This is a genomic window from Geosporobacter subterraneus DSM 17957 (assembly GCF_900142145.1).
In the GTDB taxonomy this organism is placed as follows: Bacteria; Bacillota; Clostridia; order Peptostreptococcales; family Thermotaleaceae; genus Geosporobacter; species Geosporobacter subterraneus.
Genome location: NZ_FQZV01000031.1, coordinates 1 through 51959, shown reverse-complemented (window position 1 = coordinate 51959; position 51959 = coordinate 1). Strand labels below are relative to the sequence as shown.

At 40.2% G+C, this 51959-nt stretch carries 45 protein-coding genes, 2 tRNA genes, 1 other RNA gene and 1 riboswitch; of the genes, 11 read left to right on the top strand and 37 right to left on the bottom strand.

Annotated elements, in window-relative coordinates; genetic code table 11:
* Together BUB56_RS12050 and BUB56_RS12045 are read left to right on the top strand one after the other, a co-directional pair.
* The coding region (locus tag BUB56_RS12050; protein ID WP_190014463.1) for a transposase at nt 1–161 on the top strand (161 nt) is incomplete at its 5' end.
* A gap of 208 nt (nt 162–369) precedes the next feature.
* The gene (locus tag BUB56_RS12045) at nt 370–984 is read left to right on the top strand and encodes a superoxide dismutase (RefSeq protein ID WP_110941564.1); all 615 of its coding nucleotides are present in this window, start codon (nt 370–372) and stop codon (nt 982–984) included.
* Between the two features lie 84 nt (nt 985–1068).
* Here the strand turns inward: BUB56_RS12045 and BUB56_RS12040 are convergent, their stop codons facing one another.
* Nucleotides 1069–2490: a CehA/McbA family metallohydrolase gene (locus BUB56_RS12040; protein WP_190014461.1), complete on the bottom strand. Its 1422-nt coding sequence runs from the start codon at nt 2488–2490 to the stop codon at nt 1069–1071.
* A gap of 676 nt (nt 2491–3166) precedes the next feature.
* Here BUB56_RS12040 and BUB56_RS12035 point away from each other — a divergent pair.
* Complete coding sequence (locus BUB56_RS12035) at nt 3167–3481, top strand: DUF805 domain-containing protein (RefSeq protein ID WP_242946327.1); 315 nt, start codon at nt 3167–3169, stop codon at nt 3479–3481.
* A gap of 207 nt (nt 3482–3688) precedes the next feature.
* Here the strand turns inward: BUB56_RS12035 and recR are convergent, their stop codons facing one another.
* From recR to BUB56_RS12005, 6 genes are all read right to left on the bottom strand, one after another.
* Complete coding sequence (gene recR, locus BUB56_RS12030; protein ID WP_110941561.1) at nt 3689–4288, bottom strand: recombination mediator RecR; 600 nt, start codon at nt 4286–4288, stop codon at nt 3689–3691.
* Nucleotides 4289–4377: 89 nt separating this feature from the next.
* Nucleotides 4378–4692 (bottom strand): YbaB/EbfC family nucleoid-associated protein, encoded by a 315-nt coding sequence (locus BUB56_RS12025; RefSeq protein WP_330392634.1) that lies wholly within the window; start codon nt 4690–4692, stop codon nt 4378–4380.
* Between the two features lie 105 nt (nt 4693–4797).
* Nucleotides 4798–6447, bottom strand: a complete 1650-nt coding sequence (gene dnaX / locus BUB56_RS12020; RefSeq protein WP_242946326.1) for a DNA polymerase III subunit gamma/tau — start codon at nt 6445–6447, stop codon at nt 4798–4800.
* Between the two features lie 158 nt (nt 6448–6605).
* Nucleotides 6606–8525: an HD domain-containing phosphohydrolase gene (locus BUB56_RS12015; RefSeq protein WP_110941558.1), complete on the bottom strand. Its 1920-nt coding sequence runs from the start codon at nt 8523–8525 to the stop codon at nt 6606–6608.
* A 135-nt stretch (nt 8526–8660) separates the two neighbouring features.
* An RNA gene (gene ffs, locus BUB56_RS12010) (signal recognition particle sRNA large type) lies at nt 8661–8925 on the bottom strand.
* Between the two features lie 21 nt (nt 8926–8946).
* Nucleotides 8947–9035, bottom strand: a tRNA-Ser gene (locus BUB56_RS12005).
* A gap of 250 nt (nt 9036–9285) precedes the next feature.
* Between BUB56_RS12005 and BUB56_RS12000 the strand changes: the two genes are divergently transcribed.
* Together BUB56_RS12000 and speD are read left to right on the top strand one after the other, a co-directional pair.
* Nucleotides 9286–9489, top strand: coding sequence for a hypothetical protein (locus BUB56_RS12000; RefSeq protein WP_110941557.1), 204 nt, complete (start codon nt 9286–9288; stop codon nt 9487–9489).
* A 280-nt stretch (nt 9490–9769) separates the two neighbouring features.
* Nucleotides 9770–10582, top strand: coding sequence for an adenosylmethionine decarboxylase (speD, locus tag BUB56_RS11995; RefSeq protein WP_110941556.1), 813 nt, complete (start codon nt 9770–9772; stop codon nt 10580–10582).
* A gap of 146 nt (nt 10583–10728) precedes the next feature.
* On the opposite strand, the gene BUB56_RS11990 is transcribed toward speD, so the two are convergent.
* Both BUB56_RS11990 and BUB56_RS11985 read right to left on the bottom strand, forming a co-directional pair.
* Nucleotides 10729–11478: a DUF4367 domain-containing protein gene (locus tag BUB56_RS11990; protein WP_110941555.1), complete on the bottom strand. Its 750-nt coding sequence runs from the start codon at nt 11476–11478 to the stop codon at nt 10729–10731.
* On the bottom strand, nt 11471–12049 hold the full coding sequence (locus BUB56_RS11985) for an RNA polymerase sigma factor (protein WP_242946325.1): 579 nt from the start codon (nt 12047–12049) through the stop codon (nt 11471–11473). Before BUB56_RS11985 ends, BUB56_RS11990 begins: the two co-directional genes overlap by 8 nt.
* Nucleotides 12050–12396: 347 nt before the next feature.
* On the opposite strand from BUB56_RS11985, the gene BUB56_RS11980 reads away from it, so the two are divergent.
* The 4 genes from BUB56_RS11980 (at nt 12397) to BUB56_RS11965 (ending at nt 18049) form a co-directional block, all read left to right on the top strand.
* Nucleotides 12397–13089, top strand: coding sequence for a DUF421 domain-containing protein (locus BUB56_RS11980; protein WP_242946323.1), 693 nt, complete (start codon nt 12397–12399; stop codon nt 13087–13089).
* 180 nt (nt 13090–13269) lie between these two features.
* Complete coding sequence (locus BUB56_RS11975; RefSeq protein WP_110941554.1) at nt 13270–15441, top strand: acyl-CoA dehydratase activase-related protein; 2172 nt, start codon at nt 13270–13272, stop codon at nt 15439–15441.
* Nucleotides 15419–16453 (top strand): acyl-CoA dehydratase activase, encoded by a 1035-nt coding sequence (locus tag BUB56_RS11970; RefSeq protein ID WP_110941553.1) that lies wholly within the window; start codon nt 15419–15421, stop codon nt 16451–16453. Before BUB56_RS11975 ends, BUB56_RS11970 begins: the two co-directional genes overlap by 23 nt.
* A 57-nt stretch (nt 16454–16510) precedes the next feature.
* Complete coding sequence (locus BUB56_RS11965) at nt 16511–18049, top strand: FAD-dependent oxidoreductase (protein WP_110941552.1); 1539 nt, start codon at nt 16511–16513, stop codon at nt 18047–18049.
* Nucleotides 18050–18165: 116 nt separating this feature from the next.
* Here the strand turns inward: BUB56_RS11965 and thiT are convergent, their stop codons facing one another.
* From thiT to BUB56_RS19910, 20 genes are all read right to left on the bottom strand, one after another.
* Nucleotides 18166–18687, bottom strand: a complete 522-nt coding sequence (gene thiT / locus BUB56_RS11960) for an energy-coupled thiamine transporter ThiT (RefSeq protein ID WP_110941551.1) — start codon at nt 18685–18687, stop codon at nt 18166–18168.
* A gap of 56 nt (nt 18688–18743) precedes the next feature.
* A riboswitch (TPP riboswitch) is annotated at nt 18744–18855 on the bottom strand.
* 96 nt (nt 18856–18951) lie between these two features.
* Nucleotides 18952–20553 carry a methyl-accepting chemotaxis protein gene (locus BUB56_RS11955; RefSeq protein WP_110941550.1) on the bottom strand — a complete coding sequence of 534 codons (1602 nt, stop codon included), beginning with the start codon at nt 20551–20553 and terminating at the stop codon, nt 18952–18954.
* A 182-nt stretch (nt 20554–20735) separates the two neighbouring features.
* Entirely contained in the window at nt 20736–22289 is a 1554-nt protein-coding gene (locus BUB56_RS11950; RefSeq protein ID WP_110941549.1) for an alanine/glycine:cation symporter family protein, read from the bottom strand.
* 265 nt (nt 22290–22554) lie between these two features.
* Nucleotides 22555–23727, bottom strand: coding sequence for a MalY/PatB family protein (locus tag BUB56_RS11945; RefSeq protein ID WP_110941548.1), 1173 nt, complete (start codon nt 23725–23727; stop codon nt 22555–22557).
* A 29-nt stretch (nt 23728–23756) separates the two neighbouring features.
* On the bottom strand, nt 23757–24314 hold the full coding sequence (locus tag BUB56_RS11940) for a DUF2284 domain-containing protein (protein WP_110941547.1): 558 nt from the start codon (nt 24312–24314) through the stop codon (nt 23757–23759).
* A gap of 128 nt (nt 24315–24442) precedes the next feature.
* Nucleotides 24443–25342 (bottom strand): arginase, encoded by a 900-nt coding sequence (rocF, locus tag BUB56_RS11935; protein ID WP_110941546.1) that lies wholly within the window; start codon nt 25340–25342, stop codon nt 24443–24445.
* A 503-nt stretch (nt 25343–25845) separates the two neighbouring features.
* Nucleotides 25846–28371 carry a sensor domain-containing protein gene (locus BUB56_RS11930; RefSeq protein ID WP_190014459.1) on the bottom strand — a complete coding sequence of 842 codons (2526 nt, stop codon included), beginning with the start codon at nt 28369–28371 and terminating at the stop codon, nt 25846–25848.
* A gap of 194 nt (nt 28372–28565) precedes the next feature.
* A complete protein-coding gene (htpG, locus tag BUB56_RS11925) occupies nt 28566–30464 on the bottom strand; it encodes a molecular chaperone HtpG (protein ID WP_110941544.1) in 1899 nt (632 codons plus the stop codon).
* 161 nt (nt 30465–30625) lie between these two features.
* On the bottom strand, nt 30626–32629 hold the full coding sequence (locus tag BUB56_RS11920) for a methyl-accepting chemotaxis protein (protein WP_110941543.1): 2004 nt from the start codon (nt 32627–32629) through the stop codon (nt 30626–30628).
* The gene (locus tag BUB56_RS11915) at nt 32626–33222 is read right to left on the bottom strand and encodes an HD-GYP domain-containing protein (protein WP_190014457.1); all 597 of its coding nucleotides are present in this window, start codon (nt 33220–33222) and stop codon (nt 32626–32628) included. The genes BUB56_RS11920 and BUB56_RS11915 overlap by 4 nt, the downstream gene beginning before the upstream one ends.
* 330 nt (nt 33223–33552) lie before the next feature.
* A complete protein-coding gene (locus BUB56_RS11910) occupies nt 33553–34281 on the bottom strand; it encodes a LytR/AlgR family response regulator transcription factor (protein ID WP_110941541.1) in 729 nt (242 codons plus the stop codon).
* A gap of 13 nt (nt 34282–34294) precedes the next feature.
* On the bottom strand, nt 34295–35596 hold the full coding sequence (locus BUB56_RS11905; protein ID WP_110941540.1) for a sensor histidine kinase: 1302 nt from the start codon (nt 35594–35596) through the stop codon (nt 34295–34297).
* A gap of 542 nt (nt 35597–36138) precedes the next feature.
* Nucleotides 36139–36402 carry a hypothetical protein gene (locus tag BUB56_RS11900; protein ID WP_190014455.1) on the bottom strand — a complete coding sequence of 88 codons (264 nt, stop codon included), beginning with the start codon at nt 36400–36402 and terminating at the stop codon, nt 36139–36141.
* Nucleotides 36403–36652: 250 nt separating this feature from the next.
* Nucleotides 36653–37867 carry an ATP-binding protein gene (locus tag BUB56_RS11890; RefSeq protein WP_110941538.1) on the bottom strand — a complete coding sequence of 405 codons (1215 nt, stop codon included), beginning with the start codon at nt 37865–37867 and terminating at the stop codon, nt 36653–36655.
* 250 nt (nt 37868–38117) lie between these two features.
* Nucleotides 38118–38208 (bottom strand) — tRNA-Ser (locus tag BUB56_RS11885).
* A 198-nt stretch (nt 38209–38406) separates the two neighbouring features.
* On the bottom strand, nt 38407–38844 hold the full coding sequence (gene tadA / locus BUB56_RS11880; RefSeq protein WP_110941565.1) for a tRNA adenosine(34) deaminase TadA: 438 nt from the start codon (nt 38842–38844) through the stop codon (nt 38407–38409).
* A gap of 141 nt (nt 38845–38985) precedes the next feature.
* Nucleotides 38986–39141: a hypothetical protein gene (locus BUB56_RS19685; RefSeq protein WP_207650438.1), complete on the bottom strand. Its 156-nt coding sequence runs from the start codon at nt 39139–39141 to the stop codon at nt 38986–38988.
* Between the two features lie 8 nt (nt 39142–39149).
* Complete coding sequence (locus BUB56_RS11875) at nt 39150–40247, bottom strand: CotH kinase family protein (RefSeq protein WP_207650437.1); 1098 nt, start codon at nt 40245–40247, stop codon at nt 39150–39152.
* 25 nt (nt 40248–40272) lie between these two features.
* Nucleotides 40273–40863, bottom strand: coding sequence for a DUF4956 domain-containing protein (locus tag BUB56_RS11870; RefSeq protein ID WP_110941537.1), 591 nt, complete (start codon nt 40861–40863; stop codon nt 40273–40275).
* A gap of 45 nt (nt 40864–40908) precedes the next feature.
* Nucleotides 40909–41091 (bottom strand): VTC domain-containing protein, encoded by a 183-nt coding sequence (locus BUB56_RS19910; RefSeq protein WP_242946321.1) that lies wholly within the window; start codon nt 41089–41091, stop codon nt 40909–40911.
* A 6-nt stretch (nt 41092–41097) separates the two neighbouring features.
* Between BUB56_RS19910 and BUB56_RS11865 the strand changes: the two genes are divergently transcribed.
* Complete coding sequence (locus tag BUB56_RS11865; RefSeq protein WP_242946329.1) at nt 41098–41412, top strand: sensor histidine kinase; 315 nt, start codon at nt 41098–41100, stop codon at nt 41410–41412.
* A 552-nt stretch (nt 41413–41964) separates the two neighbouring features.
* Here the strand turns inward: BUB56_RS11865 and BUB56_RS11855 are convergent.
* From BUB56_RS11855 to BUB56_RS20395, 7 genes are all read right to left on the bottom strand, one after another.
* Nucleotides 41965–43206, bottom strand: coding sequence for a Wadjet anti-phage system protein JetD domain-containing protein (locus tag BUB56_RS11855; protein WP_110941534.1), 1242 nt, complete (start codon nt 43204–43206; stop codon nt 41965–41967).
* Nucleotides 43196–46615 (bottom strand): ATP-binding protein, encoded by a 3420-nt coding sequence (locus BUB56_RS11850; protein WP_110941533.1) that lies wholly within the window; start codon nt 46613–46615, stop codon nt 43196–43198. The genes BUB56_RS11855 and BUB56_RS11850 overlap by 11 nt, the downstream gene beginning before the upstream one ends.
* Nucleotides 46612–47280 carry a DUF4194 domain-containing protein gene (locus BUB56_RS11845; RefSeq protein ID WP_190014453.1) on the bottom strand — a complete coding sequence of 223 codons (669 nt, stop codon included), beginning with the start codon at nt 47278–47280 and terminating at the stop codon, nt 46612–46614. The genes BUB56_RS11850 and BUB56_RS11845 overlap by 4 nt, the downstream gene beginning before the upstream one ends.
* A gap of 2 nt (nt 47281–47282) precedes the next feature.
* Entirely contained in the window at nt 47283–48701 is a 1419-nt protein-coding gene (locus BUB56_RS11840) for a Wadjet anti-phage system protein JetA family protein (protein ID WP_110941531.1), read from the bottom strand.
* Between the two features lie 247 nt (nt 48702–48948).
* Nucleotides 48949–49251, bottom strand: coding sequence for a nucleotidyltransferase family protein (locus tag BUB56_RS11835; RefSeq protein WP_110941530.1), 303 nt, complete (start codon nt 49249–49251; stop codon nt 48949–48951).
* 30 nt (nt 49252–49281) lie between these two features.
* On the bottom strand, nt 49282–49434 hold the full coding sequence (locus tag BUB56_RS19415; RefSeq protein ID WP_190014451.1) for a hypothetical protein: 153 nt from the start codon (nt 49432–49434) through the stop codon (nt 49282–49284).
* Nucleotides 49435–50009: 575 nt separating this feature from the next.
* On the bottom strand, nt 50010–50120 hold the full coding sequence (locus tag BUB56_RS20395) for an HPr family phosphocarrier protein (protein WP_110941529.1): 111 nt from the start codon (nt 50118–50120) through the stop codon (nt 50010–50012).
* Between the two features lie 11 nt (nt 50121–50131).
* On the opposite strand from BUB56_RS20395, the gene BUB56_RS20390 reads away from it, so the two are divergent.
* Nucleotides 50132–50347 carry an SIMPL domain-containing protein gene (locus tag BUB56_RS20390; protein ID WP_110941528.1) on the top strand — a complete coding sequence of 72 codons (216 nt, stop codon included), beginning with the start codon at nt 50132–50134 and terminating at the stop codon, nt 50345–50347.
* Here the strand turns inward: BUB56_RS20390 and BUB56_RS11820 are convergent.
* Nucleotides 50331–51485, bottom strand: a complete 1155-nt coding sequence (locus tag BUB56_RS11820) for an aminotransferase class V-fold PLP-dependent enzyme (protein ID WP_110941527.1) — start codon at nt 51483–51485, stop codon at nt 50331–50333. The genes BUB56_RS20390 and BUB56_RS11820 overlap by 17 nt on opposite strands.
* Between the last annotated feature and the right edge of the window lie 474 nt (nt 51486–51959).

Here is a 51959-nt window from a genome sequence, read left to right as displayed (position 1 = left end):
AAATGCAGATCGATACCATCCGCTTAAAGTTGATCAAGATTGCATCAAAGATAATCCGATCAGCAAGATATATTACATTCAAACTTTGTAGCAGCTGCCCATATAAAGAGGAATTCTACGAAACCTTTGAAAACATAAGGCGACTCCCAAAGTTTGAATAGCAAAAACAGTGAACCTTGGCAATTTCAAAACGGCAAAAACAACCCAAAAACAACTATTACGGGATAAGTCTACCCTTTTTTAGGAACTTTTTCCTTTATATAGATTTTTAAAACTGATAAAACTCAATTTTGAGGGTCTAAATTCATTTTTTAGATCTTCATGAATAATTCAGGTTAAATGTTATCCATTTTAAAAGGAGGATTTATTATGCAACATCAATTACCCAAATTAACTTATGCTTATGACGCCCTGGAGCCGCATATTGATCAGCTGACTATGGAGATTCACTATTCACGGCATCACGCCACCTATGTTAACAACCTAAACAATGCATTAGAAAACCATAAAGAGTTGCAGGAGCTCTCCCCTGAGGAACTGCTTAAATCCATAGATAAGGTACCGGAGTCAATCTACTGGGCTGTGCGGAATAACGGCGGAGGTCATTACAATCATACACTCTTTTGGTCCCTGCTAAGCCCCAATGGCGGCGGCCGCCCTGTGGGAGAACTGGCAGAAAAGATTGATAAAACCTTCGGCAGCTTCGAACAATTCCAGGATGCTTTTAATAAAGCGGCAATCTCACGCTTTGGTAGCGGCTGGGCATGGCTGGTGCTGCAACCTGATGGAGCTTTATCCGTAGTTTCCACTGCAAATCAGGATAATCCTATTTCTGAGGGACTAAAACCCATCCTGGGACTGGATGTATGGGAGCATGCCTATTACTTAAGATACATGAATAAGCGTCCTGACTACGTAAACGCTTGGTGGAATGTGGTAGACTGGACAGCAGCAGAACAGCGCTATCAGCAGTTAAAAGGGTAAAACCCGTATATGTGAGTCTCCGATTTCCGGGCTGTAATCATCTAAACTAAATAGGCTGTAGGAAAATATCTCCTACAGCCTATTTTATTGGGAAGACAAAGCAATATAAATAGGATTTGTAATTGCTGTCAGTGAATCTTCTTCATCATCAGTAATTTTTTGATGCAGCTCAATACGATACCAGCCCGCATCATGAATGGATTTCTCAATATATAGATTTATTTTTTCTCCAGGAGGACAGGGGTACCTTTTAATAATATATCCATCCTTGATAAGTCTTAATTCCAGTGCATCTTCCTGATGCACTACCCCTATATGGAACTCCAGTGTCTGGCTTTTTGAGAAGACAATCGCATCCCCCATCATATAGATTTTTCCTTCGTACAGGGCTTCAAATTTCAGCTTAGGCCCTGTGGTCATATACACTCTTCCTCTTTTGATACCTTGGAGCAGTGCCTCTTGGGATAAGTTCTCACAAAAAATATAGTTTAGCAGCTTTCCTAGTTTTTTTCCATGCTGGTCAAAGCTGTGAAGATCACTGCCCGCCACCGCAGTCAATCGGTAACCTTTATTAAGCAGATCATTCCATAAGCTTCTGGCCATTTCATTGGTTCTGGTGTTTTTCAGCAGCCAGGGTGCATTCCATATTTCTATGGCATCTACTTGCCCATAATCTACGTCCTGAAAATTCCAGCTCACCTGCCCATTATGGTTGAGGCTGCGGGGATGATTAATGCAAAAGATACCGCCTTTATTACGGGTATCCTTTATAATATCCTGCATGGTTCGATTGCGATAACCTACACGCCAGTCGATCCAATCATCAATTCCAAGGGCATTGGCATGTCCTCCGGGAGTAGTTACTTCGACCCCTGGGATTAGCAATATGTCCTTGTATCTTTTATAATATTGCCATCCGCTAATGGTATTGTGATCGGTAATAGCAATAAAATCCAGCTGCTGTTCCCTTGCTTCTTTAACAATCTCTTTTACCGATTCTTTTCCATCACTCTCTTCGGAATGTATATGAAGGTCTCCCTTATACCACTTTTTCTCATTATATAAAACATGCTTCTTTTGGGTTGGTTTTTTAATGGCAAACCGGTTAATAATATCATTGTCATAATATACCTCGATGTTGAGATGGTATTTGCAAATTGCAAAGACCTCCATGCTGTCTATTTCAGCGATCCATCGTCCTTTAGGAATGTTTCCGAATATTGCCCCCGGAGATGCATAGGTAGGTGCAACCACTATTTCAATCTCATTTCTTTTGTCATTAGCCGTATATTTCCCAATCCCTCTAAATCTTCTGTAGTCATAAAGCTGCAGATAGAGCATATTCTTAGGTTCTTTATTATATTGTAAATGAACATAAATCTTTGTGGCACCTTCTTTGACTTCAAAGGGAAATTGAAAGTATTTTTTCCGGTCTCTTGTTGATAATACGCCCTGGAAATGATACACCACTGGACTTGATTCCGCTATATGGGCCAGGTCACTCATCTGCAACATCCCTTCACTATGTCATCATTTGCAGGTTTTTCCTGAAATGCGCCATTCTTTATTATTTCTTTTCCTATTATATGAAAGGAATATTAACAGACCATTAACCTTATATAAAATTTCTGTTAATTTTGTTAAGTGTTATGAAAACTCTGCCATCCATCAAAGATCTATTCTCCTCTATAGATCTGTGATTAAGAAATTTAACATTCAGCGAAACGGCACAGAGGCCGTTCCCTACGTAAACCTCAATAGAGATGTAGAGATCCACGCCTTCGAAGGCCACTGGAAAACTCCTGGTTTGTGTCATTCTGAATGAAACGAAGTGAAATGAAGAATTTCTGAAGTGGCTTAAATCCTAAGATTCTTCGCTGCGCTCAGAATGACAATCCTGTGGATACAACTTATTATTTGACTTTTTCAGTGGCCTCCGCCTTCGTCGTTCCGAGTATAAATTAGGATTCTCAGTCATCTATATAGATAAACGCGTCTACAACAAGATGTTATTTTGTAGGGGCAGACCCGGGTGTCTGCCCGCTTTTTCGGGACGACACATAGGTCGTCCCCTACATTTATCTTTCATTTTACTGGCATAAATCTATATATGAATATTGCTTTTGTAAATATAAGATAATAAAGTTTATAACCTTTCATACTGATGCTGGAGGTGATTGCTGTGTTTCATTTATTTTCTTTTAGAGGCCGTTTAAGCAGGAGAGCATTTTTAAAGCTTTTCATTCCTGTTTATATCATGCAGAGCATAACAACAGGTTTTATTTTAAATCCGCCGGAAACCTACAGTATCGCCTTCATTCTTGTCCCATATCTCTTAACTACCCTATCAGGAATATCTCTGCTGGTTAGGCGGCTTCATGATATTGGCTACTCGGGCTTTCTTTTATTAATCCCTTTGTTTAATCTCTATTTGTTCTTATTAGCCCTCTTTAAAAGAGGAGATAGCGGAATCAACAAGTATGGAAGCGGCTCATAAGAAAAAGTAGATTTCATAAAAATATCGCTGTTCTCCTCTCCTATACCAATCCCTGTTTTTTATTGTCTTCAAATATTACGGAATACCCTAAGCCTTGAAATTACTTTTGTTGAAGCTCCAGCAAATTTATAATTTCCTTGACAATAAAAAATGGCCGGAAGGTTTTTAAACCGTCCGAACCATGATCTCACAGCAAAAACTTCATTTTTATATCTCTCTTCTTCCTTCCAACGCCTTAGACAGCGTTACTTCATCAGCATATTCCAGATCTCCCCCCACCGGTATTCCGTGAGCAATTCTGGTGGTTTTGATGCCCATGGGCTTGATCAGCTTGGAGATATACATAGAGGTAGCTTCACCTTCAATCGTTGGATTTGTAGCTAAGATCACTTCCTTAACAGACATATTCTGCAGTCGAAGGAGCAGTTCTTTAATGCGTATATCCTCCGGCCCAATGCCCTCCATAGGAGAAATCGCACCATGGAGCACATGGTATACCCCTTTAAATTCCCTTGTTTTCTCCATAGCTACAACATCCCGCGGATCTTCAACTACACAGATCATGCTCTTGTCCCGCTGTTCACTTCTGCAAAGGTTGCAGGGATCTATATCTGTGATGTTGCCGCAGTAAGAGCAGTATTTTGTTCTTTGCTTTGCTTCTACAATCGCCTCTGAAAGGCTTACAGCATCTTCTTCTCTCATACTTAGTACATAAAATGCCAGTCTCTGAGCAGATTTTCTTCCTATGCCAGGAAGCTTTGAAAATTCCTCGATTAATCTAGCTACCGGCGCCGCATAATAATTCATCGAATCTCCTCTTTTCAGCAAATGTTTCTCTATAATTTTAGGCGGACACAAGGCCCGCCTTTGTTTGTGCTTTATAAACTTTTTTAATACTAAAATAAGCCCGGCAGATTCATTCCGCCCGTAACCTTGCCCATTTCCTTCGCCATCATTTCTTCAGCCTTTCTCAAAGCCTCATTGGCAGCAGCTATGATCAAATCCTGGAGCATTTCGATATCATCAGGGTCCACAACCGCAGGCTGGATGCCAATATCTAGGATTTCTCTCTTTCCATTTACTTTTACCGTAACGGCTCCACCGCCGGCACTGGCTTCTACTTCTCTTTGTGCAATCTCTTCCTGAAGCCTTTCCATTTCCTTTTGCATCTTTTGTACCTGCTTCAGCATATTATTCATATTACCGGGCATTCCGGGGAATTTTCCTTTTGACAATTTTATCTCCTCCGTTTTACGAATTTCTTTTTCATACACTATTATACCATATATATTTTCCAAATATTGATATAATCATGATTATTCTTCTATGATTTCCACCAAGTCCTCTCCAAAGATCTCTATGATCTTTTGAACCTCCAGATCTTCTTCCGCTATGGATATTTCTCTGCTGGCCTCAGAAAGTTTTGGGGCTTCATCCTCCATGATACATTTGATTTGCACAGCTTCCCCCAACATCTCACCGATGACCCCTTCAATAAACTCCTTGTTGGGGCTGTTTCCCGCAGCCTCCTTATGAAATCCAAAGCCATCTTTAAATAGGATCAGCAATGTACTCTTCTCTACAGCAGCAGGTTTTCCTTCCATCAATACTGCATGGGCGGATATTTTCCTTTTTTTAATTTCCTTCAAAATATCGGGCCAAAGCTTTTCAATTTTCTCGAAGGAAAGTGCTTTGCTGGAAACAGCCGGCGGCGTTGTCAGCTGTCTTTCCTCTATCTTTTCCTTTGGTGATTCTACCGGTTTTTTCTGTTCTTCTGCATCTATTTCTATTTCCCCTCTTGCAAACCCCTGCTGAAGCTTTTTCTCCACAGCGGCAATCCGCTCCAGCAATCCGTCTACCGATGGATCAAGCATGGGCTGACATAGCTTTAATACTGCAACTTCCAGCAGTATCCTCGGCTGACTGGACCATTTAGCATTTACCTCCACCTCTGATAAAATATGAATGGCTCGAATAATGGCCTGGGTATCGGTTCTGTTTCCCTGTTCCTTCAGCCTTTCTATATTTTCCCGGGAAAGATTAATGATTCCCTCCAGATTTTGGGAAGCCTTTGTCATCAGCAGATTTCTATAATGTCCTATCAAATCCTTGATAAACTGCTGAATATCCTTTCCCGCACCAATAAGGGCTTCGATATTTTCCATAGCCGCTTTTGAATCTCCTGCTATTGCTGCATTGACAAGGCTAAAAATAAATTCATCGGTGACTGTCCCCAAAACGCCAATGACATCATCATAGGTGATCTGATCCACACAGTATGAGATACATTGATCCAGCAGGCTCAAGGCATCTCGCATAGCACCATCAGCATTGCGAGCAATTAGCCGGAGAGCAGTTTCTTCTGTATGAATATTCATTTCCCTACAGATATGACTTAGGCTTTTCACCATCTCGTCTTCCCTTATACGCTTAAAGTCAAAGCGCTGACATCTGGATAATATGGTGGCAGGAATCTTATGGGGTTCAGTGGTAGCCAAAATGAAAATTACAAAATGAGGCGGTTCTTCCAGGGTTTTTAACAAGGCATTGAAGGCCCCCGTCGAAAGCATGTGTACCTCGTCAATGATGTACACCTTATACTTTCCATTGGTAGGAGGGTATTTTACATTCTCTCTTAATTCACGGATGTCGTCTACGCCATTGTTAGAGGCAGCATCGATTTCAATGACGTCCATAACCGTTTCATGCTGAATACCGATACAAACATCACATTGATTGCAGGGATTTAGATCTATAGGATTAGAGCAATTGACAGCCCTGGCAAAGATCTTTGCCGTAGAGGTTTTACCCGTTCCCCGAGTGCCGCAAAACAGGTATGCATGGGCGATACTGTCATTTTTGATCTGGTTTTTCAAGGTTTGTGTGATATGCTCCTGCCCAATAACATCCTCAAAGGTTTTCGGTCGCCATTTTCGATATAAGGCAATATATGTCAAGGGGATCACCCTCTTTCCATTGGAATTATTGTTGACTGTATTTTAAGTCCAATTATTTACCATTATAACATATTAACATATATCTAGCTATTTTATACTTTCCAGGACAATAAAAAAGGCAGCTGCAAGGGGCCGCCTCGATTCTATTTCTACAGTATGTATAAATCCTAAGATATACTTTTATGAATTTCCACCATCGCCTCCACCACTTCCGGATGAAACTGACTGCCGCTGCAGTTTTTTAATTCTTCTAAGGCTTCCTCCATGGTCAGACTTCTTCGATAAGAACGCTGGGATGTCATGGCATCGAAGGCATCTACTACCCCGATGATCTCTGCATATAAAGGCAGTTGCTTTACTTCTATATCCTGTGGATATCCCTTTAGGTCATGACGTCTATGGTGCAGCAGGATGGCCTCCATGATTTTTGGAGAGAGACCGATGGGTTCTAAGATTTTTCTGCCTATGATCGGATGCTGTGTAATCTTACTGTACTCCTCTTCATCCAGCTTCCCCGGCTTCGTCAATATCAAATCACTAATGCCAATCTTTCCAATATCGTGGAGAATTCCCGCCACTTCAATCTCCTCAAGCTCTTGATCATTCATTCCTAAATGCTTGGCTACCTCCACTGCATACTGGGCCACCCGAAGGGAATGTCCCTGAGTATAGGTATCTTTAGCCTCAACAGCCACTGCCAATGCTCTGATGGTTTTAAAATAGGATTCTTTAAGATCCTCATAGAGCCTTGCCTTTTCTATGGCAACAGCAGCATGATTCGATAATGTATCCAGGATGTGAATGTTGCCTTGGTCTAGCCTATCTTCACTGCTAACGGTCATGACACCGATGACTTCTTCTTCTACTATAAGGGGGATGAAGGCCACATGCTTAATTCTATTCTTCTCCATGACTCCCTGGTTGTAAAGGGTCACGTGATCTTCTCCCAGGTCATTAAAAACTACCGTACGTTTTTCTTTAACGGCTTTTCCCATTCTGTCTCCATCAATATAGATTGCATCTCTATATACGAAGCTGCTTAGGGGGCCTTTGCACGCCTTTAAGATTAATTGTTTCTGGTTTTCCAATAATCTTATAGAACAAAGAGATACGCCTAGAGTTTCTATAACTTTGTCCACAATCTGATCTAATAATTCATCTATTTTCAAAGTAGTTTTCGAGGCCGTTAGTACACTGCTAATTTCATATAATGATGCAATTTCCTTGCTTGTTCTTCGTATCTCTTTTTCCAGCTTTCTCTTTTCTGTTACGTCACGCCCTAATCCTTGCACGCCAACCCATAAACCATTCTGATAAATCCGTTTCGTGTTGGTTTCCATCACCACCCGGCGCTGTCCGTCGGCTGCAAGCATCCAAAGTTCAAAATTCTCATAGTCATTTTGCTTTATGCCTTCGATGATATTTGCACAGACAGCATATTCATGTAATGGGCACAGAATATCTGATAGAGGTTTTCCTATCAGCAATTCCTTTTTATAGCCTAAAATTAATTCTACCTGGTCATTGATATAGCTGATATTTCCATTTGGGTCCATTACCCATACCAACTCGGAAATGTTTTCTATCAATAATCTATATTTTTCTTCGGAGTGATTTAACTGTTCTGCAGTTGCCTGGAGTTGTTCATAAGATGCCTCTAATTCTATGTTCATATCCTGCAGCTGTGAATTGTTCTCCATTAACTGCAGTGCCTGCTCCATCAGCATTTGATAGTTTTCATGAAGTTTTGCCCCCATCTGGTTAAAAGCAATCATTACTTCACCAACTTCATCTTTATAGGGCTTATGCTCTATGTATATATCATATTTTCCTGCGGAGATCTCCCGGGCAGCATTGCGCAAGATTTCCATAGGTTTGGAAATATGTTTTGAAACTGAATACCCCACAAAACCAATCCAAATCAGCAACAGGGCGGCCAATACAAAGAAAACGCTTAAGATCTTATAGGCAGAGGAACTGGAATAGTCAATCGTCCCATAAACGAAAAAACCCAGAAGCACAATAGGAATCAAAGTAGTAATCATGATGATTAAGGTCAGTTTTGCCGCATAGCTTCTCCCAATCAAGCGATGACCCCCCCTTCGAAAGCTGAAGATTATTTTTTATTATATCACATTTTGTAAAGTCGTGTCATATATGATATTTTGGGGCAAATAAAAAACATGTAGAAAAATCTACATGTTTCCTAAACATATATAGGGCCGTGCACCTATCGTTGACATGCTATTACTGACGTTACCTGAACAGTTAACTCAGACCAGGCTCCCCCACGGCACACGAGAGTGCTTACTTACCGTTGCTTCCTTCCGGACCTGGCGGGGTTCATAAGTTCCCGTTGCGCGGGACCCAGTCGTCCTCGCCACTTACTCAGGGCAGGCTCAACAACAGCAGGCCTCCGATAGGAATTCAATCCTGCTGCAGCGGGTTGCAGGTTACAGGGCACCGCTACCTCCCCATCTAGCACGGCAAAACTTATAAACAGTATAATGGCGGAGAGAGCGGGACTCGAACCCGCGGGGCCATACGGCCTTACACGCTTTCCAGGCGTGCCCCTTAGCCAACTCGGACACCTCTCCATAAATAAATTTTATCAGCTGGGCAATACGCAATGCCTTAACAGAATTTTATTATATCGAAAAACTTGTCTTCTGTCAATGAATCCTGTGAAATATTTTGCTGGCAATATTTTCAACATATCCTTTTAAGCAAAATACTCGGATCCCTATTTTATGCCTCTCCTGTCACACTCCTAGGTTTATCTGCATAAGCTATTATGACAAGGAAGTTTATGTGGGTTTACATAGCCATAGAGGAGGTGTCTAAAGAATGAGTGATACAGCTGTAGAAAAATCCGGGTTAGGATTCTTTGGAGGAGACAATATATTAATATGGATTTTAGTTTTTTTCGTGCTCTGCGGCGGCATAGGTCCATTCTGCAATATTTTCCATGGATTTGGAGATAATACCTTGCTGATCTTTATTGTCGTAATCCTACTTTGTTCTGGGGGATTCCCATTCCTAGGTCTATAGCAGCAGGATGTGCTAAAGAATCGGACTATTTCCGGTTCTTTTTACTTTTCCTCAAAGCACGTCTTTTCATTTTACTTTTTTTTTGCTGTACTGTCAATATATCTTTTCTATACGAACAAAAAGTGCTATACTATTATCTAATGACCCGATTGAGCGAAAAGGTTTTAACATTTCCCTTGATATATTCAATCACTAGGTTTATAATTGATAACGCAAGGAATAATATTAGTAAATATAAGGTTTTTTCAAAAATAGACCACAATGGAAGAAGGAGGAAAAGATGGAAATTAAGTCTATTAAAAAACTAAAGCTTTATGGCTTTAATAATCTTACAAAGACCTTAAGTTTCAACATGTATGACATTTGCTATGCAAAAACCGTTGAGGACCGTAAAGGTTATATAGAATATATTGATGAACAGTATAATGCAGAACGGCTTACAAACATCTTAACAAATGTAGCCAACATTATCGGCGCAAATATTCTTAATATCGCTAAGCAGGACTATGACCCTCAAGGAGCAAGTGTTACAATATTGGTTTCAGAAGGTCATGTAGATCCTACGGATACATCTGCTAACAACGAAGCTCCAGGCCCTCTTCCTGATGCTGTGGTTGCTCACTTGGACAAGAGTCATATCACCGTTCATACCTATCCCGAGTATCATCCTGATGAAGGAATCAGTACTTTTAGGGCAGATATCGATGTTTCTACCTGTGGACATATCTCCCCTTTGAAGGCATTAAATTATTTGATTCACAGCTTTGACTCCGACATCATGACTATAGACTATCGTGTAAGAGGTTTTACCCGAGATGTAAGCGGTAAAAAGTATTTTATCGATCATAAGATCAATTCTATTCAAAATTACATCGCAGGAGATACCCGTGATCGATACCATATGATTGACGTAAATGTATATCAGGAAAATATCTTCCATACAAAAATGCTATTGAAGGAATTTGACCTGGACAACTATTTATTTGGTATTACAAAAAAAGAACTTCTTCCCGGTGAGAAGAAAAAAATCAAGCAGCGTCTAAAGAAAGAAATGGCCGAGATCTTCTATGGCCGAAATATCCCTAAGGTATAAAATAAAAGCTTCCCTTTCTAAGAATCTAGAATTGGAAGCTTTTTTATTTAAATCCTTGATTATGTTGCGTGTAAACATCAGAAAATCTTTTCCCTGCCTCCCCTGCCCTGGCAGACTGCCTGCCAGGGCAAACTATTTAGTAGATTCTATCGCACAGAAGCGGCAATTCTTAACATTTCCTCCCGATCCAGATTTCCAGTTAATGTAAATTTAACTTCACTGCGATCCCAATGGATTTTTATTTCTCCGTTCACAAATTCAAAAATCATGTAATTGAATCCATGGATTCTCTTTTCCGAAACCTTTCCGTATTTCGGGTTAATATGAATACTGGCGGCATACTGACCGAACATCGGCTCCTGCAGCAATTCTATTTTCTTATCCCCAGTACCATAAGAGATTCTTGCTTTTATGGTCTTCCGCCCCAGGTTTGTAAGGATTACATTGTTTACAGTATATCCCTTTGGCATATACTCCGGTTCTTGTATTTTAAAATTGGCCACATCCCTGGCATCCTCCAGACTCATTTCCATATCTTCCAGCTGTACTTCCTCGGCTGCTATTAGAGATTGCCTCCTTACATGTCTTATCTCCCCCGGGGTCCTGTTATCCATTTGTACATTTATACTTTGATCGGTCACACTGGTAAAAATATTCATGGTTCGAAAATAGTTGGCATAGCCCTCGTGATTGATGGCAGCACCGGCAGCCACACCAATCAGCAGCAGGATCACCGCCGCTGCAATATTATTGTGTACAGAGGGTTTCTTTTTTTCTTTATGAATCCTTTTTTCAATATGCTTCCAGCTGTCCTCCATAGAGGGAACGTGGATCTCTTCCATGGCATCTGCCAAAGCGTTTTTGATCAGAACATCCATAATCTCTTCTCTATTCATGACTACCCTCCTTTTCCAACTGCATCCCTTGAAGGCTGTCCTTTAGAATATTTTTTGCCCGAAATAGCCTTGTTTTGACCGTACCGATATTTAAATTTAGTGCTTTACTAATCTCTTCATAAGATAAATCACAATAATAGTATAAATAAAGTACCTCACTATAATGATGCTTCAAGCCCTTAATTTGTTCCCGAATATAGGCCTGTACTTCTTTTTTTTCCAATATGTCTTCCGGAAGCTCAAAGCCAAATTTATGATTATCATAGCCCCAGGCCAATATTTGATCCTCGTCAGCCATGCAAATTTCTCTTTTGTTTTTATTATATCGGTCCTTTGCCAGATTACAGGCAATAGTACAGAGCCATGCTTCAAATTTTTCCGTATCCCGCAGCTGCTCTAATTTGCTAAATGCAATGACAAAAGTATCCTGTACGATGTCTTTGGCATCATCCTCGTTTTTTACGATAAAATAAGCAGTTTTGTATACCTTATTTCTATAGGTTTCGAATAAAACCCTATGCAGCGAGAGTGCCTCACTTTTTCTATCCTTTAACCCTGAAAATATCCCCACTGTTTCAACCCCTTTTTGATGGCAATTTCTATTTCTTCGTCAAGTCCTCTACGATTAAGCTTATCCCCCACTCTATCATACCTTATCTTTCAAAGGAATTCCATAAGTTTCCATAGTTTTATTCTGGAACTCTTCCCTCAATTTAGTTATCGTGTTGCCGGAGTAAGGGGGGTGCTCAGACTGTCTTGCAGTCGTCGAAGGGGAACTAGGTTCCCTTGGCGAAGCACCCCCTGTGTGCTTTTTTATACTTCTTTGTGAATATTTACATAGAATTGGGCAGCTTCTGGAAGAATAACTATAGTAAAGCCATTGTTTTCGAATTTCATTGTTGGGGCAGGTGTTTTTATTTGAACAAACTGGACTTCTACAGTGTAACTATTGAACTATTGGTAGGGTTTTTTTCACTGCTGCTGGTTACCAATATTTTAGGTAAACCTCAAATCAGCCAACTGACTCCCTTCCACTTTATATCGGCGCTGGTACTGGGAGAACTGTTGGGTAATGCTGTCTATGATAAGGAAATCAGTATCAAATATGTAGTTTACGCAATTGCTCTATGGGGAAGCCTCCTTTTTCTGGTGGAACTGCTCACGCAAAAAGTGAAGAGAACAAGGAATTTTTTTCAGGGCAGTCCTTCTGTTCTTATCCGCAGAGGCCAGATCGACTATCAGGAATTGAAAAAAAACCGAATGGATTTGAATGAGTTATTAAGTTTGATGCGTCAGAAGGATGTTTTTTCCCTGCGGGAAGTAGAGTATGCGGTTTTAGAACTCAACGGATCCTTAAGTATCTTAAAAAAATCTAACTACGACTTTATCAGTCGTCAAGATCTTCAGCTTCCTGAAAAACCTGTCTATTTACCCGGTGCTTTAATCATGGATGGGGAGATTATTCAGGATAATCTAGACAATTTCGGTCTCCCTGTCACATGGTTAGCGGAGCAGCTTCGCACCAAGGGTTATAAGGATGCACAAGATATTTTATACGCAGAATGGCAGCAAAATAAAGACCTTTTAATCATCCCCTATGAACAAAATTGACTCTCCTCAATTATTATTTTCACTAATTATAAAACTCCATAATTTCCTAGACAAGAACAAAATTGAATCCCGTCAATAATACCCGGTGCTGTCTCCCTGCACGGCTAAACAGAATGTATATCTCCCACAAGTTTGGAAATACTAGGAAATGTTGTAAATCTACAGAATTTGGAGGTTTTTATGATTCGTATTGCGATTCCAAGGGCTATGTCCTATTATTATCTTTATCCTTTTTTTAAAACACTGCTTTCAGATTTGGGAGCTGAAACGGCCTTATCCTTACCCACCACCAAGTCTACTTTAGAAAATTTGTCCGCCTGTCCCACGGATGAGCCCTGTGTAGCAGTAAAGCTTTATTTCGCCCACGTACAGCAGTTGCTTGAAACAGACTGTGATTATATTCTTTTGCCAAAGCTGATTCGTGTCGATCAAGGAAGCTACTGCTGTCCTAAATTCATCGGCATACCAGATATGGTCAAGACAACCTTTGGCCAAGAAAGCCGGATACTATCCCCCCGTATCGATGTCCAAAATCCTGAAGTGATGGTCCAAGACCTGGTTCAGCTAACGGGATCACTGGGTTTAAATAAAAAAGATGTAGCAAAAGCTATCCAACATGGCTGGGAGGTACAAAAGGAAGTCTCTTCTTTAATGGCCTCCCATGGTCTAACCATAGAGGAAGCTTATAGATGCTTCGATGGCAAAAGGTCTATAAAATCCTCTAATCCGCCAGCCTCCCACTCATCCCACACCATTGGTCTGATTGGCCATCCCTATGTACTGTATGAATGGATCAGTCACAATCTCCCGGACCGCCTCCGACGCTACGGCAAAGTCATTACTCCAGAAATGATATCGGAGACAAAAATCAGAGAGGAAATGCAGCAGATCTTTGAAGGCGAAAAGCTTTGGACCTTTGAAGCTCAATTGCTGGGAGCAGCTTTTTATCTTATGAAGAACCGATTGGTAGACCGTTTGGTTTTAGTAGGTCTTTTTGAGTGTGGCCCTGAATCCATTATAGAGCCTTATATTGAAGCTATGGCTGAAGAAATGAATATTCCACTGCTGAAGCTTTTTATGGATGAGCAAACAGGAGAAGCGGGACTTGTCACAAGAATAGAAGCCTTTATGGATACGGCAGTTGAAAACCGGGAAAATACGGAAGAAGCAGGACTATCCTCTTCCCCTGTAATCCCTGCCGTTGAGCATAAAAAAAACATTATTGGATTTCCCTCTATGGGACGGTTGGATATCGTTATTGATTCTATACTAAAACAATGCGGTGTTGAGACGATCCGTCCGCCAGCCCTATCCCGGCGATCCATCGAATTAGGCAAAGATCTGGTTCCAGAATTTGTTTGCCTGCCTTTGACAGCTACCTTGGGACAGATGATTGAACTGCTGGAGATGGGAGTCAATGGCTTCCTCATGGTAGGAGGAAAAGGCATTTGCCGTTTGGGCTGGTATGCACAAATACAGGATATGCTGTTAAAAAGAAAGGGGTTGAGCTTCGATATGACCATCTTGGACTCACCCTTTCCCTTAAACAAAAACGGTTCCAGCTTTATCAGCTCTGTCAAAAAAATTACCAATAATGCCTCCTGGGGTACCATTGGTAAAAGCATTGGACTGGCCTATTATAAACTAAAGCTTTTAGACCACGGAGATGAATTGCTGCGGAAATTTAGAGCCTATGAGGCAGAACGGGGTCAGGCAGACCGTGTCTATTTAAAATTCCAATCCCAAGTGGATCAATGCTTTTCCTACCGAGAGCTTTTACGGCTTCGTAGGGACTTTATTCAGGAAATGACCTCTATTGCCCTAGAAGAAACAGAACCTCTGAGGATCGCCCTTGTAGGTGAAATCTGGGTACTGCTGGAACCCTTCGTAAACATGGGTATTGAAAGATTTTTAGGCCGCCACCCCGATGTTCGGGTTTTAGTAGAAAGGGAGATTAGTGTAAGTCACTGGCTCCAGAGCAATCTATTCCATACCCCTAAGGCAATGGTCAGAACCAAAGCTGTTCACGCTGCTGCTGCTCCCTATTTGTCAGAACAAGTGGGAGGCCATGGCATGCATAGTGTAGGATTAAGCGTATTGTCTGCTCAAGAAGGCGTTGATGGCATCATCCACCTTATGCCCTTTACCTGCATGCCGGAAATTGTAGCGCAGAGTATTTTAAGTCAGCTTACAGAAAAGCTGGACATCCCTATCCTTTCGCTTATCGTTAGCGATCAGACCGGCGAAGCTGGATTTGAAACCCGTGTGGATGCCTTCTTAGACTTATTATTAGAAAGACGTTATGAAAAAAGAAAGGAGAGTGTTGGCAATGGGATACTATATCGGAATTGATGTGGGCAGTGTAACAACAAAGCTGGCATTGATTGGAAACCATGGAGAAATGCTTTGGAGTACCTATAGACGTACGGAGGGTGGCCCCATCGAAGCCATTCAACAGTCTTTTTTTCAGCTTTCTAAGGAAAAGGGATTGTTGAACCAGGAAATTCTAGGGATCGGTGCAACGGGCAGCGGCCGCCACTTGGCATCGGTTATGGTAGGTGCAGATGTTGTAAAAAATGAAATTACTGCTCATGCAGCAGCTGCAAAGCATGTTGAGCCAAGAGTAAAGACAGTGATTGATATCGGTGGTCAGGACTCAAAAATCATATTCATTAAGAACGGTATTTCAACAGGTTTTAATATGAACAGCATCTGCGCTGCCGGAACAGGTTCTTTTCTGGATCATCAAGCGGGAAGGTTAGGCATCCCCATAGAAGAATTTGGAAGTTACGCTCTAAAATCTTACAGCCCCGTTAAAATTTCCGGCAGGTGTGGTGTATTTGCTGAATCTGATTTGATTCACAAGCAGCAAATGGGCTATAAGAAGGAAGATCTGATCGCTGGCCTTTGCATTGCATTGGTAAGCAATTATCTCTCAAACGTTGCCCGGGGAAAAAAAATCGAACCACCAGTCCTCTTTCAGGGAGGTGTGGCCGCTAATCAAGGTATTAAGGCCGCCTTTGAACAGAGATTAGACATTCCCATCACCGTCCCGGAGCATCATAACGTTATGGGCGCATGGGGTGCTGCCCTGCTGGCTAAACAGTGGCATGAAAGAACCAGACATGAATCGGCTTTTCGCGGTGTAAAAACAATTAGCTCCTTCTCTTGTGTCCCAAAAACCTTTTCCTGTGCTGACTGCTCCAACCATTGCGAAATCAATGAGCTCTACATTGGAGAAAGCTTGGCCAGCCGGTGGGGAAGCCGATGCAGCAAGTGGTCTGACCTGGAGCGGTCCTCGAAAGACTATCGGGAGACCCGCCATTTTCCGCTCCAGGGATTTCAGCAGCAAGTTTCATCCTAATAGCATTTGATCTAAAGTTTTATCTGTATAAACCATATGAACAAGGAGGTTATATTGATGCAAAAAGAAAGTTTAAAAGAAATCAGTTTCCCAAATCCTCCTCAATCCTATTGGATTGCCTCTACACCCAGGACAGATTATTCAGAGCTCCAGGGAGATATTGCGGTAGATGTTGCAATCGTAGGAGGTGGAATGGTAGGCATCACTGCAGGATACCTATTAAAACAAGAAGGTCTGAAGGTTGCAGTCATGGAAGCCGATCGGATTCTTCAGGGAACTACCGGCTATACTACCGCAAAGGTCACCTCCCAGCATACCCTCATCTATAATAAAATTATGCATCAAATGGGAGAGGAAAGGGCCCAACAGTACGCAGCAGCCAATGAATCAGCCATTAAGACAGTTGCCCAACTGATCAAGGAGCAAAGTATAGATTGTGATTTCTCATGGCAGCCTGCCTTTGTTTATACTCAATCGGATCAATATGTTCAAAAAATCGAGGCTGAGGTAAAAACCGCTTCCAAGCTTGGCATTAAAGCCTTTTATCAGAAGGAAATCCCTCTGCCCTTCCCAGTAAAGGCTGCTATGCGCTTTGAGGATCAGGCACAGTTTCATCCAAGAAAATATCTGCTTGCCTTAGCGAAACAGATTCCAGGGGACGGAAGCCATATTTTTGAGCAAACAAGAGCTGTAGATATTGAGGAAGGCGATAGTCCTGCCGTCGTCAGTGCGAGTGGCAGAAAGGTATACGCAAAAAATATCATTATTGCTTCCCATTATCCCTTTTATGACAAGCACGGCTTTTACTTTGCCAAAATCTATCAAGAAAGGTCCTATGTATTGGCTGGCAAGATTCAGGAACGGTTTCCCGGAGGCATGTATATCAATGCGGAGCAGCCTACCCGCTCCCTTAGATCTCTGCCGACAGAAGATGGAGAGCTGGTTATGTTTATCGGAGATCACCATAAGACCGGTCAGGGAGAAAATACGTTTCAGCACTACCTTAACCTGAAACAGTTTGCCCAGGAGATCTATACCCTGGAAGATATTCCTTATCGCTGGTCTGCCCAGGATTGCATCACCATGGATGGACTGCCTTATGTGGGCAGGCTTACTTCAGAGAAGCACAATATATTTATTGCCACGGGATTTCAGAAATGGGGCATGACCAACAGCACTGCTTCGGCAATCATTCTAAGAGATCTAATTGTCAAAGGCGACAATCCCTGGACAGATGCTTATGATCCTGCCCGATTTACTCCTGCTGCTTCCTCTAAGAATTTCATCGTTGAAAATGCCGATGTAGCTGCAGAATTTGTTTCAGGAAAATTAGCACCGGTTCCAAATCACATCGACCTCCAGCCCGGGGAAGGAAAAATTGTAGAGGTGAATGGTCAAAGAGCAGGAGCTTATAAGGATGAGGCCGGAAAGATTCATCTGGTAGATACCACCTGCACCCACCTGGGATGTGAGCTTCAGTGGAATGCTGCGGAGAATTCCTGGGATTGTCCTTGCCATGGCTCCAGATACACCTATGATGGCCAGATTATCGAGGGGCCTACTGTGATGCCTTTGAAAAAAATAGAGGAAAAATAATCATAGGGTTGCACAATGTGCAACCCTGCTGACTGATGAGAACCCTATATAGTAGAGTTTCTTTTCGGAGTCAGTCCCCTCCTTAAAACTATCGGCAGGGAACCTTATATTTATTTTTAGTTAGGAATAGATTTGAAGGCTTTATATAAGATGCTCACCAGAATGAAAGAGATCAACAACTCCGGTAACAGATACGCCCCATTATATACAATCGAATAAACCCAGGGATTCGTTCCTTCCGGTGCATAGGAAGCCCAGATAATGACCCCTGAAAGCACCGAAGAGATGAACCTGCCCAATATACCCAAAAAGGTTCCCGCGTAGACACCCTTTAGATTCCTGCGGAACAATCCTGCAAATCCCAGCAGACCAAAGGCAGCCAGGTAATCTAATACAATAGACAGGATGTGAAAAGAGTATTTCGGCCCAAGTATAAACTGTAATGCCCCATAAACCGTACCGGCTAAAATTCCTGGTCCTACGCCCCAGCGAATAGCAAAGAGCAAAATAGGCACCATGCTTCCTGCTGTAACCGATCCTCCGTAGGGTGCTTCAAAGATTTTAACGTAGCTTAATATCTGTGCCAGTGCAATCATAATGCCTGCTTCTACCAGCATTTTTGTTGATATTTGTTTCATGCTTTCTCCTCCTTTTTTGCAATAAAAAAACTGCATCGGTTTAATGCAGCATGATAGGCGAAACTTGTTATACTTCCTACGCTGGCATTACCCAGATCAGGTATGCGGGTCGAAGGATCAATGGACCTTCCTCTCAGCCGGATTCTTCCAGCTCCCCGATAAACGGTTCAGTTTTTTTCAGTTTATCACAAATGTATCTGTTTTGCAATATTGCATAGTATCGAAAAAGGCCAAAGAGTATCCAAAACTCCTTGGCCCTGCTGCTTACAGCTTAAATGTTTTTATGCTCTCTCCAAGCTGATTGATCATTTGATTTAACTTCTGTACAGATGAGGTGATCTCTTCCATGGATGCGGTTTGCTCCTCTGCCGATGCACTGATTTGCTGGGTAGCCGCCGCAGTCTGCTGAGACACCGAAGAAATATTTTCTATAGCTTTTAATACGCCATCCTGGGCATCATAAATATCCTTCAAATCCCTGCTCAAAGCGAATATCTGCCCCGAAACATCCTCTACAGAAGCTCTGATCTGCCGGAAGGCTTCCTTTGTCTGCAGAAGAGAGTTATTTGCATTGATAACAATTTCCTTAGCCCCATCCATCGTCGCATCTGTAGTCTGGATAACTGCAACAATCTCACCAATAATACTTTGAATTTTATCTGTGGACTGGGAGGATTGTTCAGCCAGCTTTCTGATTTCATCGGCCACAACGGCAAAGCCTCTTCCCTGTTCCCCTGCTCTGGCTGCTTCAATGGCTGCATTGAGTGCCAATAGATTGGTCTGTTCTGCAATAGATTGGATAGTTTCAACAATCGTTCCAATAGATTTGGATTTTTCAGCAAGTGCCCCGATATTTCCGCCAATAGTCTCAGCTGCCTTCGTGTTTTCTTTCAAGCGAAGCTCCAAATCATCCATCAGCTGCATCCCCAGTTTATTTTTCTGCTCCATGATCTCCGTACTGAATCGGGTTTTTTCTACTTTTCCATTGGCGTCTACAATCTTTTCTGACAGCAGGCTCGTTATATCCAAACCCTTTGAAGCCTCCACTGCTTGATTCGTAGCGCCTGCAGCGATTTCCTGAATACTTTTGGACACTTCTACGGTAGAAGCCCCCACCTCTTCTGATGAAGCCGCAATCATTTCAGACGCCTGTTCCAGCTTTGTGGCTATTTCCTTCACGCTGCCCACCAAAAGCCTAATATTTTTCAACATCTGATTAAAGCTGCTTCCCAACGCTCCGATTTCATCCTTGCTTTTAATATCTGCCTCTGCATTTAGATATCCACTGCCTGCCTTGCCCATGACATCCACTAGCTGTGCCAATGGTTTTGTGGCCGTTCTTTGAATTAATACTGTAATGATCAGTGCAGCAATCAAAACAGCTCCCAGCAGAATAATTCCTACCTGTATACGGAGGGTATTGAGGGGGCCTACGAACTCTTTTGTTGGTACAGCAATGACAATAATGCTGCCCCCCACCTGCTTAAACACTGCATATTGCTCAAGGCCGCCATAACTATATGTAAGATTGCCATTTCTTTTTTCTAGTATTGCTTTGCCCCAGTCATAATCATTTAAATTTATGCCCACCGTATCTTTCATTGGATGAGCAACCACAATCCCTCTGTCATCTACCACATAGCCATAACCTTCTTCCCCAATGCGCAAGGTATCAATTAAGTTATTCAAGCTCGAATTGTACATCTGCATAGTACTGGTGATCGTTCTTAACTCATTGTCCGCCTGCAAATAGAGCTGATGAAGTATAATTTTCTTTGAAGAATAATAACTGCCAACACCTAAAGTACTAATGGCAACAACCATAACCAGTAAAACAGGAATCAGAACCTTACTTCTTAGCTTCATAGGATAAATCCCCCTCTGCAGTTATGAATATCTTTTGGTATTTTGACTATGCAACATTTCGACGATTATATGCAAAAACCCTTCCTTTTGGGAAATCCTTTTCCAAAAAAACTACCTCTTTACACCGGATCATTATCTCGGGTAAAAAGGTAGTTTGTTAATACATAAGAACCTTTGATGGATTACTTTACCTTGCTGGCAGTACCGGCTTTCCAGTACTCTGTCTCAATTCCGATCTCCTGAGAGACAAATCTGGCCCCATTGGTTCTATTATAGTGATCCAGGGTTTTCATAATAATTCCAGAGCCTAAAATAAGGATCGGCACGTTGGCATACACTACCATGATGTTAACGAAATCTGAAATATACCAGAGATTTCCCAGTTCAAGTCCTGCAAGAACAGTTAATGCGCCAAAAGGAACGAAAAACAAAGCTCCAGCTGCACGAATCCCTGTAATAAAGCTCTTGCCTCTTGAAATAAAGTTGCCTGAAATCTCTGCGAAGAGAATGAGTCCGATCAAGGTAGTAAAGGCAAACAATGCATAGCATAAAGAAACAATCATTTTCACTGCAGCATCCATAGAAGTCCCAGGCACAAGATGCTGAATGGAAGTCAAATAAACTGTCAGCTTCGCAGAACGGATAGTCTCCCAGGCAACTCCTGCTTCTCCCGTCCATACGTGGGCCATAACCACCATAAAGGCCGTCATGGTACAGATCACAATTGTATCTAAGAAAACCCCAAGGGATTGAACAAACCCTTGCTCGCATGGGTGATCGTTGTCGGCTACTGCTGCAGCCATAGTAATGGTACCCTGGCCAGCTTCATTTGACATCAATCCCCGCTTAATTCCCTGTGATAAGGCTACGCCGAAAGCTCCTCCAAAGATGGCCTCAGGGGTAAATGCTCCTGCAAACACGGCCTTGAAGAAATAAGGTATAAGAGGAAAGTTAATAATAATCAATATAAGTATAATTCCGGTATAGATTACTGCCATGAGAGGAACCAATAAATCAGTTACTGCAGTTACCCTTCTAAGTCCCCCGAAAACCGTCACAGCTACGGAAATAATTAAGAAAATTGCAATGGCATAATAAACGACAGATTGACGGTCAAAGGTGGTCCCTGCCATCGTATCTGCCACAGAGCCCAAAGCAGTAAACATATGGAAGGTTTGCCCCGGAATACTGAATAAAGCGTAAATGATGAAAATCCAGGATAATAAAACTCCCACCCATCTTTTGTCTCCGTAGATCTTTTTACCATAGAAAGGAAGTCCTCCTACAAATTCATCCTCTTCCTTTTCTTTAAAAATCTGGGCTAAAACAGCTTCTGCAAAGGCCGTTGCCATTCCGAAAAAGGCAGACACCCACATCCAGAATACTGCTCCTGGTCCCCCTACAGAAATAGCTCCTGTAACCCCCATGATATTACCGGGACCAACCCGCATAGCAGAGCTCAGCAGGAAGGCAGCCAATGGACTTACTCCTGTATCAGAAGCCTTTTTTTCCATCAGGATACGTACCCCTTTAGAGAATCTGGTACACTGTACAAATCCCGTTTTAAAAGTCAAATAAATACCGCTGCCCACAAGAAGAAGAATTGCAAATGTAAATTTTCCTAGTATGGGAATATTGGCATACCATGCATAATTGGTGGGAAAATCCCATAAAAAATCAGCGATCGGAACGATAAACTCAAAAAACTTATTAATGGATCCGAATAATTCGTTCATTCACTTTGCCTCCTTATTTAATTTTTGCTCTACAGATTCTTTCCTTTCTTTTTCATCTTCCCTCCTTTATGCTGTTGGTAGTTGATTTTATTCTTTAGAGTTTCTTATTTTTAATAATTAAATGAATATATATAATATTCTAATTATAATATTGCATGGACTTCCATTACAATAAAAACTTTCAAATTATGTGTCTTACTGAATTTCATTCTTTTTCAAGCTCTTTTGACAAATTGAGCAATTTACATAGTTATTGGCTTCAACATCAAATTTTACTTACGGCTTTTTTTATCCTGCTTAAGCCTTCCTCTAACAGCCTCCTCGAACAAGCCACATTCATCCGCATATAGCCGCTGCCTTCCGGGCCAAATCCGGTTCCGCCATTGAGGGCTACCTTGGCTTCGTTCACCATAAGATTATGAAGGTCTTCATCCTTTAAACCCAACTCCTTGCAATTTAACCACAGCAAATAAGTTCCTTCCGGTTTATTGGGCTTAATTTGAGGAATATGGTCTTCGCAATAATCGGTAACAAAGCGGATGTTTTCTCCAACATACTCCATCAATTGCTTTAGCCATTCTTCTCCCTCTTGGTAAGCAGCTTGCATTGCCACCAAACTAAAGCAGTTATTTCTTTTTATATCTAATATATTTAATATTTTCTCAAACTTGTCATGATCTTTTGTATCTGGAAAAATTACTGTTGAAGCCTGAAGGCCTGCAAGATTAAAGGTCTTGGTTGCAGAGATGCAGGTAATGGAATACTTGGCAAATTCCTCAGAAATAGAAGCAAAGGGGGTATATTTTTTTCCATATAACACTAAATCTCCATGGATTTCATCGGCTATCACCTTGATGTTATTTTTCATGCAAATATTCCCCAGTTTCGTCAATTCTTCTTTTGTCCATACTCTTCCCACTGGATTATGTGGATTACATAGAATAAGATATTTCACTTGATCATCGATCTTGCACTCCAGATCCTCATAATCCATTACATAATCTTCTCCAACAAGCTTTAGAGGGTTGCATACAAGTTCCCGACCGTTGTCCTGTACTACACTGAAAAAAGGATAGTATACCGGTGTCTGAATAATAATTTTGTCTCCCGGTTTTGTAAACTCCCGCATGATAATGCTCATAGCAGTAACAACGGTAGGACTGTAGCTCATCCATTCCCGCTGGATCTCCCAATCATACCTTCTTTTATACCAGCTCACGACGGCTTCAAAATAGGTATCCGGCCTCGCTGTATAGCCGTAAATCTCCTGAGCAGCCCGAGCTCGAATCGCATCCACAATCGGCTGGGCAGCCTTAAAATCCATATCCGCAACCCAAAGGGGCAGCAGGTCACCCCTTCCAAATCTTAGTTCCAGCTCATCGTATTTTGCTGCAAAATTGTTGCTTCTGTCTATAATCCTGTCAAAATCATATCTCATCCCTGTTCCTCCTTCGACTTTATGCTTTATTAATGGTCATTGAATAAGATTAAGCTTATGTAAGATACCGTATTTTTTCCATTATTATAGGGGATGCCGCAGCTGCGGGTCAATGCCATGACATCAATTCCGTAAGCCTCTACCGAGGCAGTAGCATGCTCAGGAAAATAGCATTCTTTCCCTTCCTTGTAAGCACATTGTTCACAGTATCCACAGGGTCCCACATTCAAAGAAAGCGTCTCTTCCATCTGATATTTAGCTGCAAGCATGGTTCTAATTTCCCAGAAAACTTCATCGTGTACTTTTTTCCCATCCATCATCCCCTTCATATCAAAGGAGTTTTTCAGCTGGTGGACTGTCTGAAACAGGAGCCCCTGCCCGAACTGCATCGCTTTTGCCTTTAAATCCTCTACCGCACCTACTCCAGGAGGGCACATCCAATTACTGTCGTACATACCGCATTTATTCTGTTCGCACATTTTCCGCAACTCATCAGAAAACTTCACTTGCCCCATGTTCACGATTGCAGCATGAGCAGCATTCAATGCCAATACATCCTGGACTAGGGCTTGTTGCCAGTCTGCCATATCCTCACCCCTATTTCTCTCATTATGCTGGTAATTATATCATATATTGTTTAAAGATTTTGTCAATTCTCCCTTTTTTTCAAATAAAAAGAGAGCGGTTTTTCGCCCTCTCATTTATTTTATTAGGTTTATGCAATCAGCTTAAAGGTCCAATCTACCAGCTCTATTGCCACTTCTGCAGTAACGTCATTTTTATCTAAGTACGTATTTAACTCTACTAAATCCATAGATTTTACCAGCTTCGTATCCATCAGATGCTTGAATACATACTTCACCTCATCAACGGTCATTCCATCGGTTACAGGTGTTCCTGTTCCCGGAACAATATCAGAATCCAACGCATCCATGTCAAAGCTTAAATGCACAGCCTCCACATTATTTGCCTTCAGCTTTTTAACAATGTCTTGAAGCATCCCTTCAATTCCCATATGCCTTACTTCTTCCATCGTATACAGATTCAGCTTCTTATCCTTGGCCAGCTTGATCTCTCCCTCATCTAAGTCCCTTGCTCCGATGATAAATACGTTTTCCGGCCTTACCTTAACACCCTTGTAATAAACATCTGTCAGAGAAGTACAACCTACTCCCATGGCAGCTGCCAACGGCATACCATGTACATTGCCCGATGGGGATGTCTCAGGGGTATTGATATCTCCATGGGCATCAATCCACACAACAGCCAAGTTTTCATAATACTTACTGGCACCTGCAATGCTTCCTAGGCCCAGTGAATGGTCTCCGCCAATCACAAAGGGAAAGTTGCCCGAAGCCAGTGAACTGTAAACCTGATGGGCCAGGTTAGTATTTACCTCAACGATCGGCTTAAGATACTTCATTTTATCGTGAAAGGCATATTTTTCTGTATCACATACCTTTGGGACATATATATTTCCAAAGTCATAAATACTATGGTTATATTTCTTAATCACCTCTACGATTTTTTTCTCTCGCAATTTTTCAGGCCCGTACTGAGCACCCTCTCTGTCACAGCCATAATTGATTGGCACACCGATTAAGCTAATATTCATCTTCTGCTACCTCCTATTTTGCGATTGTATGATTGAGATTTTTATGCAGCAGCTATTGCATAAAAGAAGCTTTTTTAATTTTAATAGCAATTGTCTGAAAGTATAGTTTATTAATAGCCTAGTACTACAGTACAATAGTGATTATAGCATCCCCAAAATTGCAGGTAAATCAAAATATTTATTAATTTTTCAGAATAATTATTAATTTTGAATGTTTATACTTAAGTCTGCTTTTATTTTTTTCTTCTTTAATCCTATACCTTCTTTTCTGTTACAGAGAAACCCTATAGCCAGTATATTTTCCTTAAAAGTCTGATATTTATAAAAAAACAACCCTTTGAATAAAAAAAGTTTCAATTGGAAGATATTAACGGCATATTTTTCAATATCCCAATCCTAAAGGCCATCTCCTACTGCAGATAAAACAAATCTAAGACCCTCTTCATCAGTCTTCATATCTTTGCTCCCTTTCATTTAACCCTTTATGATAAGGCAATATACTCCTACATCCTTTCCTCTGTCTTATGCCCTATCAATACCCCAAAGGTTTTTTCCCCTTGTAACAATGCTTCCAATTCATCCTCCGGAATAGGCCTGCTAAATAGGTATCCTTGTCCAAAATCACAGTCAAAATCTTTTAAAATTCTATACTGCTCTTCCGTTTCAATTCCTTCTGCCGTAACCAGATAATTCATATTGTGAGCAAGGTCTATAATGGTTTTGGCAATAGCTTGTTCGTGAAAATGCTTTGTGATATCACCTATAAAGCTTTTATCTATTTTTATCATATCAATTGGCAGCCTTTTGATATAATTTAAGGAGGAATATCCGGTACCAAAGTCATCCAGGGCAATACGGATATTCATGGTTCTTAAGGTATTCAATATATTCATGGATTGCTTTAAATCATACAGTGCCATGTTTTCTGTTATCTCAAAAACTAAGTCTCTACCATATACACCGACTTCTTCTATTATACCCTGAATCTTATCTCCCAGATCATATTGGCTCAGCTGTCTAGCAGATAGATTGACTGACATGTTTATCTGGGGCAACCCCATATCACGCCACTTCTTCAGGCAGCGGCATGCCTCTGCAATGACTCTCTCTCCAATTTCCACGATCAACCCTGTTTCTTCAGCAAAAGGAATAAATTCTGCCGGAGAAATCATCCCCTTTACAGGATGCACCCATCGGATTAACGCTTCTACCCCTTTTATTTTACCTGTTCTCAGATTTACAATAGGTTGATAGTAGAGTCTAAATTCTTTTCTTTGCAGTGCGTTCCTTAGATCCTTTTCCATCTCCAGATATTTAATCGCTTTTTCATTCATATCGGATGTATAAAATGTGTAGCAGTTTTTGGAGCGATCTTTAGAGACATACATGGCTGTATCTGCATTTTTCAGTAAAGTCTGCGCATCCTGACCGTCCTCGGGAAAAACTGCAATCCCCATGCTGGCAGTAATAAAAAGCTCCTGCCCTTCTATCACCCATACTCTGCTGATGATCTCCATAATGGCAATAATCTGTTTATGGAATTCTATGGCATTCATCATGTTAGGGATAACAATACCAAACTCGTCTCCCCCTAAACGATATACCCGCTCTTCCCCTTGTGCAGTCTGTCCTAAGGCAGATGCTATTTTTTTTAATAATCTATCACCATAGGCGTGGCCCAAGGTATCATTTATTTTTTTGAAATTATCCAAATCCAGATATAAAAGCGCAAATCTCTGCTGTTTGTTTTGTGCTTGACCTATGATTTCTTCTAAATGATTCTTGAATATTTTCCGGTTGGGTAGCCCTGTTAATTCGTCATAATATGCCAGGGAGAATAATTCCTTTTCCATGAGCTTTCGCTGGGTAATGTCGGTTCCCATAGCAATGATCCCCAATACATTTCCCTGATTATCATAGATGGCATTATTGTTCCAAAGCACATCTAGCCGTCGTCCATCCTTGGTTATTACTTCATTTTCCTGATTCCTTACAATTTCTCCTTTGAGGATTTTTTGCACAATCTCATCGGTATGGGTTCTTTTTTCTGAAGGTATGAATAAGTCAAACCATCTCAATCCTAAAACTTCATCCTTTCGGTATCCTGTTATTTCCTCTGCATAGGGATTAAATTCTATGATTTTGGCATCGGTACTCAATCCTAATATAAACACAGCAGCCCCATTAATGATGCTTCGATAAAGCTCCTTTTCCTTATGCAGCAAGGCCTGCAGTTCCATATAGCTGGTAATGTCCGTATGGGAGCCTGCTGCCCGGATAGCCTGTCCCTCTTCATGCCAGATGGCCTTCCCCCGGCTCAAAATCCATCTATAATTTCCGTTCCTGCACCGTATACGGTAGGTGTCTTCATAACTCCCTGTTCTAGATTCCAGATAATCCCTTATTTTATACAGTACAGCTCTCTGATCCTCCGGATGGATCAGCTCCTTCCAGCTGTCATACTGATTGGGCAATTCTCCCTCAGTGTATCCAAGGGCTTTCTTCCATCGTGCAGAAACAAAATATACATCGTTTTTCAAATCCCAATCCCAGATACCGTCATTAGCTCCCTCTACAGCCAGTTCATAACGCTGGTTGCTGACCATAAGCGCATCCCGGTGCTTCTCCAGTTCGTCAAACTGCTGGTTCAGCTCTTCATCCATAGCCAGCAGCTCCTCGTGAGCAGAGCTTAGATCCTCATATCCTTGAAATACTTTATCTATAGCTTTCTTGAATAATTTCATGGTTTTATGAATAATTCCATAAAAAATTAATCCTGTGGCAATAATGTAAAACCAGCCTTTATATAGCTGTAATTGCACATACATCCCTTCATCACTCACCAGTACTCCCAATGTGTAATCAGAAAGCAGTATCCATAGGCCTCCCATAATGACATAGATCACTATAATTTTTTGGGTCTCTTTATGTGGCTTGAGTTCTCTGTTAAACTCTAAAAAATCTACATACTCTTTTTGCAGCTCTTCAATTTTTTCATCAAACCACGTTAGATCTTTTTCTGTCTTCATCATCATCCCTCCCCGTGACCATTGTCTGGCCACATAGCAGCAAAGTGAAATTATAGGGTTTTTTATCGAAATATTGTTTTTTATAAAGTAATATTCTGAAAAATATTACAATAATCCTCTTTTATTTCCATTTTTAACTATAATATTTAAGCAAAATCCCTGTCTAAATATCTATAGACAGGGATGAACTGTTGTTAATTATTTTCTTGGAATGTAATCATACGCTTCATTATTTCATTGCTGCGCCCGATGAAGCTGGTCATAGCCTCCGGCGACAGAGGCTTATGGCTCAGCATTGCCAAATCATACACCTGCTGGGCAACTAATTTGACCTCTTCTGAATCTACTTTAGCATGGCGTAGACAGAATTGAATTAAAGGATGCTTTTTATTCAATACCAGGATCTCCTCGCTGGGCATCATACTCGGATTAAAGCCTCCCAGGCTGTAACGCTGCATCATCTCCTGCATTCTTCGGTTATCCTCAGAAAGTATGATCATGGCAGCGATGTCCTCAGATTTTAAATTTTCAAGCTGAAGCTTGGTGTTTTCTTTATTAAGGGCCTTATTAAATACAGCTGTTAAAGCTTCGACTTCTTTGTTTTTAATCTCTTCATCCACCCCTTGGTCGGAATCCTTCATGAGCTCTGAAATATCTGAGTCTACCCGCTTGAAGTGGATATCATTCTTTTTCATTTCCATATGGGATATAAAGGCTGAATCTATACTATGCTCCAGAATCACTGCCTCTACCTCATGCTCTTTCAACAGCTTCACATACTGGGCCTGCTGGATGGGATCAGACACATAGTAAATCTGTTTTTCCAGCTTTCCGGTATGCTTTTCCAGGTATTCCTGAGCAGTAACGTACTGCTCGCTGGTTGTCTTATAAAGGACAATGCCCTCAATTTTTTCATAGAATTTGTGATCCTTAATTAATCCGTATTTTACGAAAGGACTGATATCTTCCCAGAACTTTTCAAACTCTGCTCGGTTGTCTTTAAATAAGCTGTTGAGTTTATCTGCCACCTTTTTTGTAATATAATCAGAAATTTTTCGTACAAAACCGTCATTTTGCAAAAAGCTTCGGGATACATTCAATGGCAAATCCGGGCAATCAATCACGCCCTTTAACAGCAGCAGGAACTCCGGAATAACCTCTTTGATGTTGTCCGCGACGAAAACCTGACTGTTATAGAGCTTAATGCGCCCTTCAATCGTATCAAACTCGGTGTTCAGTTTAGGGAAATAGAGAATACCTTTTAGATTAAAGGGATAATCCATGTTAAGATGTATCCAGAATAAAGGCTCCCTAAAATCTTTAAAGGTCTTTCTGTAAAAGATTTTATAATCCTCATCGTTGCATGCATTCGGCTGCTTTAAATAAAGCGGTGCAGTATCATTTAATGCTTCCGGCTCAGAGACAATGATATTTCCATCCTTATCCTTTTCCGGTTCTTTGTCTGCCACCTCAAAGTAAATGGGATAGGGCATAAAAGAACAATACTTTTCGATAGTTTCTCTCACAGTAAATTCATTTAAGAAGCTTTCCCCATCTTGTCCCAGATGCAAGGTAATCTCCGTACCTCTTTCGGTTCTGTCGCCTGCCTCCATCTCAAACTCCGTACCGCCGTCGCAGCGCCATTTCACTGCTTCTGTGCCGGGGCGGTAGGATAGGGTATGGATTTCCACCACATCGGCTACCATAAAGGAGGAATAAAAGCCCAATCCAAAATGTCCAATGATCTGATCCCGGTCCCCTTTATCCTTATAATTCTTTAGAAAATCCTCTGCCCCGGAAAAAGCGATTTGGTTAATATATTTCTTTACTTCTTCGTCGGTCATGCCGATTCCATTATCGATGAACTTTAGGGTTCTTGCTGTTTTATCCAATACTACCTTCACATAAAAATCCCGCTCGCCCTTTATGTCTGCTTCCCCTAAGCTATGTAGCCGTTTTACCTTTGTGATGGCATCACATCCGTTGGAAATTAGCTCCCGAATAAAAATATCATGGTCTGAATACAGCCACTTCTTAATGATAGGAAAAATATTCTCGCTGTGGATAGACAAATTTCCTTTTTGCTTACTCATAAATACCCTCCTGATCATTTGATCGTATTTTGTTGTTGTCCCTGGTAAATTCCTAAGGAACTGTAGTTTTTTACAAATTTATATTACACCTAGATAAATTCTTCGTCAATATAAAAATTAGCACTCACTTATCGAGAGTGCTAATTTTTTGATCCGGCTATTTATATTTTGAATATCTCTACGGATTTTGTCAGGTTTTTTACCATTGCGTCTAACTCCTGTATCGATGCAATCACTTCTTCTATGGAAGCCGTCTGCTCCTGGGCAGCAGCGCTGATTTGCTCCGTAGAAGCGGCGGACTGCTGTGCTACAGCCGAAATGTTTTCGATAGATGCCATCATATTTTCTTTTGATTTGTTGACAAATTGAATATCCTCGTGAAGAGATTGGATATGCTGCATCACGTGGTCTACCGATATTTTCATTCCCAGGTATACCTCTTTCGTTTGATCTAAATAGTGGTTGGCTCTTTCTACGATAACCTTTGCGTCATCCATGGTAGCACCGGTATGCTGCATCACAGCCATAATCTCTTGTATCATTCTTTGGATTTCTCCTGTTGCCTTAGATGATTGATCCGCCAGCTTTCGAATCTCATCAGCCACCACCGCAAAGCCACGGCCCTGATCTCCTGCCCTTGCAGCCTCAATGGCGGCATTGAGCGCCAATAGGCCGGTTTGCCCTGCAATGGACTGTATCGTCTCTACGATCATGTTGATATGACTTGATTTTTTCCCCAGCTCTTCAATCCCCATTCCTACAGAAACGGATGCTTTTGTATTATCCTCAAACCCTTTGGTCAGTTCAGTAAGGGATTGAATTCCCAAGTCATTTTTTTCCTGCATCTGGGTGGCATCCTTATATGCAGTATTCAGCTTGTGACTCATGTCTTCAATTCTTTTCGCCAAATCATTGGTAATATCGTAGCTTCGATTGGCTTCTATGGCCTGATTTCCGGCTCCAGAAGCGATCTCCTGGATCGTTTTTGCAATCTCTGTGCTTGAGGCCCCCATTTCTTCTGTGGTATTTACAATCATATCAGAGGTATTTCTGGATTTAAAGGCAGTTTCTTGAATATCCTGAATCATTTTTTTCATTTGCTGAATCATTTTTGCAAAGCTTTTTCCCAATAGGCCGATTTCATCTGTGGATTCCCTATGAATTACTGTAGAAAGATTTCCATTTCCCGCTTCCTCCATAGATTTTGCTAATCTTTGGAGAGGATAGGTTATCTGCTTTCTGATCAGTAGGGAAATAATTAAAATGGATATGGATATAGCACCTACCAGGATCAGCAGTATTCCTGACCTAAAGGCCTTAACATAATCCATAAATTCAGATATTGTAAAGGTTGCCACGATAATCGATTGATTCCACCTTTTATACATTGCGGCTTTTTCTATGCCCTCATACACATAGCGGATGGTCCCTTCATTTTTCTCTAGGATTTGTATACCCCAATCGTAGCTCTTAATATCCAATCCGATTTGTTTTTGTTCCGGATGAGCGATCACTACGGCTTCTTCGTCTAAAACATAGACATACCCTGATTTCCCGATATGCATACGTTCTACCAGACCCTGAACATCCATTTTTCCGATGAGCTCTTGTACTGCCTTTGGCTCCAAACCGATTTGGACGACCCCAGGCTGATCCATTCTAGCTACGCCAATATATTGAAAAAGTACTTGATCTACCCCCCTTGGCGTGGGTTCCTGGGCTAAGGAAAAGCTTTTGTCTTCAATAGCCCTCAGGAATGGGCTTGTCTGCTCTGTGGTTTTAAAATCAAATCCATAAAACTCAGGCTTATTTCCATTGACTAAAATGCCATCCTTATCTACAACATGAATTTCATCCACACCAAAATCCTGAGCAAGCTTTATCATATTTTCTGTTTTTAAGATATCGGTGTTGACCGCAATAAGCCTTGCAATGGAATAGGCTAGCTTTATGTTTTTTTCATTCAGTGCCTCTTTGGTAATATTGACCATATCCAGCCTTTCCTGCATGGTATCCTCCACCGTACTGAGAGCATCCTTCAGCTGGGAATGGATCATCAACATTGCAAGATCATAGGCCTTAAAATATGCAAATGCTCCTAAAGTGCCAATGGCCAATATAAGAATGATTATCAAAGGAATTAGTATTTTCGTTCTCAGCTTCATACTGCACACTCCTTGTTACCTTCAAGTATCATAATAAATTGTTCTACCAGATTAGGATCGAATTGTGTTCCTGAGCATTTTTTGATTTCCTGCAATGCTTCGTAGGAGGATATTGCCTTTTTATAGGATCTCTCCGAAACCATTGCATCGTAGGCATCTAAAATGGCTATCATTCTGGCCCCCTGGGGGATTTCCTCTGCCTTAAGCTGAGCGGGATAACCTTTTCCGTCCCATCTTTCATGATGATGCAATATTACCTTTGCTACCTTATTTAACATTTTTGTATTGCTGGCAATATAATAGCCTATACTGGAGTGATTTCGGATAATTTGCCAGTCGCTGTCATTTAACCGATCGGGTTTAAACAATACTTCCCTGGGTATAGCAAATTTCCCGATATCGTGATACTTTGCTGCCAATACTAAATCCTTAATATCCTCATTCCCGAAGTTCATATAATGCCCCCAGTTTTCCATCATGTGGCTCATTCTACTGGAATGACCGATTACTTCTTGCTTGATATCCTCCATCATCGCTGTAAGTATATTGGGATACAAGCTGTAATCTGCGAAATCACAACCTGAATGTAGCATATTTACCCCCCTCATTGTTTAAAGATTTATTTGTAAACCCCTTTGCAGAATATACTACTTTCAACGGATGTTCTGTTTCATACTTCTATAGGAATAGCTTAAGCCTTTTAATTTTTGGGAGAAGCAGCATCATTATTCTTATCTGAAAATTCAAGGATATTCAAGGCCTCTCTGTTGTTCGTGGATTTTCTAATCACAAGAATATCATACTATATCTGTATTGCTTCACAATCAATATGGAATGAACTATTGCTATTAAGGAATAAATTCTGTCGTATTATGAAAAAAGAAAGCATATTTCTGGGTTTTTTCCCGAAACACGCTTTCTTTTTACAGTTCTTCCTGTAATGATAAATATTTTCTCATTTTATTTTGAAATGTAAATCCTACCATAGCAGTCTTGTCGTACCCTTCGAAATAGATCATCCATGATCCAAACCTACAGTCCACCATTTTGATCCGATGGGGGTTGATGATATAGGACCGGTGTATCTGAATCAAACCGCTGCTGCTGTCCATATTCAATACATTTTTCAATGGCATCCGCTTAATCAGGTACTGGCCGTGGATCGCGTGAATCATACAATGCTTGCCCATTGCCTCTATAAAATAAATATCCTTTATATAAAAGCGCATGAATACCCCGTTTATTTCAAAAGTCAAAAATGCCTCCTGTACCTTATTATTTTGGGGAGAGCGCAGCAGCTTTTGCGTTAATTTCTCAATCTCTTCATCTTCATAGGGCTTGATGATATAATCATAGCAATGAATCCGTTTAAACGCCCTTAACATATGCTCATAATAAGAAGTAATAAATATAATCCAGGCAAATTCATATCTGGGATTTTTTCTAATTTCCTCAGCAAATGTTAGTCCGGAACCATCTTTTAACTCAATGTCTATAAAGAATAAGTTTATTGGATAATTTTTAGATATCTCCAATCCACTATCTATAGAGTCTGTCTCCAGTACGCAAACCCCCCTGTCTGCCCTTTCTAGAATTTCTACTAATCGCCGCCTTTGTACCGGCTGATCTTCTAAAACCAAAACATAAATCATCTAATTTACCCCTTTACCCCATCATTTCCTGCTTTAAATCAATAAAGGAAATGCGAAACACTGTATATCCAGCCTCAAAGAATATTTCAAGTCTCCCGCTATTTCGCTTAACAATATTCATCACATTGCAGAGGCCGTAACCCCTCCCGTTGCCTTTTGTTGTATATCCGGCTTTACATATGTTCTCCAAATCCTCAAGGTCAAACTCAATACTATTATTTCTAACCTCTAAGTATCTTACATTCTCCTCAGATCCCATCTCTAGAATAACATGCTTTTCTTTAGATCCTGACTGCTCTGCAGCTTCAAAGGCATTATTTAATAGATTGCACAATATTTCAACTAGTTCATAGTCCTCTACAGGGTAGTCGTTAAAATCCTTCAAATCATATTCAAAGGTAATATCCTTTGGTGCCGCCTCTAACAATTTGCTGTAGATCACAGCTGCCAGCACCCTGTTTTCAAGAAGGACTAACTGACTTGTACTAACGGTACTATGTTTTATGGACTGAATATACTGCCGGATCTCTCTTTCCCAATCCATTCCTCCAAGGTGCAACAGTCCATAAATAGTGTTCAAGTGATTATTAAACTCATGCTGCTTTTTTCTGATATCGGTGATGATGTTTGAAAATATAGGATAGTATTGCTTATAGATAGCTATAGACTTTTTTTGTTCGTTTAATGCAATCGCCCTTTTGACCCCTGCAAAATTATATAGATATAAGAGCCATGTCACAGCAAAGAAAGGGTAGATGTGATCCCATACCTGCTCTTTGTAAAGATCCAGTATCAGGCCTACTAAGACAATCACTATCACAAAGCTTATAATAATCATTGGGCTTTCTCTCAGGCTATCCCTGAATTCACTTAAAAACGTTTTCATTTTTTTTGAATAGCTGCTGAAGAAAATTAGCAACAAAAATGTTATGTTGACAATCACCACAAGAGCTTTATGGTTTATATTTCTCTGATAATCTACATAATCCTGAAACATTAGCTTATGAAAAATTAGCTGAAAGGACTGAAGGCAGAAAATAATAATGATGATTGTAAAAAAGTCATATAGAATTTCCTTCCATGGTTTTTCAAAAATCAGCTTCCCCAGGAATAGGATCACTCCATAGACTATATACCGAACCATATATCCAGTCACAGAAAGACCTGGAATCAGAAGCCAGATGGTTATGCTGGAAAGCACAATAAAGAGTCCGCAACGCAAGTAACGTTTTTCTATTTCTAAGCCAATCAAAACCCAAATCCTCATGATTAAGATCATTTGAATCAATGAAGAAAATAAAACTGTGGTACTCATCTTACAAACACATCCACCTTATATTTTTTTAGTCTTTTTTTGGCAAACCGGCAGTAGATATTACGCACTTTTTCCTTATTCATCTGTAAATATGCATAAAATCGATCTTCGTATCCGAAATATATTCCTTGTTAATAATAAATATTGAAAATCCAATACCTGCAAGTCTATAGAGCCAAAAAATATTCTATACTATAGTTATAGATATTTCTACAATTTTCAAGAAATTTCTACATATTTTCAGAAAAAATTTATACCTTTTTTAGCTTAGTTGGTACCGTTTTCATAGAAGATCCTTCAATTATTTCATAAAATGATAGGTGATTTCATTTTAAATTATATCTTACTAAAGGATGAACCAATATGTGAATGACTAAGCTCAAGTCTTCTCAATGCCGCAGATTTTCACTGCCCATCTTTTAATTTTTTTCAAAAATCAGATTGTTCTGGAATGTGCTCATTGCGGAAGCGTATATACTTTTAATTGTAAGCAACAAAAACTTCAAAAAAAAAAAGAAGCCCCGCTTGAATGCTTGACTTCTTTAAGCCTGTTTATGTAAGTCCGGCTTTACTTTCCATACTGCTGAGCCCGTTTCTTTTTTTATCACTGTCCGCTTTGCTACCATTCGGTTGACTAAAGACGCTGCTGCAATAACGAAAGTAACCTTTACAGGTGAAGTTAAACTGAAAACTCCCGTTTTAAATCCGAAAAATACAGCAATACTTGCAATCATATTAAAAGCTGTACGAACCCCTTTATACTGACCCATTCTTTCTTCTACCTCTTCACCCTGTGTAAGAGACATGCCTATACCGTCAGAAAGGGTAAAAACAAATGCATTCCCATAGAATTAAAATGGATCAAGGCAGAAAAGATAACGGGGGTATGGTATTATACCAAGTATTTAGTGCCAAAGGACAGCTTGATAAACTATATGGCAACAGAAGCTTGCCGCATCCATCAGAAGTCCAAAAAGCATATAGAGCTGCTGGAGCAGTATCAAAATCCCTAAATGACATACGGCCCACCGAAGTCATACCAACGGAGGGCTATTTTCAATTCCAATCATCGGTCAGAAGAAATTCACGTATGTTCCGATGCTTGAGGCCATCCCTGCTCATATCAAATTCGTCATAGGACACAACATACTTGGGATAGTTATCTTTTATAGCACCATATGCTCCGAATTCACGCTGGATCGTTTCCTCACAGGCAAGCAGATAGGCCACTTGAACATAGAGCTTTTGCCCTTGCTTTTCAGCGATAAAATCAATCTCTTTTTCTCCTGCTTTTCCAACGGTAACTTTATAGCCCCGGCGCAGCAACTCCATAAAAACAATATTCTCAAAAATGAGATTGATATCTTTCATATTCCCGCCGAAAACAGCCTCCCTGATTCCGTGGTCAGCAATGTAGTATTTTTCATTGACAGTGAGGATTTTCTTCCCCTGCAAATCCTGTCTGCGGACACGGTAGAATAGAAAAGCATCCTCGCAAGCCTTGATGTAGTTCAATATGGTTTCCGGCGCAACGGTGCGGCCCTCTCTTTTAAGATATTTGGAAATTGCCGTAGCGGAAAAGGTCTTACTGACATTTGCCGTAATATGGGCAATGATGCGCTCCAGCAAATCAACATCCCGGATATTGTTGCGTTTCACAATATCTTTCAGGACAACGGAGTTGTAGAGATCCTGCAGATACTGACGGCTCGGCTGTTCGGCATAGCGGAGATTGCTCAAATATGGCATCCCGCCATCAGTCAGATACCGGGTAAACATCACTCTCGAATCGGCATCGGGAAAAACCTCTTGATACAGCTTTGAAAACTCTTGAAAAGAAAAAGGATAAATCACAAACTCTACATACCTTCCTGCAAGGTATGTGGCCAGTTCTCCCGAAAGCAGCTTGGCGTTGGAGCCGGTAATATAAATATCACAGTCAAATTCAACCCGAAAGGAATTGATGCACTTTTCCCAGCCGGCAACTTCTTGAATTTCATCAAAAAACAGATAGGCCTTGCCGGAGATGTCCTTCACCCGCCTGGTAATTTCCTCATGCAAGGCGTTTGCAAAGCAAAGGTGTGCGTTGCTCATATTCTCAAAATTGATAGAAATAAACTGATTTTCATTTACACCGGAGGTGACCAGTTCTTGCTTAATTAATTCCAGCATAACAGATTTTCCGCTGCGCCGGATGCCGGTTAAAACCTTAATGAGCTCGTTTCCTATAAAGGGACGAATGCGGCTCATATATAACTCTCGTTTGATCATAAACAAAAGACCTCCTTTGTTATACCTGATACCATAACAGTACAATATCACAGACACATCTTAAAATCAAGTTTATTTATATGGTTTTATAAGATATATCTTACATAAACTATATTTCTATAAAATTCAACACATAAAGTGAAATTCAATTAAAACACCGGGGAATCGGAGTGCAGAAATGCACTTCAATTCCCCGGCTTTTCTTGTATATAGAAAAGCCTGCTGCGGACATTGACCGCAAACAGGCTCATGGCGGAGGCGGTGAGATTCGAACTCACGTGCCGATTGCTCGACAACCTGATTTCGAGTCAGGCTCGTTATGACCACTTCGATACGCCTCCATATTCTATTTTAATACACCGAGCCTTTCGAAAAAGTCAAGGCAAAGTGTAGAAAAACCGTAGAAATCGGTAAAAAGCTAAATTTTAAAAATTCCGCAAACCCACGAAAACTCAAGGGTTTCCTGCATTTTCAAGGCAACTGACTGAGTGGATTTCGAGACCGTCACCATGGGCCACTCGGACATCTCTCCATAGTATTTATTTACTTTTCCGCAATTCCTTAAAAAAGGCCTTCATTATTCCAGCACATTCTTCTTCCAGTACACCTTGAATGATCTCTGTTTGATGATTGAAACGCTCATCCTCAGGGATATTCAATAGTGACCCTGCTGCTCCTGCTTTAGGGTCCATAGCCCCTATGATCAACCGATCAATCCTTGCCATCATAATAGCACCTGCACACATAGGACAAGGCTCTATGGTTACATAGAGATCACAACCATGCAGTCTCCATCCTCCTAAAACTTGTGAAGCCTCACGGATCGCCAAAATCTCAGCGTGGGCAGTAGGATCCTTGGCGGTTTCCCGCAAGTTGTATCCCCTGGCGATGACTACGCCGTCCTTTACCACCACTGCACCAATGGGGACTTCTTTTCGTTCCATAGCCTTTGCCGCTTCCTTCAATGCTTCCTGCATAAAAAATTCATCCACAGCCTTACCTCCTATAGAAGGACACTATGCCTAGCAAGAATTATAACATACTGCGTAAATCTGAGCAAGGGGGGCAAAATAGCAAGGGATATACCCCACACCGGAGGTATATCCTGCCACTGTGCTTTAATTGCTCTTTCCTCCTTCTCCTATCATTGTCATATTTCCTGTAGTAGGCAGTACTCCCTCCAATTGCTGTTTTATATTTTCAATTCTTGCTCTTACAAAATTGATAATCGATATGGAGCTTCCACTCATTCCGCCACCGGATCCGCCCTTCATATTTCTGCCTATTTCTCCTTGTGGCCTGGCAGGTCTTTCAATTCCATCGACCTTTGAGGTCTTCCCCCCTCCGGAAATTCGGGAGGCACACCTGGTCTCAGATTTTGCGGCGGTTGCGCCAATCCTTCATTTGTCTGCTGTGCTGTACCTGCTGCTGCATCCGGCTTTGCAAATGGATTTTGAGCAGCATTTTTCATGTTTTCTGCCTCTGTTTCAGCGTATACGATACTTGCCTCAAACTGCTCCATGGTATAGAACTTTGTGGGGTCTGCTTTAACATAGGGCCGGATAATCTCAGAAAGCTCAGCCACTCTTTCTTCGAAGCCTTCAAGGTAGGCGACAAGCTCTTTGATATACTGATGATATCTCTCCCTGTATTCCTGGACGGCCAACAGCTTATGAATCATTGGGAGGTTTTTTATATTTATTCCTGTTACAGGTTCATCAATGGGAATCGTTGTACTGCTTCCTCCACCACCGCCAAATCCGCCTATAGACATGTTGTAGTCCCACGGAATAACAGTAAACTTTCCATCCTGCCCATACAGATAATAGTTCTGCGCCAGGTTTCCGTTATAGCTGTCATAGTTTCCAAGTACTGTATTGGCTGCAATGTATCTCAGGGCGCTGTCTACATCCAGTACACTTTCAATATTTCCCTTTTCACCGAGTTTCATGTCGTTTAATACTTTAATTAGGTTTTTAAGATCTGTTTTTGTCTCATCTTTACCAGACTTCTGTTCGCTTTTCTCATAATTGCTTCCTTCAACATACTCCAGAGTACTGCCTTGCTCCTGTTTATAAAGATTCCCTTTATCGTTGCTGAAATTTCTCTCTAGAAAACTGTCATCAATAGCTTCAACACAAAGATAGAAACCAAACAGCTCACCATTGATATAGATATTGGCAAAGACTGTTAGGGGGACGTCTGCACCAATTTTCCGCAGGGCCTCATAGCTTAAGTATTCCCGCATATAGGAGGGGTCAGAATACATATTGTTTACGACGAACTCATCCAATCCAAAAAGGGTCTGTCCTTTTACATACTTATCCAGCTTAATCCTGAAGCTATATCGATCGGAATCACTGCCTGCAACGGAGTGCATCTATAAACTCTTTTTGATTTACCTGTTAATCCATTTCCACAACATAGTTCAGCTCATAAAGACTGCCAAGGTCTGTTGTTCTAACCTTTCTCAGCATATAATTTGTGGTATAGACTTCAAAAACCTCATCAAAAGCACCCTCAAAATCTAAATCCTCAGGGATAATAATTTTTAAAAGCTTTTGAGAACTCATTTTCGCTCCAAAGTTTAATAAATGGAGCGTCAACATCAGCGAGCACAGAACCAGGGTAAACAAAACTGCATATCCGTAAAATCCAACCCCACAGGCAAGCCCTGCAGCCATGGAAAAGAGAACATAGGCAATATCCTTTGGGTCCCCTGGTGCACTTCTAAATCTGATGATTGAAAAAGCCCCGGCCAAGCTAAATGCCCTTGCCACATTACTCCCAATTAAAAGAATAATGATGGCAATCACTGAGGGTACAAGCACCAATGCGAGGGCAAAATTTTGGGAACAGCTGCCCTTTCTGCAGGTTTTCATATACGTGGAGCTGATAATGCCCCCTAAAACAAAGGAAACTACGATGGTTAGCATGGCATTGGCTAAAGATATTGAGGTACCAGCGGAAGCGATGTCAAATAAGGCTTCAAGCATACATTCCCACCTCCTTTCAATTCTCCATTTCTCAATAACATTCGTTTATGCTCTTCCCCATACACTGTATGCTCTGATGCGCAGTTTTTCTTTATACTTCGGCTTAGACAGCGAATTTCTGATTAGATGATTGTCTTTTGTATCATAATAAAGATTGCTGATGGTATAAAATTCCTGTGCTTTATTATATTTATCCGGCTCCATGGTAACCAAGAGCAGCTCAAGCAAGTGGTTATGATCCTTTTTGATAATGCGGTAAAATATGCAAATGTGCGGGGCAGCATCAGTCTTTTATTAAAGAAAAGCCATCATCATGTTATCTTATCTATCACCAATACTGGAGAGGGAATCCCTGTGGAGCATATCCATAAGGTTTTTGATAGATTTTACCGTACCGATCCATCAAGATCAAGGACAAGCGGAAGCTACGGACTTGGTTTAGCTATCGCTAAAACGATCATTGAACAGCATGGGGGGAAAATCTCTGTCCAAAGCATTTTATCTGAGCGCACGACCTTTTCTATTGAATTGCCTACGATTAACAGTTAATGAAAACTATCGCTATTAACAAAACTCCTCTTGGTGAACTTTCATTCTACTCATCTTGAGGAGTAAGTGTCCATCCCAAGTATATCTTATTCTGAATACTCCTTTCTGTCTGATTCCGTATCTACAGCCTATAGGCGAACCCTTAAACGCAGCTTAAAGATCATTTTGATTTTCCATTATCTTCATTCAAAAAAATTATTGACCCATAAAAATCAGGTAAAAGCAGCCTGCAAAAAATCAAAACTACCTGCTTTATTTAGAGGGTAGTTTTAATATCAACATGCTAAAGGATAATAATCTTTGGTTCATTTTTCGTCACTACGATGGTATACTCAAACTGGGCTACAAAACTGCCGTCCGATATTCCATGGGCAGCAACATCGTTTAATCTGATAAAAGAAAACAAATGATTATGAGGTCTTTTTAACAGGCTGATTCTTATTCAAGCCCCCACCTATTCTGGATAAGGATTTTTCGTGTCTTTATGAAAAATCCCTCCTAAATCGCACCTAACGAATCAGAAGGGATTTCCTCATGTATGTCATTATTATGTTACAAAAAAGCTTCCTGCTCAAGTCTACACTTCACTTCAAGCATCTTATTCAGTACAGGATAGAATTCTTTATAATCAATATTACTGCTTAGTTTCCTTACTTTTGCTTCATATGCCTCATCAAACTTGAGCCAGTATTTTTCTTTGGAAAGAAAAGCTTGCACATCCATCATAAATGGTTCTAACGTAGGAATAATATTTGCTTTTAGCCTTTGATATATAGCAAAACCCCCTACATCAATATCTCCCCAATGAAAAAATCTAATCCCACTTCCCAGGGATGCAGTATAAACCTTTGTGAAAAATAAACCTCTGATAGGACTATAAAATCCTCCATGAAAAATCACAAGCTCTTCTGCTTTTTTCATTCTATTAACATACTCAACATAATTTGTTTTATTCTCTATGAATAAAACCTGCTTAATTTCCCCTAGATCTAAGGCCTCGATATCTTTGACCGTTTGAGATTGAATAATGCTGCCCTTTTGAAAAGCTGAAAAATCAACTATTTTACCGTTGATGTATCCCTGAAGGCTACCACAGAATTCTACTTGCTCAGGAGTCTTTACAATCCCTGCCAATCCAAGAATTTCGTCTTCTGTAGCCAGTTCAGCTTCAATTTGATCTTCCATAAAATAATTCTTAATAATTTTTATTAACCTCTTTTTTACGTTTTTTTCGAAGAATTTTGAATCTCCATAGCATCTTATACTAAATACTCTTTCCAAATATTCCTCATCGCCCTTTTCGTCTATGAAACAAAGAGCGTCTAGAAGCGCCTTTACCATATCTATTTCATTTGGAAGAAATCTTCCCACTTGTTTGTCCTGTTCTATCTGTTCTTTGACTTGAGCTAAAAAGACTTTGATCCAAGGTGTACAGATCTTTTTATATGTTGTATCTACTAGTACAGCTATCCTTTGAATAACATCTCTTTTTGGAGTTCTCCCTGCTTCTCGATAGGTCTCTTCTATTGCCTCCATGCGGAGCCAAACCCTGTTTAAAATGTTTCCCTGCTCATATTTCATCCACTCATATTCTAAAATCCCCTGTTTATGCAAATCTATAACAATAGAATTAATCAGTTCCCGCCTATCGTTCTTTTCTATATCGTACTCAGGAAAATCAGAAGCACAGCACTTTAACATAATTCTACGGGGCCCTATTCCTTCTTCCAAGGAGGCTTTACTTCTTTCAAACTTGTCCAACAATCGATCCAGCATGATCTTTTTATAGTTCATCTGTTACCGCCTCCATGAGCTTTTTCCCGTCAAAAGCTTTTACACAGGAATAATTTCCATCCCGAATTACACATAAATTACGATCCACCAGTGCAGCAATATCACCAATTTTTTCAGGAGGTGCTGAAATAACGGCCTGAAGCCCAAATCGCCTAAGCAGCTTGATACTCTCTTGAATTCTCTCGCTATCCATTTTGCTAAAAGCCTCGTCGAAAACGATTAATCTTACCGTATTGCTTGAATCATTTTGTTGTCGAATCCGATAAAGCTGGGCAAAGGATGCTAAAACTGAAATATAAAAGGGAGTCTGGGTTTCCCCACCGGATTTTTTCAGCAGCGTTCGCGATAATCGTTGGTTTCTATCTCCATCGTCGGTTACTACCAGATCAAAATGGAGATAAGTTCTATAATCGGTAAATCTTTTTATATTCTTTTCCAGCTGAGCTCTTGCATCTGCATTGGCCATAGCCTCATCGGATATGATTTGTTTGAACAACTCTTCGATTGCATCTTTATGCTTATCACGAAAAATCTGTGAACTAATATTAAAACCCTCCAGCAGCATTTCATCGGTTATCATATCATAATATCTTTTATATTCCGCTTTCGGTTGAATAACAAAACGATACCGGTCATTTCCAAAGCTGCTTTGTTTTAATGCTCCGTTTAATTCTTCGATCTGCCCCTTCACCGTATCTATATTGGACTTAAGTTTTGCTAAGAAATCATCTCTAAATTGTTCGTAGGTCTTCTCCTTTGCATCCTGAATCTGCTTTTTGTACGCAGGAAGTCGTACATTCATCAGTTCCTTTAATTCACGATCATATAAACTATTGGTTTCCTGATGAATGTCGTAGGACATTTTATAATCTCGATTGTATTCAGCTCGAACAGATGTCAGTTCACTTTTTTTCTTTCCCACTTGGCTTTCTGTCCGTGCTACCTGGCTAAAAAAGCTTTGATAGACTGCCTGCGCGCTGTTGCGGGCTCCCAGTTCCTTGGCAAATCGCGGCTCACCTATCTCTATGCACCAGTTCGCATCAAACATTTGAGATACTTTTTCCCCTTGCATTTGGAGTTCCCCTTGCTCCTTGGGGATTTTATCCTGTTCAATATTTCGAATCTTCTCCCCTAGTGTACCGCTTAGATGAATGAGCTCCTTTTCTTTCTCTCCAAGCTGTGAGATTTGCTCTTCTAGTTGTTTAATTTGGTGCTCCAATCCAGTAATCCAAGTCAAATCCAATGCACCCAGTTCATTTACGATCTTATGATAAAGCTCCTGCAACCCAGGGATTTGCTGCATCTTCTCTGCAACCTGTAAAATTCCTTCTACCTCATTATTATTGAGCACTTCCATATCACCCAGGGATTTTAAAAGAGGTACTACATCCCTGCATATATTGAGTATCCCCGCTAACTGAATTAATTCCTGCTGTTTTCCTATTATTTGATCCTGAATGGATTTCCGCCCGATATAGGGAGTTTTCCATCTTTCAGGATTGAGCTGTCTTGCAACAAAATTTTGATACAGCATACAGGTATCTGTGATACTTTTGGTATAATTCCTTAAGGCCTCTACTTGATCGCACTTTATCACATTACCCAGTACAAGATCGATAAATTGTTGTGCATAAGGATGCTCTGTAATAATCTCTTCTGCCAGGCTGCCCGGCTCCCGTTTGATTCTTTTAGTCCCTATTTTTCCTGTGTCTACAAGTCCCCAGTCGTAGAAACCTTGTTGAAATTTCAGTTGATCATATACTTTCAATGCATCAATAAAGTACTCTGGTTCAACAAACAGGTAAAACTTCTGGGTATGGAGATAGGCTTCCACTGCGTTACGCCATCGCATATCATTAATTTCAAGCAAATCCGATAAAATGTGTACAGGTATGGATCGATTATATTTCTTTTCTAGCGCATCTTGTATATGATCCCTTAGTGCTAAAAGTCTTTTGTCATAGGGTTTTATCCCTTTCTCCAGCCCTTCTAGCTGTGTTTTTGTTTCTTGAATCTTGTCTTCTATGCTTCTGCGAATCTGTCCATAAGAATGATTGATCCCAGAAGCTCTTTCTTTAAATCCCTCTACTTGCTGCTTTACCCTTTTAAAACCCTCAAAGCTCATATCTGAGATTTGTGCCATATCTGCCTGAAGAAAAAATTCTGCAGCCTTGCTGATATTTTCGGCATCTCCAATCAAACCGTTCCATTCGCCTAATAGATGTTCGCTCTCTTTAATCTCTGCCGGTACAATATTTTCATAATGTATCTCTTCCTTTAACCGGGATATGTTGCTTCGCCATAAAAGTCCATATTTTCTTATATTATCCGTAGTTTTTTTGCCTTCTTGCTTTAGATTTTCCAATTGATTTTCTAAATTTCTTTTCTGTTTCGTAAGCTCGTCCTGTTTTCTATAAATATCCGAAGAAATCTTATCTTCTATGAGCTTTTCCTTTCTTCCTTTCATATCGTCTTGCATTTTTACGTATTCCTCTTGAAGACATGACAGCCGCTGTAACTCCGCCTTATCTTTCGCCAATTCCTCTTCTAATTTTAAAAGATTTTCTACAGCAATCTCCTGCTTGGCACGTTCGATAATATATCTCTGAATCTCTAGCCGCTGTTTTTCCTCCATAAATGCATCGTACTTTTGTTCAATAGATTGAAGATGAGATAGCCTCTGCTCCATCATATCTGTATCCAATTCCAACCTTTTATAATGCCTAATATTCTCTTGCATGAGACTTATGTCGATAGGGCTTTTAACATCACATACGTATTCGGTAATAAAGGTTTCTATGTCTGTTATTGGGGTAAAAGGAACAGCTTTTTTGAATAGGCTGAAATATTTGTTCTTTATGCCTCCCAGCTTGCCCTTTAATAACTCCTGATATCTGCGATTACTGTCGGGAAACTCAAAGCTTCCTTTTTTATAATGTTTATGGAAGTAGTTTCTAAGATCTTTAAAGCTCATGGGGACTTTTTCTATAATAAATCGGTTTTGGGGAATTTCTTCATTCAGTATGAAGAATCTATGCTCTTCTGTACCATCTCCATAGCAATCAAATACAACACCAAGGGTAAAGGAAGTGCTTTTTACACTATCGTAGAGTTCACAGGCTATATAACTGGTAAATCTCCCTTCTCGGAGATATCTGTATCCCACATCCCCATCATCACCTTGTTCTCCTCTTAAATAACCCTTTAGTGTTCTACCTGATTTTTCGTTAGCAGCTTTATTAAAAAAATGACCGCTGGTATCCCCTAATAGTAATAATTGCAATGCATCTATAATTGTTGATTTTCCTGCAGCATTTTTTCCCGTTAAAAAGTTTATATTTTCAAATTCAATCATCTCGTTCCAAAAATAGTGCCAATTAATCAATAGCATTTTCTTCAAAATCTTCATAATCCTTCGTCCCCCCGAATTAGGGTCTCCCCGTCTCCATCCATCTGCAAATCCGCTCCATTTATTTCCTGGTCCTCGGCTTGTAAGCTTTCATACATCCTGCTGATTTTCTCATTGGTTACAATGAATAAAATAGAGGGTAAGACAAACATCTTCGTATCAGCAGCCTCCCAAGTCCCTTCCAGCTTTCTGAGAATCTGAAAATAGGCTAGTTTTCTTAAAGCTTCACCCAGATCCTTATCAGAAGGTTTCTTTTTAACCAATCCTAATGTAATCATTTTGTGGACGATCTGTCCGGTAGTAATAATTACTTCATTTCTTAAGGTTAGTTTTTCTCGTTCCTCTTCATATATCAATCGGATCGTATATAGTATCATCGTAGTGTTCCGATCAAATCGTACTCTATTGAATTCATATGCACTGCTTAAAGCGATCACTCCATAGTTGCTGTCCTTTTGCAGCGTCCATCCTGAAAAGCCTAGATAATCTAAAAACAACTCAAAATTACGCTCCACAAATCTGTAATCCGGGCTAACCTTCATGAATCCCTCTTTTCCATCATAAAGGTCTCGCACTATAAAGGTATGTGAAAGCAAATAGTTGGTAAGCCGCTTAAATTCTTCTTTTTCAGAGTTCGTTAGCTTCTCGTATAGTATACTCCACATGATTATTTTTCCTTTCTGATCCATCGCATTTTTGGGATTTTATAGCCATTATTATTGACATACCCTTCGGAGAATTCCGTTGTATAAAATACATTTCGTTCTCCTCCTTTTAAAGTAGCTAGCATGCATAAGATAAAATCCTCATCTCTTTCTAATAAAAACTCTTCACTGTTAAGAATGTCTACTCCCTCCATGGCTTTTCTGACGTATTCCATAATCCGAATATGATTATAGCTCTGCTTGGCTCTCTTCATAAATGTTTCCAGTGCATCCTCACCATTATCTCCTTCTAAGGTCTGTACCTGTAGGGGTGCCTCTTCCTTTTTTCGGTTTCTAACTGCGCTTACATACAATGATTTTTCATCAATATATCCTTGCTGAAATGCATCGGTGGCATTAATCATTTTTTCAAGCTGGGAAAATACTCCCTCTTCCTGTGTGGTTCCAATACGTGTGAGTATATCTACCAGCTTTCCCTTAATACTTCGATCCGTATTTAGCAGATATCTCATTTTTTCTATGGAAGCACTTGTATAGGTAGCATTTTTTCTATCAATTTCCTCTAGCATTTCATCTAATTTTTCATAGATATCTATGATTTCCCCAATTTTTACTATAATATCTTCTCTTGCATCCTCTATGGAAATATATTTCCCTCTCATTATTGCCTGTCCTGATATTTTTTCTCTAACTTGATCATCAATCAGCCATCTGTTCAATATTTGGAGAACAGGGCCTTTAAATCGTGGTACAGAATCTAGTGTTTTCAACGGATGATACACGCGGTCCATAATTAACTTTTTATACTCATCAAAATGTCCCTTCAGCACATCATTAACCGTAACGTATTGATTTAGGGATTGATGATACCTGCGGATATTGTTGTATAGTGTTTTAAGCTCGTCCAACAGCCTAAGTGTATTATCATGAGCAGTTACAAGTGCATTATACATAAACTCGTCCCGTTCATGGTCTGCGGTTTTTATAGATGAATAAGTGGAATAAACATAGGAATTATATTCTTTTGTGCCATCTTCCGTCAGAGAGTATAAAAGATTGATTAGCTTGATGGAATAGTCTGGCAAGGTGATGTATTCTTCAAAGCTATCTACTTGATCCTCTATATCAATCCATTTTGTGGCCTTTAATCTTCTCAGGATAAAGTGTGCCGTAGCGGAGAGACTAACTTCTTCTTTTATATTTTCCACGATTTCCTCACCCTCAGAAATTTCTGACAGATCTAATCCCAGCATCATCTCATCTAAATTAGCAATCAACATAGAAACAAGATTTTCTTTTGTTATAGCCATTTCTTGCTTGAATACCTTCCTTAGGACAAATAAAGCCTCCACATATATTTCCTTGTTTTTAGATGCTAATATAGAAAACATATTATGTGGCAATAGATCAAATAACTTCAAAAGATTGCACCTCCCAAGCTGATCACCGTTATAGTTGACGAGACTAGCCGTATTTTAGCTTACTCCTTCTTCAATTTATTATATCAATCCTGCTAAATATTGTAAAACAAAGGCATTCCGTACCCTAAAAATAAAAGTCCTGTGTATTTTTTAATACAGAGGATCCTCTAGTATATAGCCAAGTTAGTTTTCACTAACTTGATTTAATAATATCATTTTTTGTGAATATCTATTATTGCTATAAACTTCAAGCTCCCTTTGCATATATAACACTTATCATTATGCCAGGTTTTATTGATGGCTTAATTGAATCGATAATTACCAGATCTACTTTTCTATCAAACAATTCTTCCAAGTAAAACTTTAAATTCATATAATTATCAAAGGTCTCATGTCCATCTTCAAATCGTACAAGTATATACACATCACTATTGTCAGTCTCCTGATTTCTTGCAAAGGAACCAAACAAAGCAAGTTTTGAGACAAAGAATTTTTCAGTATTCTTCATATTATTATTCAATATTTCTATGATCTCATTGGAACTATACATGAGATTACTTCCCTTCTATTATCAGGCTCCTCAGGGATGAATCACAAAACAAATTACACAGCCCCCCTTCTGGTCTTTTACCATATGTGCTATATCCTTTTCAAGCCTAATAAACCTTTGACCATCATTTGCATTACACCAGCCGATGGATTTATCCCCATGGAAAGCCAAATATCCTTTCATGGTTCCATCCTTCAGAGACTTCTACATAATGCTCTTATTCCTCATTTTATATGAATGATTTCTCTTTATCAATCGATATCTGCACTTCCTGATAAATGCCGAAATACAGCATAAGACCACACCATTCAGGTACGGTCCTATATCATAAGACAAAGGGACGTTTCACTTGTCTTGCAGCCGCTCCCACTGCTCCACTTCTGTCCCGAGCTAGTTTTTTCATTCTCAAACAAAACCCCTGTTAATCTAATGATTTGCAAGGGTTTTCTAGTGCATCTGTGAGGATTCAAACCCTCGGTACGGGAATATCTGTACTACGGTTTTTGAGACCGTCACCATCGGTCGCTCGGACATCTCTCAATAATCATTATTTTATTTTCTGCAATTCTGGAAAAAAAGACTGTATCATTTCACTACATGCTTCTTTTAGTGCTTCCTGCATGAAAAACTCGTCCAACAAGCTGCGTCTCCTAGTAAAAGGGAATCTGCTTATCCAGAATTATACCCTAAAAAAGATGTCTTAACAACGATTTACCTCTTCCAATAATGATTAACGGTCTAGCGTATCTTTCCTGCTTTTACACCTCACCAAATTTCGATTCTAAAAGCCTAACCCGCCCTTTTACTGCTTCTTTTTCATCAGAGCCTTCAGCGGATAGTATGATCCTATCTCCTTCAACAGCTCCCATGCTTAAAAGAAATCAAAGGCTCTAAAAACTCATTATCGGCAAAAGTTTCTGCAAAGAAACAAATTACATCTGATTTAGCTGTCTGGACAGGCTCCTCCAGTTTGCAGTCTTCAAGTCTTTCTGAGGCATATCAAAACTTAAAGGATAGTGAGAAAAAAGTAAGAGCCTATTTAGTAAATCAGGGAATTAAAGAGCAAGACATCATATTTTCTACAGCCCTTTATTGATTTTATGAATACTGTCAATCGCATATTTTACTTCTTCTATTGTATTGTAATGGCTAAAGCTAAATCGTACTGTACCCTGTGGGAAAGTTCCCAAGGTCTTATGAGCTGATGGCGCACAGTGCAAACCACACCGGGTCATAATGCCATACTCTTTGTCTAGAAGATAAGCAACTTCTCCATTGTCCCCTTTTGTAAAATCAATAGAAACCACTGCTGTCCGGCCTTGTGCTCCAGGCAGCCCTACTAATCTTACACCTCTCATATTCAATATTCCTTCAATAAACTGCTGTGTGATCCGCAGTTCCTCGTCTCTTATACTTTTAATTCCTGTTTTCATAAGATATGTAAGTGCTGCATGGAGTCCAAAGATTCCAGGAAGGTTCATGGTTCCCGGTTCAAACTTATCCGGCAAATAATCCGGTTGGACTTCAGACTCCGAGGCGCTCCCAGTACCGCCGCATATGAGGGAATCCATCTTTTTCGCTAATGGATTGCTGATGACAAATCCGCCAATCCCCTGTGGCCCTAACAATCCTTTGTGTCCTGTGAATGCAACTGCATCTGCATTTATTTCTTTAAAATCTATCTCATAAATCCCTGCAGTTTGTGCACTATCTACTATAAAATTGAGATTATACGCCTTACATAGCTTACCTATCTCATAAATGGGAAGCATTGTCCCGCACACATTAGAGGCATGGGTCATAATAACAGCTTTTGTATTTGGCTTTATATGCTGCTTAATATCCTCAACATCCAACCTTCCAAAGCGGTCGCATTGTACCTTGGAAAACTCTATTCTTTGACTGCACAGTTGTGATAGTGGTCTCATCACTGCATTATGTTCCATAGAGGACAGGATACAGTGGTCTCCTGCCTGCAGTATACCTTTTATAAGATAATTCATACTTTGGGTTATATTCATGGTAAAAACCACATTATCCGGATTATCGAAATTAAAAAGTCTGCAAATCATTTCTCTGACCTCAAGCACCACTTCGCCAGCTGAGAAAGCGCTGCTGTAAGTCCCTCTCTTTACGTTAATTCCTATATTATCTATATAGTTCTTTACTGCGGCACCTACCCCTGGGGCCTTCGGAAACGTAGTTGCTGCATTATCCATATAAATGTTATGCATCACATCTCTCTCCAATCTATATGTACTTCCACTTTAATTTCATTATACAGGACGGAGGGATAGGAGATTATAGATATTTTCTATGGAAATCTTTACCATCATTTTTTCTGTCAATTATACATCCTCTATAATTGATAATATAATATCCCTGAGATCATTATTCATTACTAAGACCAGCTAATAAAAGTCAATAGGTTAGTTTAATTTTTTTAAAAAAGTAGTTTTTCTAAAAAGTGTACAGCAAAGCTAACCATTGGTAAAAGCCGAACAATGGCTTCTCTAAAGAGTTGAGTTTTATCTACCTAAGCAGCGATGCTTCGATGTGAGTTTTTGTCTTTTCTCCATGCTTGATGATCTTCAGGGCTCCTAAATACAAATGGCTTTTCATCACGGAGAACCGCGAAGATATAATGGAGAAGCTTGTGCATAACGGCTACAAGAGCCACTTTTTTCTTCTTGTTTTCACATTTTTTA

Excerpts from the sequence above, each read along its gene's own strand:
- BUB56_RS11950 (WP_110941549.1), bottom strand. The coding sequence starts at position 22,289 with ATGAACGAATTATTCGGATCCATTAATAAGTTTTTTGAGTTTATCGTT.
- BUB56_RS11915 (WP_190014457.1), bottom strand. The coding sequence starts at position 33,222 with ATGCTACATTCAGGTTGTGATTTCGCAGATTACAGCTTGTATCCCAAT.
- BUB56_RS11990 (WP_110941555.1), bottom strand. The coding sequence starts at position 11,478 with ATGAATAGAGAAGAGATTATGGATGTTCTGATCAAAAACGCTTTGGCA.
- BUB56_RS11865 (WP_242946329.1), top strand. The coding sequence starts at position 41,098 with ATGATCCTTTTTGATAATGCGGTAAAATATGCAAATGTGCGGGGCAGC.
- BUB56_RS19415 (WP_190014451.1), bottom strand. The coding sequence starts at position 49,434 with ATGAAAGGATATTTGGCTTTCCATGGGGATAAATCCATCGGCTGGTGT.
- BUB56_RS11900 (WP_190014455.1), bottom strand. The coding sequence starts at position 36,402 with ATGTCTCTTACACAGGGTGAAGAGGTAGAAGAAAGAATGGGTCAGTAT.
- BUB56_RS11820 (WP_110941527.1), bottom strand. The coding sequence starts at position 51,485 with ATGCATAACATTTATATGGATAATGCAGCAACTACGTTTCCGAAGGCC.
- BUB56_RS11845 (WP_190014453.1), bottom strand. The coding sequence starts at position 47,280 with ATGTGGAGTATACTATACGAGAAGCTAACGAACTCTGAAAAAGAAGAA.
- BUB56_RS11945 (WP_110941548.1), bottom strand. The coding sequence starts at position 23,727 with ATGAGATATGATTTTGACAGGATTATAGACAGAAGCAACAATTTTGCA.
- BUB56_RS11870 (WP_110941537.1), bottom strand. The coding sequence starts at position 40,863 with ATGCTTGAAGCCTTATTTGACATCGCTTCCGCTGGTACCTCAATATCT.
- BUB56_RS11975 (WP_110941554.1), top strand. The coding sequence starts at position 13,270 with ATGATTCGTATTGCGATTCCAAGGGCTATGTCCTATTATTATCTTTAT.
- BUB56_RS11920 (WP_110941543.1), bottom strand. The coding sequence starts at position 32,629 with ATGAAGCTGAGAACGAAAATACTAATTCCTTTGATAATCATTCTTATA.
- thiT (WP_110941551.1), bottom strand. The coding sequence starts at position 18,687 with ATGAAACAAATATCAACAAAAATGCTGGTAGAAGCAGGCATTATGATT.
- BUB56_RS19685 (WP_207650438.1), bottom strand. The coding sequence starts at position 39,141 with ATGAAGGGCGGATCCGGTGGCGGAATGAGTGGAAGCTCCATATCGATT.
- BUB56_RS11965 (WP_110941552.1), top strand. The coding sequence starts at position 16,511 with ATGCAAAAAGAAAGTTTAAAAGAAATCAGTTTCCCAAATCCTCCTCAA.
- BUB56_RS12000 (WP_110941557.1), top strand. The coding sequence starts at position 9,286 with ATGAGTGATACAGCTGTAGAAAAATCCGGGTTAGGATTCTTTGGAGGA.
- BUB56_RS12045 (WP_110941564.1), top strand. The coding sequence starts at position 370 with ATGCAACATCAATTACCCAAATTAACTTATGCTTATGACGCCCTGGAG.
- BUB56_RS11875 (WP_207650437.1), bottom strand. The coding sequence starts at position 40,247 with ATGCACTCCGTTGCAGGCAGTGATTCCGATCGATATAGCTTCAGGATT.
- BUB56_RS11890 (WP_110941538.1), bottom strand. The coding sequence starts at position 37,867 with ATGATCAAACGAGAGTTATATATGAGCCGCATTCGTCCCTTTATAGGA.
- BUB56_RS12025 (WP_330392634.1), bottom strand. The coding sequence starts at position 4,692 with ATGCCCGGTAATATGAATAATATGCTGAAGCAGGTACAAAAGATGCAA.
- BUB56_RS20395 (WP_110941529.1), bottom strand. The coding sequence starts at position 50,120 with ATGGGAGCTGTTGAAGGAGATAGGATCATACTATCCGCTGAAGGCTCT.
- BUB56_RS11850 (WP_110941533.1), bottom strand. The coding sequence starts at position 46,615 with ATGAAGATTTTGAAGAAAATGCTATTGATTAATTGGCACTATTTTTGG.
- BUB56_RS11955 (WP_110941550.1), bottom strand. The coding sequence starts at position 20,553 with ATGAAGCTAAGAAGTAAGGTTCTGATTCCTGTTTTACTGGTTATGGTT.
- BUB56_RS11835 (WP_110941530.1), bottom strand. The coding sequence starts at position 49,251 with ATGTATAGTTCCAATGAGATCATAGAAATATTGAATAATAATATGAAG.
- speD (WP_110941556.1), top strand. The coding sequence starts at position 9,770 with ATGGAAATTAAGTCTATTAAAAAACTAAAGCTTTATGGCTTTAATAAT.
- BUB56_RS11970 (WP_110941553.1), top strand. The coding sequence starts at position 15,419 with ATGGGATACTATATCGGAATTGATGTGGGCAGTGTAACAACAAAGCTG.
- rocF (WP_110941546.1), bottom strand. The coding sequence starts at position 25,342 with ATGAATATTAGCTTAATCGGTGTGCCAATCAATTATGGCTGTGACAGA.
- BUB56_RS11910 (WP_110941541.1), bottom strand. The coding sequence starts at position 34,281 with ATGATTTATGTTTTGGTTTTAGAAGATCAGCCGGTACAAAGGCGGCGA.
- recR (WP_110941561.1), bottom strand. The coding sequence starts at position 4,288 with ATGAATTATTATGCGGCGCCGGTAGCTAGATTAATCGAGGAATTTTCA.
- BUB56_RS11930 (WP_190014459.1), bottom strand. The coding sequence starts at position 28,371 with ATGAAGACAGAAAAAGATCTAACGTGGTTTGATGAAAAAATTGAAGAG.
- BUB56_RS12040 (WP_190014461.1), bottom strand. The coding sequence starts at position 2,490 with ATGAGTGACCTGGCCCATATAGCGGAATCAAGTCCAGTGGTGTATCAT.
- BUB56_RS11940 (WP_110941547.1), bottom strand. The coding sequence starts at position 24,314 with ATGGCAGACTGGCAACAAGCCCTAGTCCAGGATGTATTGGCATTGAAT.
- BUB56_RS11905 (WP_110941540.1), bottom strand. The coding sequence starts at position 35,596 with ATGAGTACCACAGTTTTATTTTCTTCATTGATTCAAATGATCTTAATC.
- tadA (WP_110941565.1), bottom strand. The coding sequence starts at position 38,844 with ATGCAGGAAGCATTGAAGGAAGCGGCAAAGGCTATGGAACGAAAAGAA.
- BUB56_RS11855 (WP_110941534.1), bottom strand. The coding sequence starts at position 43,206 with ATGAACTATAAAAAGATCATGCTGGATCGATTGTTGGACAAGTTTGAA.
- htpG (WP_110941544.1), bottom strand. The coding sequence starts at position 30,464 with ATGAGTAAGCAAAAAGGAAATTTGTCTATCCACAGCGAGAATATTTTT.